Raw genomic sequence first — 56,129 nt, forward strand, 5'->3', positions numbered from 1 at the left:
CGTCATCGGCGATCAGACCATCGACCTGCAGCGGATCTACCGCGTTCCCTCGGGCGGAGAGCGGATCGAGCTCGGGATCCGGCCTGAATTCGTGCGGCTCCAGCAGAAAGGATCGGGGCTGCCGGTCCAAGTCCGACGCATCGACGATATCGGCCGCGCCCGCATCGCCCGGGTCGAGATGAGCGGACGGCCCCTGGCCGCCAGCGTTCCCGAAGGTCTTTCCATCGAAGGGAGCGAGGCTGCGCTCGCGCTCGATCCACGCCACATCCACATCTATGCCGACGGGCATCTCGTCTCGGGCGAGCCGATCGGAGGACACAGGGCATGACGAAGACCGTCAACAACAGGGCTTGGCTCTTCGTTCTGCCAGTTTTCGCCATCGTGGCCTTCTCCGCCGTCCTGCCGCTCATGACCGTGGTGAACTACTCGGTCCAGGACACCTTCGGCAACAACCAGTTCTTCTGGAACGGGATCGGTTGGTTCCAGGAACTGCTCGATCCGTCGACGGAGCTCGGTGGACGATTCTTCGACGCCTTGTGGCGGACGCTCCTCTTCTCGGCGATCATCCTCATGATCGAGGTCCCGCTCGGCATCGCGGTGGCGCTCTCCATGCCGAGGGAAGGCTGGCCGGTGGCCCTCTGCCTCGTTCTCATGGCCCTGCCGCTTCTGATCCCGTGGAACGTGGTCGGCACGATCTGGCAGGTCTTCGCCCGGAGCGACATCGGCCTGCTCGGCTGGATCGTCAATCACCTGGGCATCGACTACAATTATACGAACGACTCCCTCGATGCCTGGGTCACCCTCGTGGTCATGGACGTGTGGCATTGGACGAGCCTCGTCGCTCTTCTCTGCTATGCCGGGCTGAAATCGATCCCGGACGCTTATTATCAGGCGGCCCGGATCGACGGCGCCTCGCGCTGGGCGATCTTCCGCACGATCCAGCTGCCCAAGATGCGGCGGGTGCTGCTGATCGCGGTGCTGCTGCGCTTCATGGATTCGTTCATGATCTACACGGAGCCCTTCGTGATCACCGGCGGCGGTCCGGGCAATGCCACCACGTTCCTGTCCATCGATCTGGTGAAGCTGGCGCTCGGCCAGTTCGATCTCGGCAAGGCGGCCGCCATGTCGCTGGTCTACAACCTGATCATCCTGGCCATCTGCTGGCTCTTCTACACCGTCATGACCAACGTGGACGCCGAACGCGAGAGGGTCGAAGCATGACCGGAACCATGGCCGTCGGCGCCTCCGAGACGAAACCGATTGCAGCACCCATGGCGGCCAACCGCGCCCTGTCCGGTCCGCGCGTCAGCGGCCGTGTCGTGGTGATGACCCTCTATCTCCTGTTCCTGATGCTGCCGATCTACTGGCTTCTCAACATGAGTCTGAAGACGAACATGGAGATCACGTCCGGTCTCACGCTCTGGCCGCGGGAGATCACCTTCGACAACTACGTCAAGATCTTCACCGACGCGAGCTGGTACTCGGGGTACATCAATTCGCTGACCTACGTGGTGATCAACACGGTGCTGTCGATCTCCTTCGCGCTTCCGGCGGCCTACGCCTTCTCGCGCTACAGGTTCCTCGGCGACAAGCACCTGTTCTTCTGGCTTCTGACCAACCGCATGGCGCCGCCGGCGGTCTTCGCCCTGCCGTTCTTCAACCTTTACTCGGCCATCGGCCTCTTCGACACGCCCTGGGCGGTCGCACTGGCCCATTGCCTGTTCAACGTGCCCCTGGCCGTGTGGATCCTGGAGGGGTTCATGTCCGGCGTGCCGCGCGAGATCGACGAGACGGCCGCCATCGACGGGTACTCCTTTCCCAGGTTCTTCCTGAAGATCTTCATGCCCTTGATCGCCTCCGGCATCGGGGTCGCGGCCTTCTTCTGCTTCATGTTCTCATGGGTCGAGCTGCTGCTGGCCCGCACGCTCACATCGGTCAACGCCAAGCCCATCGCCGCCACCATGACGCGGACCATTTCGGCCGCCGGCATGGACTGGGGGCTGCTCGCCGCCGCCGGCGTGCTCACCATCGTGCCAGGCGCCCTCGTGATCTGGTTCGTCCGCAACTACATCGCCAAGGGCTTCGCCCTGGGCCGGGTCTGAGGAGTCTTTCATGCCCGATCTCGCCTGGATGGCCTGGACATGGCAGACCGGCCTTTTCTTCGCGGCCATCGCAAGCCTTCTGCTCGTCATGACCGCGCTGGCGATCTACCGTCCGGAGACGGAACGTGTCGGCGTCCTGCGCATCCCGACGACCCGGGGCGACCGCCTCTTCATCTCGCTCCTTGGTGCGGCCTTCATCCACCTCGCCTGGCTGGGCTTCGTCGGCCCGGACCTGTGGTGGGCCTCCGGCCTTTCCCTGCTCTACGCAGCCGCCGTGTTTCGCTACGTCTAGAAGGGAACGGCTCAAGAATGTCCTCCGGTTTGCCCGGACCGGAGGGAACAAGACCAGCGCACAAGCCGGCCAGGGCATTCACTGGGAGGAACGAATGAAAGTCACTCAATCTCACCGGCACCTGAAACTGTTCATCTCGACGAGCGTGCTGGCCATGGCGCTCGGCACGAGCGCCGCCCTCGCGGGAATGGAAGAAGCCCGCCGCTGGATCGACAACGAATTCCAGCCATCGACTCTCTCCAAGGACGAGCAGTTGAAGGAGATGGAATGGTTCGTGAACGCGGCCAAGCCCTTCGTCGGTCAGGAAATCAACGTGGTGTCCGAGACCATCACCACGCATGAATACGAGGCCAGGACCCTGGCCAAAGCCTTCTCCGAGATCACCGGCATCAAGCTCACCCACGACCTGATCCAGGAAGGCGACGTGGTGGAGAAAATCCAGACGCAGATGCAGTCGGGCCGCAACATCTACGACGCGTGGGTCAACGATTCCGACCTCATCGGAACCCATTTCCGCTACAAGCAGGCCATCCCGCTCGACGACTGGATGGCGGGCGAAGGCAAGGACGTCACTTCACCGACACTCGACATCAACGACTTCATCGGCAAGTCGTTTACAACAGCGCCGGACGGCAAGATGTATCAGTTGCCGGATCAGCAATTCGCCAACGTGTACTGGTTCCGCTACGATTGGTTCCAGCGTCCGGAGTTCAAGGAGAAGTTCAAAGCCAAATACGGCTACGATCTCGGCGTCCCGGTGAACTGGTCGGCCTACGAGGATATCGCCGAGTTCTTCACCAACGACGTGAAGGAGGTCGACGGCGTCAAGGTCTACGGCCACATGGATTACGGCCGCAAGGATCCTTCGCTCGGCTGGCGCTTCACCGACGCCTGGCTCTCCATGGCCGGCAACGGCGACAAGGGGATCCCGAACGGTCTGCCGGTCGACGAGTGGGGCATCCGCATGGAAGGCTGCCGTCCGGTCGGCTCATCGGTCGAGCGCGGCGGCGACACCAACGGCGCGGCGGCCGTCTACTCGATCACGAAATATCTCGACTGGATGAAGAAATATGCTCCGCCGCAGGCGCAGGGCATGAACTTCTCCGAATCGGGACCGGTTCCGGCACAGGGCAACATCGCCCAGCAGATCTTCTGGTACACGGCCTTCACCGCCGACATGGTGAAGCCCGGACTTCCTGTCGTGAACGCGGACGGCACGCCGAAATGGCGCATGGCGCCCTCGCCGCACGGCTCGTACTGGAAGGACGGCATGAAGCTCGGCTACCAGGATGCAGGCTCCTGGACGCTCCTGAAGTCCACGCCGGTCGACCGCCGCAAGGCGGCTTGGCTCTATGCGCAGTTCGTCACCTCGAAGACGGTCTCGCTGAAGAAGAGCCATGTGGGCCTCACCTTCATCCGCGAGAGCGACATCTGGGATAAGAGCTTCACCGAGCGGGCGCCGAAGCTCGGCGGGTTGGTCGAGTTCTACCGCTCGCCGGCGCGCGTGCAATGGACCCCGACCGGGAACAACGTGCCGGATTATCCGAAGCTCGCACAGCTCTGGTGGCAAAACATCGGCGATGCGGCCTCGGGCGCGAAGACCCCGCAGCAGGCCATGGATTCTCTGGCGGCAGCACAGGACGAAGTACTCGGACGTCTCGAGCGCGCCAATGTCCAGGGTGAGTGCGGTCCCAAGCTGAACCCGAAGACCTCGGCCGAGGATTGGATCAAGAAGGCCGCCGCTGCCGGCACGATCGCGCCGCAGCCCAAGCTCGCCAACGAAAAGCCGAAGGGCGAAACGGTCGATTACGACACGCTCATCAAGAGCTGGCCCGCGTCGCCGCCGAAGCGCAGCTGACGAAGGCCGGCCCCGCCTCTAAGGCGGGGCCTCTTCTTTCGCGGCCACCGGCGCACCTAGCCTCCCGGTCAGTATCGAAGACTGCCGATTGCCGGCAGGATCGTCGCGACGATGACCGAGGAGGCTTGTCATGCCAGATCCCGCCGGCTTTTCGCTTGGAACGTTTTCGGATCGTACCGCCGACCTGCTCGATGGTATCGCTCCCCGGCTCGTGACGATCCATGGCCGCAGGCGAGGAACATCGACCGGCTTCATCTGGCGCCCCGGCCTCGTGATCACCGCGGATGAGGCGCTGGAAGCCGACGAGGATATCCAGGTCACGCGACCGGATGGAAGCCGGGTCTCCGCGAGCCTTGTCGGACGGGACCCGAGCACGGACATCGCCCTTCTCCGGGTCGAGGAGCAGCCTCTGGCCGACATGGCGCTCGATCCGACCGACCGGCTGCGGCCAGGTCATCTCATTTTCGCCGCCGGGCGCCAGGCGGACGGTCTGAGCGCCGCCATGGGGATCGTGGCCCTCGCGGGCGGTCCCTGGCGAAGCCTGCGCGGCGGGCATATCGACCGCAGGATCCATCTGGATCTCAGGCTCGACCTTCAATCGGAAGGCGGCGTCGCCCTGGACACGGGCGGGCGGATCCTGGGCATGACCGTGCTGGGCCCCCGTGGGCGCGTTCTCGTCATCCCGTCGGAAACCATCGGGCGGGTGGCCCCGCAGCTTCTCGAGAAGGGCCATGTGGCCCGCGGCTATCTCGGCCTCGGGCTCCAGCCGGTCCGCCTCGACCAGGCGGCCGCCGATGTGGCCGGGCTCGCGCAGCCCCGCGGCCTGATCGTGATCAGCGTGGATCAGGACGGCCCTGGACAGAAGGCGGGAATCCGCCAGGGCGACATCCTCACACGGTGGAACGCCGACCCCGTGCCGTCCGTCCGCGACATCTACCGGCTTCTCGGCCCTGAAAGCGTAGGCCGGTCGGTCGACCTGGGAATCGTGAGGGCGGGTGAACATATGACCCTTGCCATCGAGGTCAGGGAGCGTCCGAAGCCTTGATAGGCGCCGGCGCCGATGGGGTGAGACTTTGCGCAAGGTGGCTCTTCACATCGACGATGCGGCCCTCCTCGACCGCATCGCCACGATCCTGGCGGACGACGCCGACATCGACACCCTGCCCCACGCGGGGCCCGACGTGGTGATCACCGATCGTTGGCCCTCGCCTGGACCGATTCCGGCGATCGTCCTGAGCGACGCACCGCAGGGATCCGCGGCGATCAGGGCCGGCGTGGGCGGAATTCTCCCGCGGGATGTCACCGCCCCGGATCTCCGGCTCGCCATGGAGGCGGTCAGCCGCGGCTTCGTCATCATGCCGCGCGGCGCCGCCGGAAGCGGGCAGGATCCAGCTCCGCCGGTCCCGACCGATCCGCCGCGGGACGATCTGCTCACGGCGCGGGAGCTCGAAGTCCTGCGCCTCCTGGCGGAAGGCGCCTCGAACAAGCTGATCGCCCGCAGGCTCGGGATCTCGTTCCACACCGCGAAGTTCCACGTCGCCTCGATCGCCGCGAAGCTCGATGCGACGGGACGGACGGATGCCGTCGCGCAGGCCGTCCGTCTGGGCCTCATCCTCCTGTGAGGATTGATCCTGTCATCCTTGGCGATCTGCTCAGGCTCTTGGTTCCCGCGCCGCGCATCACCACATGATGTGAAATAGCGTTATCCCTGGAGGGCCCCATGCTCGATCGCACTCCAACCTTTCTCCTTCATCCCCAGAGTTCAGCTTCAGCCTCGTCATCGACCTCCGATGACCGGAACGATGCGGTGCTGCTTGACTCCTACTCCCATGCCGTCACCGGCGTCGTGGACCGCATCGGTCCCGCGGTCGTGCGGGTCGAGCCGCAGGTCTCGGGCCGAACGGCCGGGATGGGGTCCGGCGTCTTCATCTCGCCCGACGGGCTTCTGCTCACCAACAGCCACGTCATGCAGGGCGCCCGGGAGGCGCAGCTCACCGGTTCGGACGGACGCACCATCGCGGCGCGGGTCATCGGCGATGATCCGGACACGGATCTGGCCCTGCTGCGCGCCGACGCCGACCGGCCGCCCTTCGCCACCCTGGGCGACTCCAAGCGCCTGAAGCGCGGCCAGATCGCGATCGCCATCGGCAATCCGCTCGGATTCGAGTCGACCGTGACGGCCGGGGTCGTCTCGGCTCTCGGACGAAGCCTGAGGGCCAAGTCCGGGCGCCTCATCGACGACGTGATCCAGACGGATGCCGCCCTGAACCCGGGCAATTCCGGCGGGCCGCTGGTCGCGAGCACCGGCGAGGTGATCGGCATCAACACCGCCGTCATCATGGGTGCGCAGGGCATCTGCTTTGCCGTCGCGAGCAACACGGCAAGCTTCGTCGTGTCGGAGCTGATCCGCCACGGGCGTGTCCGGCGAGCCTCGATCGGCATCGCCGGACAGACGGTGCCGGTCCCACGGCGCGTCAGCTATGCGGCCGGGCTGGCGGGAACGTTCGGCGTCGTGATCGCGGCCGTGGAACCGGGCAGCCCTGCGGAGAAGGCGCATCTCGAACAGGGAGACGTGATCCTCTCCCTGGACGGGGAGCCGGTCGGCGGCGTCGACGATCTCGTGCGCCTGCTGAACGGCGAGCGGATCGGGCGCGTCGTCGAGCTCGTCCTTCTCAAGAAGGGCGAAATGCACACCGTGACGATCACGCCGGTGGAACGCAGGACCAAAGCCGCTCGTCCGGAGTGACCCCGATCAGGGGTCTCGAGCGGAGACCGACTGCCTAAAGCATCGGACGGGAAGAGTGGACCCAGATCCGGGATCGGATCCGATGCTCCACTCTTGGCCGGCGCATCGTTGATCGCGGCCCGCTTTCGTCCGCAGGATGCGCTCGGCCGTCTTCCGATCGCGTTCACCGGGACAAGACCGGTGATGACGTGAGAATTACACATCCGGACCGCACAACCTTTCCACGTCATGGCCGGCCTTGTGCCGGCCATCCCGATGCGGAAAAGCGCCGCGCCACAGACAAGCGGGATCACCGGGACGAGCCCGGTGATGACGTGGAGACGGTGGTCAGGGCCGGTGACAACACCCTCAACGTCATGGCAGCCTCCGCCCTTCCCACGACCCACCCACGTCATGGCCGGCCTCGTGCCGGCCATCCCGATCGGAAAGGCGCGGCGCTTCAAGCCATCGGGATCACCGGGACGAGCCCGGTGATGACACCCTCTCCCCGTCATGGTCGGCCATCCCGATTGTCCGATGCTCAACCCCTTGAGCGGCGCACCGTTCGACGCGAAAAACCGGGTCCACTCTTCACGTCCGACGCGCTAGTCCTTGTCCGGTTGAAGGTCCGCCTCTTCCAGCCAGGAAGGGTCGAGCGTGAACAGGTCCTGCGGCCGGGCGACGCCTCTCAGGGCGTAGCGACCGACCGACACCAGACATGTCCGATCGTCCTCGGCGGCGGTCGAGAAGAAGGCCGACGACACGAGGACGTCCCGCTCGACGGAGCGGCACAGGGCGCCGATCCGGCTGACCTCGTTCACGGCCGGCCCCACGACGGTGAAATCGAGGCGATCCTGGCTGCCGATGTTGCCATAGAAGACCTCGCCGATGTGGAGGCCGAGATAGGCGCTCGTGACCGGCAGGCCGCAGGACCGTCGCTCTTCGTTCAAAGCCCGGATCCTGGATTGCATCAGACGCTCCGCCTTGAGAGCGCATCGGCAGGCGTCGCTCGGATCCTCGTCCCTGAAGATGGCGAGCGTTCCATCTCCGATCAGCTTCAGCACATCGCCGCCCGCCTCGTAGATGGAGGAGATGATCGCCTCGGCATAATCGTTCAGGAACGGGATGATCTGCTCGGGCTCGGCCGTCTCGGTGATGTGAGTGGATCCATGCAGATCGCTGAACCACAGGACGGCCTTGATCCGGTCGGTGACGCCGCGGGCGATGCGGCCATTGAGGACGAGCCGGCCCGCATCGCGGCCGAGATAGGTCTCGACGAGCGTCTTGGCGATGCGCGCGAGCGAGGCGCATTTCATGGCGAGCATCAGGGGAGACGCCAGTTCGCGCAGAAACGTGATCTCATCGTCGCTGAAGCCCGACGGCGCATCGGTCATCCAGGACGAGTAGAACGAATCCATCTCGCCGATGGCGCCCTCCGCCGCGAAGCGATGGATCAGCGCGAGATAGTCCGTCTGGCCCTCGGCGCGCAGGTCCTTGAGAATGGAGAAGTCATCGGGGTGACCAGGCCCGAGGCGCCGCCGCAGGAAGTCCTCGCCGCTGACGTGAAGGTGATAATAGGTGCTCCGGCGCCAGTTCTCCGCGGCCTGCCCCTCCACGTTGGTGCGGCCGTATTCCACGACGGGGGCAAGGCCCTCCTGGTCGTCGCGACGCCAGCGGAACACCCGTCCCTCATGGATCGGGTGCAGCGTGTCGATGACGATGTTCACGCCCGAAACGGGCATGCCTTCCGCGATCAGGCGATCGCAGAAGCCATTCAGGAGCTCGAGCTCCGACATGCCGGTCAGCCCGGCCTCGGTGACCCATTTCGCGATCCTTCCTGCCCCGGCTGAGTCCATGGGGGTCCTTTCACGGCGATTCTGCCGGCCATCCATGACAGCACATCGGGTGGCCGGTCAAAGGCGGGCGCCCTTCAGCGATGGGGTGCCCGCCAGCTATTCGGCCGGCGACGGGCGAGCTCCCGTCGCCGCAGCGGCCTTCGCGGCCCGGCGCTTGAACATCCGCAGGACCACCGTGCGCACGGCCACATAGAAGACCGGCGTCAGGAACAGTCCGAACACGGTCACGCCGAGCATGCCGGCGAACACCGCCGTTCCCAGCGCCTGCCTCATCTCGGCTCCCGGCCCGGTCGCGATGGCAAGAGGCAGAACGCCCAGGATGAACGCGAACGCCGTCATGAGGATCGGGCGCAGCCGGAGCCGGCAGGCTTCGACGACCGCCTCCACGGGGGTCTTGCCGTCGAACTCCGCCTGCCGGGCGAATTCCACGATCAGGATGGCGTTCTTCGCCGCGAGGCCGACGAGAACCACGAGGCCGATCTGGGTCAGGATGTTGTTGTCCTGCCCCCGGATCATCACGCCGATCAGCGCCGAGAGAACGCCCATCGGGACGATCAGGATGATCGCGATGGGCAGGGACCAGCTTTCGTACTGCGCCGCGAGCACGAGGAACACGAACAGCACCGACAGGGCGAAGATGAACACCGCCGTGTTGCCGGTCTGGCGCTCCTGGAACGCCAGTTCCGTCCACTCGAAGCCCATGCCGGGTGACAAACTCTGCCGGATCAGCGACTCCATGGTGTCGAGCGCCTCGCCCGACGAGACGCCGGGCGCGGCGTTCCCCTGCAGGGCCACCGAGGTGAACATGTTGTAGCGCTGGATCAGGTCGGGGCCCGAGACCTCCCGCATCTCGACGAGCGTGCCCAGCGGCACGAGAGCGCCCGTCGACGAGCGGACCCGCAGCCGGTTGATGTCCTCCTGGTCGATCCGGAAGCGCTGGTCCGCCTGCGCGCGAACCTGATAGACGCGGCCGAAGGCATTGAAGTCGTTGACATAGGCCGTGCCGAGGTTGATGCGGAGGGTTTCGAAGATGTTCGGGATGGGCACGTTCAGGATGCTCGCCTTCTGCCGGTCGATCTCCAGATAGACCTGCGGCGAGTTGGCCGAGAAGGTGGTGAAGACGCCGGCCAGATTCGGGTTCTGCCGCGCCTGCCCCATCAGCTGGTAGGCCGTCGCGAGGATCCCGCGCACGTCGTCGCCGGTCCGGTTCTGAAGCTGGACCTTGAATCCGCCCGAATTGCCGAGGCCGCGGACCGGCGGCGGCGGGATGGCGATGATGAACGCCTCCTCGATCTGCTGCATGCGGGCGAAGAGGTCGCCGATGATCTTCGTCCCCGATTCCCCGGCCTCGATGCGCTCGTCGAAAGGCTTGAACGCCGCGAAGATCGCCGCAGCGTTGGTCGCGTTGGTGAAGGTCGCACCCGAGAAGCCCGCGAAGGCGACCGCATTCCGCACGCCGGGCGTCTCCTGGATGATCTTGGAGGCTCTCTGGACCACCGCATCGGTGCGCGACAGGGATGAGCCGTCCGGCAGCTGGATCACCACGATGGCATAGCCCTGGTCGAGCACCGGGATGAAGCCGCGCGGCACGTGATTGGCGATCCACACGGTGCCGGCCAAAAGTCCCACATAGATGGGCAGCACGATCAGCTTGTGACGGGCGAACGCTCCGACCGCCCGGGCGTAGCCGTTCGACGTCACGTCGAAGCCGCGGTTGAACCCGTTGGCCAGCGATCTCCCGAGCCGGGCCGCCGGGTTCCTGGAATGCTCCGGGTTGTGCGGCTTCAGGAGGAATGCCGCCAAGGCCGGCGACAGGGTCAGCGAATTGAAGGCCGAGATCACCGTCGACACGGCGATCGTCAGGGCGAACTGACGGTAGAACTGACCGGAAATGCCCGGAATGAAGGCCGTCGGCACGAACACCGCCACAAGGACCAGCGCGATGGCCACGAGCGCGGTTCCGACCTCGTCCATGGTCGTGTGCGCGGCATCCCGCGGCGACATCCCGAGGGCGATGTTCCGCTCCACGTTCTCCACCACGACGATCGCATCGTCGACCACGATGCCGATGGCCAGGACCAGGCCGAACAGGGTCAGCGTGTTGATCGAGAAGCCGAGGGCCGCCATGAACGCGAAGGTGCCGATCAGCGAAACCGGAATCGCCACGATGGGGATGATCGCCGTGCGCCAGCTCTGCAGGAACACGAACACCACGATCACGACGAGGGCCGTGGCCTCGAAGAGGGTCTTGTAGACCTCGTTCACGCTCTCGGCGATGAATTCCGTGGGATTATAGACGATCTCATAGGCGATCCCCGGGGGGAAATTCGCCTTGAGCTCTTCCATGGTCCGGATGATCTGCTCCGACGCGGCGAGCGCATTGGTGCCGGGCCGCTGAAAAATTCCCAGGGCGACGGCAGGCCTGCCGTTGAGATAGGAATTCGTCACGTAGTCCTGAGCCCCGAGCTCGATGCGGGCCACATCCTGCAGGCGCACGAGACGCCCGTCGCGGGCCTGGACGATGATCTGCCGGAACTGGCGCGGATCCTCGAAGCGCCCCTGGGTGGTCACCGTCAGCTGGAAGGCCGCATCGGTCGGCGTCGGCTCCTGACCCAGGGCGCCGCCCGAGACCTGGACGTTCTGTTCCTGAATGGCGCGCACCACCTCGCTCGACGTCATGCCGTAGGAGGCGAGCTTCTCAGGGTCGAGCCAGATCCGCAGGGAGTATTGCCGCTCCCCGAAGATGATGAGATCGCCTACGCCATCGAGGCGCAGCAGGATGTCACGCACATAGTTGCGGGCATAATTCGAGACGTAAAGCTGATCGTACGAGCCGTCCGGGGAGAGCATGTGCACGACCATCATCAGGTCGGGCGAGCTCTTGAGGGTCGTGACCCCGAGGCGGCGCACCTCCTCGGGCAGGCGCGGCGTCGCAATCGCCACCCGGTTCTGGACGAGCACCTGCGCCTTGTCGAGATCGGTGCCGAGCTTGAACGTGATCGTCAGCGCCATGGCGCCGTCACCGGTGGAATAGGAGGACATGTACAGCATGTCCTCCACACCGTTGACCTGCTGTTCGAGCGGCGTGGCGACCGTTGCCGCGACCGTCTGAGCATCGGCTCCCGGATAGCTCGCCCGGACGACGACGGTCGGCGGCGCGATCTCCGGATACTGCGCGACCGGCAGGGTCGAGTAGGCGATCCCGCCGATGATCAGGAAGAGCGCCGACAGGACTGTCGCGAAGATGGGACGGTCGACGAAGAAATGGGCAAAGCGCATGGAAGCGCCCTCCTCGCGTAGGTTCAGCTGCCGTTTCGTTCCCGGACCGGGGGAAGGGTCGTCATCTGCGGCGTGATCGGCGCGCCGGGCCGGACCCGGACGAGGCCGTTCACGACCACCGTCTCATTGCCGGTCAGTCCGTCACGGATGACCCGGTAGCCGTCGATCCGCGGACCGATCCGCACGGGCTTGAGATTGACGATGTTGTTCTCGCCCACCACGTAGACCACCCGCCGGTCCTGGTCGCTGCCGATGGCCTCGTCGGGCAGGAGGATGCCCTGATAGGGATCGGATGCGCCGACCGTCACGCGGCCGAACAGTCCGGGGGTGAGGAACATGTCCTTGTTCTCGAACACGGCGCGCAGGCGGATCGTGCCGCTGGCCGCGTCGAGCCTGTTGTCCACGAAGTCGAGCAGCCCCTTGCGCTGTCCGAGGCGCTCGTCCGTCAGCGTGAGCACGACCTCGTTCGTCTCGCCATTGGCGGATGTCTTGGTCCCGCCCTTCGCCTGGCGTGAATAGGCAAGATACGAACGCTCGTCCACATCGAAGTAGAACTGGATCGGATCGAGCGAGAGGACGTTGGTCAGGATCGTCTCGTTGGCGTTGACCAGGTTCCCCTCGGAGACGAGCTTGCGCGAAATGCGTCCCGACAGGGGTGACTTGATCTGAGTGAACTCCACGTCGAGCTGGGCCTGCCGCAGGGCCGCCTGGGCCCGGTCCAGCTCGGCCTTCGCGGTCAGAAAGGCTTGCCGCCGCTGGTCGAACAGCTGGTCGGCGATGTTGCCGGTCCGGCGCAGCTGCTCGGCGCGGTCCAGATCGCTCTGAGCGAATTCCAGGCGGACCTGCGAGGACGTGACGGCCGATTGCGCCTGCTCGAGCGTGTTGCGGTACGGACGAGGATCGATGGTGAAGAGGAGATCGCCGGCCTTGACGAAGGTGCCGTCCTGGAAATGAACCTTGTCGAGGTACCCGGACACCCGTGACCTGATATCGACCTGATCGGTGGCCTCGAACCGTCCGATGAAGTCGGTCCGCTCGACGATGTCCTTCACGACGGGTTTCGCGACCGTCACCGGCGGGGGCGGCTGCGCGGGGCCGCCCTGAGCCAGGGCCAGGTTCGCCGATGCGATCCACGACAACAGAACGCTGGAAACAACCAAGGACCGAGGAAAGCGCATGCGTAACCTCCTGAGCGGCATTATCGACGCAGCACTGGACTTCCGAATGTCAGCTTATGGCCCTGTACGCGATGGCGCGCGGGAGAGCTTCTGTTCTTGTTGCGATGCAATACTAGACATCGTTGCGCGCCTGACAAGATGCGCAACATCGAAACGGCGGGATTGCGAAGCCTGCCTCCGCCACGTGGATCGACACCATCCTCGTGAGATTCGAACGAAAGGAACCGAGACCGTATTGTGGGAACACCCCAGACCGGCGACCACCTAGCCGCTTGGCTAGGTGGTCAGGTGTAGGCGTCGCGCAGGTCGAGGGTGCTTTTCTGCCCGATGTGACGGTAATTGTCGGAGAGCCATGTGCGGGCGGCCCTTCTGCCGAGGTCCTTCAGCTCCTTGAAGAAGCTCCATTGGGCGCTGAGCCGCGACGCGGCGGTGAACTCGTCGAGCTTTTCACCTCCATGGATCCGGTGCATGAAGACCCGCTTGTAGTCCTTGGTCGAAAGCTTGCCCTCGTCGATGAGCCGGGTCACGAACTCGATCGACCTGAACTGCTGCAGCAGGTTGGCATTGAAGGTGACCTCGGTCAGGCGATTCTGGATCTCCTGCACGGTCCGCGGGGTCGAGCGGCGTTCGATCGGATTGATCTGGACCAGCAGGATGTCGTCCGACATCGTTTCGTAGAAGAGCGGAAAAAGCGCCGGATTGCCCGTATAGCCGCCATCCCAGTACGGCTCCCCGTCGATCTCGACGGCCCTGAAGATCATCGGCAGGCAGGCCGAGGCCAGCACGTGGTCGACGGTCAGTTCCGGGCCTTTGAAGATCCGGATCTTCCCGGACCAGACATTGGTTGCTGCGATGAACAGCTTCGCATCCTTGCAGGCCCTGACCCGCTCGAAATCGATCAGGCTGGTCAGGGCATCGCGCAGGGGATTGATGTCGAGGGGATTGAGATCGTAGGGGCTTGCGACCCGGGACCATGCATCGAACCAGAGATGGGAGGACTCGTTCATGCTCCAGTAGCTCAGCAGACGGTCGAACAGGGACCGCTGGAGCGGCGAGAGCACGCCGTCGAGGCTCACCCGCTTCCAGAACGTGCGCAGTTGCTCGCGGGCGCCGTCCCGTCCACCTTCGAGCCATCCCTCGAAGAGCACGACGGCATTCATGGAGCCGGCGCTCGCCCCCGTGATCGCCTCGATGGTGAGACGCCCGTCCTCGAGAAGATAGTCGAGCACACCCCAGGTGAAGGCTCCGTGCGCGCCGCCGCCCTGGAGCGCCAGCGATATCGACTTCTCGGCATTGGGGCACTGAAGCCCCCGCACAGGGCTTTTGTGGCTTTCCGCTCGACCCGTCATCGGATGCTCCTGTCGTCGACCGGGAGACTACCACGATGGGAGATCGGGAGCGCAAGTGACGGCGGTGCCCATCGCAGGACGCGGCACTCACGAGACAACGAGCGGTTCCGACGAGCTTGGCTTTGTGACCAGGGCGGGCTTTACTGATTCGACTCCATCGAGGACGCGTGCCGATGAGCCAGTTCTTCACCGACCTGATCACCCTGTGGGTCGTCATCGACCCGATCGGAACCCTCCCGGTGTTTCTTGCCGTCACGGCCGGCATGAGTGCCGCGACCGCCCGGCGAACGGCTCTGCGGGCCACGGTGGCGGCCTTCTTCGTCCTCCTGTTCTTCGTGGTGGCCGGACAGGTGCTGCTTCAGGCCATGGACATCAATCTCGACGCCTTCCAGATCGCCGGCAGCATCGTTCTTTTCCTGTTTGCCCTCACGATGATTTTCGGAGAGCCGAAGGCGGAATCCGAAGAAAAAGATATCGTCACCTCGGATGTGGACCGTTCGATCTACCCGCTGGCCATCCCCTCCATCGCCGGTCCGGGCGCCATGCTGGCGGTCGTATCGCTCACGGACAACAGCAAGTTCGACCTCTCAGAACAGGCCGAGACGGTCGCCCAGATGGCCCTCGTCCTGCTCGTCACGCTGGCGCTCATGCTGATGGCGTCTCGGATCATCAAGTTCATCGGCGACGCAGGCGCCAGCGTCATCAGCCGGGTCATGGGGCTCATTCTCGCCAGCGTGGCCGTGAACGGGATCGTCCTGGGCATCAAGCAGGCGTTCAACCTTGCCCCTTAGAGCATCGGATGGATCCCAAACGTGCAAGTCCACTTTTGGGTCCGATGCTTTAGAGCTGCTTCCACTCACGTGGAATCATCTCTCTTCTTGGCCTCGCCGCATCGTCTGACGGTGAACCGGATCCACTTCACCGGAAAATGCTCCAGGGCATGGACCGCGGGCTGATACCCGTTGAAAAAGCGGAGCCTTGGCGAGGAGATGGTGGGCCCGGCAGGACTCGAACCTGCAACCAGACCGTTATGAGCGGCCGGCTCTAACCATTGAGCTACAGGCCCTTCCGAGGAAGGCAAGGGAACCTCTAAGGGAAGGAAAGCCGTCCGTCACCCCTTGCATGGCGGAAGGCGTGGCTCTCGTCCGGGCCCGAAGTCCCGACGGGAGGAGCGGTCCCGGATCGGGACCGATCATGTTCCTGTAATACATCTCAAAAGCCGTCAAGCCGGTTTCGCGCGGGCCTGACCGGGCCGGCTGTCGCATGACCCCTCGACGGCTCTGAAACCGGGAGCCCTCTTGACCCCTGCCGGGTTCGGCCATCTGTCTGCTTTCATGGCCGAATCGGATCGCCCGGGCCGGACAGGACAGGGAGGACAGGATGGGGCTGCTGATCGACGGCGTCTGGCAGGACCAGTGGTACGACACCAAGAGCACCGGCGGACGCTTCGTGCGCAAGGCATCGGCCTTCCGCAACTGGGTCACCGCCGACGGCTCGCCGGGTCCGACCGGAGACGGCGGCTTCAAGGCGGAGGCAGGACGCTATCATCTGTACGTGTCGCTCGCCTGCCCCTGGGCCCATCGCACCCTGATCATGCGCAGGCTCAAGGGCCTGGAGGGGATGATCGGCCTTTCCGTCGTGCACTGGCGCATGCTCGAGCATGGCTGGACCTTCGAGGAAGGTCCCGGCGTCATCCCGGACCCGATCCGTCAGGCGCGCTATCTCCATCAGGTCTACACGGCCGCGCAGCCCGACTACACCGGCCGCGTCACGGTGCCGGTGCTCTGGGACAAGGCGACCGGGACGATCGTGAACAACGAATCCGCCGAGATCATCCGCATGATGAACGCGGCCTTCGACGGGATCGGCGCCACGCCGGGAGACTACTGTCCGCTGGACCGGAAGGAGGAGATCGACAGCCTGAACGCCCGCGTCTACGACAATGTCAACAACGGCGTCTACAAGGCGGGCTTCGCGACCACGCAGCAGGCCTACGAGGAGGCCGTGCGCCCGCTCTTCGAAACCCTCGACTGGCTCGACGAGCGCCTCTCCTCCCGCCGCTATCTCTGCGGCGACCGGCTGACCGAGGCCGACATCAGGCTGTTCACGACCCTGGTGCGCTTCGACCCGGTCTATGTCGGGCACTTCAAATGCAACCTGCGCCGAATCGCCGACTACCCGAACCTCTCGGGCTATCTGCGCGACATCTACCAGACGGACGGCATCGCCGGGACGGTGAACATGGCGCACATCAAGGGGCATTACTACGAGAGCCACAGGACCATCAATCCCGCAGGGATCGTGCCGGCCGGACCGATTCTCGACCTCGACGCGCCGCACGGTCGCGAGAAGTCTCAAGGCTTGTAGATCTCGACCGCTTCGGCGAATCCTTCGACCTCGTGGGCTCCGAGGGGCGAAGGATTGCCCCAGAGATGCTCGACGAAGGGCTTCGACATGAGCAGCGGCTCGCCGAGGCTCTTGTTCAGCTCGGCGATGCGGCTGGCGAGGTTCACGTCGCGGCCGATCACCGTGAAATCCAGGCGCTGGCCCGATCCGACATTGCCGTAGGCGGCGTCGCCGTGGTGGAGCGCGAAGCCCACGTTGATCGGCACCGGGAAGCGGCCCTCGTTGTTGGCCGCCTCGATGCGTCGCAGCGCCTTCGTGGCCGCGGTGAGCGCCGATTGCGCGGCCCCGCCCGTATCGTCGCCCTTGTCCCGCACGATGGCGAGAAGCCCGTCGCCCAGATATTTCAGCACCTCGCCACCCTCGTCCTCGATGGGCGGCACGAGGCAGTCGAAATAGTTGTTCAGGAGATCGACCGCGCTCTCGGGGCTCAGGGTCGAGGAGATATGCGTGTAGTCGCGCATGTCGGCGAACAGGATGGCCGAGCGGATGCGCGTCACCTGCCCGCGCTGGATGGCGCCCGACAGGATCGCCTTGTGAGGATCGTCGCCCACATAGATGCGCAGCACCTCGTCGAGCCGGTTGCTCGTCGCGCGAAGTTCGGTCACGAGGGCAAAGGACGGGATGACCATGCGCAGGATCGTCAGCTCCCGTGTGCCGAATCCCTGCGCCGACCGGGTCGCGAACGAGATCGCGTTCTCGGCCCCGTTGGTGAAGCGGATCGGGATGGTCACGTAGTGGCGGTAGCCCGCCTCCTTCAGCTCCGGGATGATCGGGAACAGGTCGTCCGGGGTGTTCGCGAGATCCAGGACGAGCCACTGGCCCGTCCGGTTCACGTGGGCGAAGGGGCTCGTCTGGTAGACGGTCTCGCGGCGGTCGCCATGGGGCAGGTAGCGGACCACAGTCCCCTCCTCCCGGGTCCAGAAGCGCCCGATGCCGGCATATTCCGAATGCAGGGTCTCGATGGCCGAGACCGCCCGGTCGATCGGCAGGCCGAGCTCGATCAGCCGGTCGAGGAAGCCCGACAGCACCTCGTTGGGATCCTCCATCTGGCCGGCGACCGTGATCAGCCAGTCCCGTAATGCGATGACGCGCGCGAGGCTTTCGGCGTCGAGGCTTCGCGCCATCGTCAGCAGGTCGTCCGAGGAGATCGAAGGGAGCGAGGGTGACATCATATGGCCAAGGTGTGTTGCCCCCGCGGATCCTTCAAGCCGCGGGAAAACTTTCCATCATCAAAGCTGGGATCCCCGGCACCAAAGGGCAATGGCTTTGACAGAAGCCGGCCGCCGGAATAGAGCCAAGCCATGGCAAGCATCGAACCGCTTTTCGTCACCAAAGTCTACCGCGCCGAGATGACGGGCGCCAAGTCCGAGCGTCGCAACGCGGAGCTGGAGGCGGCCTGCCTGTCCATCGCCGAGGACGACGAGGCCGGCCAGCGCTGGTGCGACAAGCACGGCTATCCGGGCTATACGTCCTACGCGTCCCTGAATGACCTGCCCTGGCGGGTGCCTGTCTTCGGCGAGCTCCTGAAGGACCTCGACAAGCACGTGGCGGCCTTCGCCAAGGAGCTCGAATTCGATCTCCAGGGCCGCAAGCTCGTGCTCGACAGCCTGTGGATCAACATCCTCCCGCCCGGCGGCATCCACACCTCGCACATCCACCCGCATTCCGTGATCAGCGGCACCTACTACGTGACGATCCCGGAAGGCGCGAGCGCGCTCAAGCTCGAGGATCCGCGCCTCGGATTCATGATGGCCGCCCCGCCGCGCAAGGCCAAGGCGCGTCCGGAGAACCGGCAGTTCGCCTATATGAAGCCGGTCCCCGGGACGGTCCTGCTCTGGGAAAGCTGGCTGCGCCACGAGGTGCCCTTGAACGAGGCCGAAAGCGAGCGCATCAGCGTAAGCTTCAATTATTCCTGGCAGTAGGGGCTGTCAGCGCATCGTGCGGACCCAGAGGGCCGCGTCAGCGACCCGAAGGGCCGAACGATGCGCCGCTTCAGGAATTGAGCATCGGATCGATCCCAAAAGCGGGTCCACTTTTCACGTCCGATGCTTTCGTCCGCGGGACTTGGTCGGTCGGGTGGCCTCCGTCGACAGGCGCACTGACCGTCCATAAGCGCTCTGACCCTCATGGCCGGTGATGACGACGGTGGGGACCTTCCGGTCGAGCGCCGGGTCAGGGTTCGGACATCCCCGTCGGGCCGCCCCTCAGACCTCCGCCCACATCCGGAACAGATTGGCGCTGCTCTTCGCCAGGAGGTCGAATTCCGGCGTCTTGCCGGACTGGGCGAAGAGGCTGCGCTTGGCCGTCTCCAGATCGAACAGAAGCTCGCGCCGGGCGCTGTCGCGCACATAGCTCTGGGCCCAGCCCACGGCCACGACCCGCTCGCCGCGGGTGACGGGCGCAACCCGGTGCAGGCTCGTCGAATCATAGGCGACGAGGTGACCGGCCGGCAGCTTCACCTCCTCCTCGCCGGAGACCGATTCGATCACGAGTTCTCCGCCATCATAGGATTCCGGATCGGCCAGGAAGAGCGTGAAGGACACATCGGTGCGAAGACCGTTCATCAGCGGATTGTCCACATGCGACCCGTAGGCCTTGCCCTCGCCGTATCGAGCGAAGGTCAGCGGCGTCAGCACTTTCGGGCGCACGGCGAGGCTGAAGACCTCGTTGCCGAGGATTGCCGTCGAGACCTTGTCCCGGAGCAGCGTGAGCGCGGCGCCTTCACGGGCCTGCTCGTTGTCCTTGACGAGCCTCGCGCTCCACCCGGCCGTGGCGCGGCCGTCCTCGAAACGCATGGCGCCCAAAGTGGCCCGAACCTCCTCGAGGTCGGCCGGAGGGAGGATGTCCGCGATCGTGATGAGCATGATGGGCACCTTCGGGCTTGCCAGGAATCCCCATATTCGGTAGCTAAGCCCTTGTAAAGACACGCAGTTTTTAGTCGTTCTAAACTAGCCGGCAGTCGCTGCCGCGCCGAGGGGAAACCATGAAGAAACGGAAGATCTGGGCGGGCCTGAGCTCCGCCGTCCTGGCTGCTGCGCCGGCCGCCGCGCAGGCGACGGCCCTGCACGTCCAGCCCCAGGCCGGGATCGAGGCCAAGGCCGACCAGACCCTGCTCCAGCTTGCTCAGCATCAAGGCCACGCGGCACCGGCCGCGACGGCGGGCGGCGATGGAGAGGGCGAAGGCGGCGGTGCCGCCCAGCTGCCGGCGCCCATCCACGTCTATCGCGGCATCGAGATGATCCGGGGCCATCTCCTGGTCGGCGCGGAGCTGATCGAGGCGGGCCGCTGGGCCGACGCCCTGCCCCACTTCCTGCATCCGGAGGAAGAGATCTACGGCAGCATCCGCGATCAGCTGAAGACCTTCAACATCGCCCCCTTCCAGGCGGCCCTGAAATCCCTGTCCCAGACCGTGAAGGCGAAGAACAAGGACGCCTACGCCCGCGCCCGCGCGGCCATCGACGAGCGTCTGGCCGCCGCCGAGACGGCCGTGAAGGCGAAGCAGGAGAACGGCACCTATTTCGTGCTCGAAACGGCTCTCGAGGTTCTGCAGCAGGCCGCCGACGAGTACGAGGAGGCGGTCGAGAAGGGCCGCATCGCCAACGTGGTCGAGTACCAGGATGCGCGGGGCTTCGTGCTGGAGGTGGATCGCCTCGTGGGGACGGTCATGCCCGCCGCCTCGGCCAAGAGCGCCGACGCCGCCAAGGCCCTGCAGGCGAGCCTCGACGACCTGAAGGCCACCTTCCCGGCCGTGACGCCGCCCAAGCAGGCCGTCAAGGATATCAGCCAGTTCCTGAGCGACGTCTCGAAGTTCGAGCTGCAGCTCGGAAACTTCCACTAACCTTCATGCTGCGCAAAGGCTTCGCCAGGACCGGCCGAGGATTCGCAGGCCTTGCGCTCGCGGTCCTCGTCGGCGGAGCGGCCGACACATCCGCTCCGCTCGACATCGCCCATTGGCGGCAGGCCTTTGCGCGTCCGGACCACGCGCCGAACCCGGCCGGCAATCCGGCCACCCCGGAGAAGGTGGCGCTCGGCGCGAAGCTGTTCGAGGATGCCCGCCTGTCGGGCGCCGGCGACGTGGCCTGCGCGAGCTGCCACCAGGCCGAGCTGTCCTTCTCCGACGGCGTCGACCGCCATGTCGGTCATGACGGGCAGCCCCTCGACCGGCGGACGCCCCCTCTCTGGAACTTGGCCTGGGGCCTGTCCTTGTTCTGGGACGGCCGGGCTCCGAGCCTGGAGGCGCAGGCCATGGTGCCCATCGAGAACGAGCGCGAGATGGCCGGCAACCTGCAGACCGCCCTGCGCACGCTGTCCGCCGATCCGCAGATCCGTCAGGGATTCGCGCAGGCTTTCCCGGATGATCCGGCGGTCACGCAGGCCAATCTGGCCAAGGCCTTGGCGGCTTTCCAGCGCACGCTCGTCTCGCCGGAAACCCGGTTCGACCGCTGGGTCAAGGGTGACGATGCGGCGCTGGAGCCCGACGAGCTCGCGGGCTTCTCCCTGTTCGTCGGAAAAGCCGGCTGCGTGGCCTGCCACCACGGCTGGCGCTTCACCGATGAAGCCTTCCACGACATCGGCCTGGCGAGCGAGGACAAGGGCCGCGGACCCGTTCTCCGCGTCGGCGCGGCGGATCATGCCTTCAAGACGCCGAGCCTGCGCGAGCGGGTCTGGTCGGCCCCCTACATGCACGACGGCTCGCTGGCGACCTTCGAGGATGTGATCGATCATTATGCCGGGCACGTGGTGCAGCGCCCCACCCTCTCGGCCGACATTCCACGGCGGATCGCGCTCAGCGAGGGCGAACGCGCGCAGCTCGTCGCGTTCCTCAACACCCTGTCCAGCGACGACCCTCCCCGCCCGGCGAGCCTGCCGGCGCGGACGATGACCCTGGGTGATGTTGCCGATGCGGTCCCGGCCTCCACGGTCAGCCAGAAGGACCGGCGCTTCACGCCGGGCGCCATCCTCCTGAAGCTGGGCGAGGCCCTGCGCATTCTCAACGACGACACCCGCGTCCACAACGTGCGCCTCGACGGGCCGGGAAAGAGCTTCAGCTCCGACGCCCAGAACCCGGGCGATACGGTCACGATCGGGTTCGATCAGCCCGGCCATTACGACGTGATCTGCGGCATCCACCCGGAAATGCGCCTGAGCGTGGACGTGGCCCAGTCCCGCTGAGGACGCGCCGACGGAATGAGAAATACACGCCTCGTTTCCGGCGACACGGCCCCGAAGGCTGCGCTAGAACAGGGTCATGCCCATGCTCCGCGACGACGACACTCTCTTTGCCGCCCTGATCGCCCGCGATCCGTCCTATGACGGGTTCGCCTATGTGGGCGTGAAGACGACCGGGATCTTCTGCCGATTGACCTGCCCGGCCCGGAAGCCGAAGCGCCAGAACGTGGTGTTCTTCTCCTGCCGGGATGCCGCCCAGGACGCAGGCTTTCGTCCCTGCCTGCGCTGCAGGCCCCTCGACCTCAGGCGCCCGACGAGCGGCGCGCTCGACCCCTTGCGGGACCGGATCAGGGCCGAACCGGAGCGGCGGTGGAGCGCCGAGGACGTGCGGGCTCTCGGCTACGATCCTTCCACCGTGCGGCGCGCGTTCCAGCGCGAATACGGCGTGACGTTCGTGCAATATGCGCGCTCGCAGCGGCTCGGACGCGCGGTGAGCACGTTGCAGCAGGGAGGCTCGGTGATGGAGGCCCAGCTCGATGCCGGCTACGAATCCGGCAGCGGGTTTCGCGACGCGATCAGCCGGCTCATCGGCGATGCGCCGATCCGCATGCCGGCCCGGCAGATCCTGACCGCGCAATGGATCGACACGCCCATCGGGGCCATGCTGGCCGTGGCCGACGACGCGGGCGTGCACCTGCTCGAATTCGCCGAGCGCAAGGCGCTTCCGACCGAGATCGCGCGGCTGCGCAGGCGCGTCGGGCCGATCTCCTTCGGGCGGCACCCGATGCTCGATGCGCTCGCCGGGCAGCTGGAGCCGTATTTCGCCGGCCGCTCGGCTTCCTTCACCGTTCCGATCGCTCAGAAGGGCACGCCGTTCGAGACCACGGTGTGGGAGGCGCTGCGGCGGATTCCCGCCGGACACACGCGCAGCTACGGCGAGATCGCCAGGCTCATCGATCGACCCGACGCGCCCCGCGCGGTGGCGCGGGCGAACGGAGCCAACCAGGTGGCGATCGTCGTTCCCTGCCATCGCGTGATCGGCGCCGACGGTTCGCTCACCGGCTATGGCGGCAAGATCTGGCGCAAGCAATGGCTGCTCGAGCACGAGCGACGGATCACGGCAACGATCTCCAAGGGGTAAGGACATGGCGGATCAAATCACCAAAGCGGCGACGTTCAAGGCTCTTCACGTTCGGGGACAGCCGGTCATCCTGTTCAACGTCTGGGACGCGGGCAGCGCCAAGGCGGTGGCCGTGAGCGGCGCGAAGGCGCTCGCCACCGGGAGCTGGTCGGTCGCGGCAGCCCACGGCTTCGACGACGGCGAGCACATGCCGTTCGACCTCGCCATCGCCAACCTGGAGCGCATCGTGGCGGCATCCGACCTGCCGGTCACCATCGATCTGGAGAGCGGCTACGGGGACGGTCCCGACGAGGTCGGGGCGAACGTCGCCCGCGCCGTGCGGGCCGGCGCCATCGGCTGCAATCTCGAGGACGGGTTCCGCGAATCGACCCTGCGCGACGCCGCCGACCAGGCGGCCCGGCTCAAGGGCGCCAGGGCGGCGGCCGACAGGCTCGGGGTCCGGGCCTTTCTGAATGCGCGCACGGACGTGTTCCTGATCGCGTCCGCGGATCAGCACGAGGGCCTCGTCGCAACGGCTCTGGACCGCGCCCGCGCCTATGCGGATGCCGGTGCCGACGGGTTCTTCGTGCCGGGCCTTGCCGACGAGAGGCTGATCGCCCGCATCGTCGAAGGCTCGACCCTGCCGGTGAACATCATGGCGAGCGGGCGGACCCCGGCGGCCGCGCGGCTCGCCGAGCTCGGCGTCGCCCGCATCAGCCATGGACCGGGCCCCTATCGCATGGCGATGAAAGCCCTGGAGGAGGCCGCGCGGGCCGCCCTGATCTGAGGGAGCGCGGCCGGCGACAGGCTCGGGCCCTCTCCCGTCGTGGCCGGGCTCGTCCCGGCCATCCCGATCCGGAAAAGCGCGACGCTCTGCCCATGGGGATCACCGGCACGAGGCCGGTGACGACGTCGCGAGCCATGACGCCCGATGGGCGAAACGTTAGAGCCTCGGACGTGAAAAGTGGACACCCCTTTTAGGATTTATCCGAGGCTCCTTCTCTTGACCGGCGCATCGGATGAGACGGACCCAGCGGGCCGCGCCAGCGAAAACCGGGTCCACTTTTCACTGGCGTGGCCCTTCGGGTCGCTGGCGCGGCCCTCTGGGTCCGTCCGATGCGCTAGAGGCGCTTCTTCTCGATCTTCGGCAGGAAATAGGCCAGGAGGCCGATGGCCGGCAGGAACGAGCAGACCCGGTAGACGGTCTCGATGCTCGTCGCATCGGCCAGCTGCCCCAGGAGCGCGGCGCCGAGGCCCGCCATGCCGAAGGACAGGCCGAAGAAGAGGCCCGCGATGGTGCCGACGCGTCCGGGCACGAGCTCCGTCGCGTAGACGAGGATCGACGAGAAGGCCGAGGCCAGAACGAGCCCGATGGTGACGCTCAGGACCGCCGTCCAGAACAGGTTGGCGTAGGGCATGGCGAGGGTGAACGGCAGGACGCCGAGGATCGAGCCCCAGATCACGTAGCGGCGCCCGATCCTGTCGCCGACGGCGCCGCCGAGAACCGTCCCGACGGCGAGCGAGCCGAGGAAGACGAAGAGATAGATCTGCGCGTCCTGGACGGAGACCTGGAACTTGGAGATCAGGTAGAAGGTGAAATAGTTGGTGAGGCTCGCGACGTAGAAATCCTTCGAGAAGACCAGCAGGATCAGGATCGCCAGCGAGACGGCGATGCGCCGCCGCGAGACGAGCGATCCCGCCTCGGCCGCCCGGGGCCTGGCGCGCATGTCGGCGAGCTTCGCCTGATACCACCGCCCGATGGCGAACAGGATCACCATGGCGAGGAGCGCCACGACGGAGAACCACGCGATGCTCGGCTGCCCGAACGGGACGACGATGAAGGCGGCAAGCAGCGGCCCGAGCGCCGTTCCGGCATTGCCGCCGACCTGGAACACCGATTGCGCCAGTCCATGCCGCCCGCCGGACGCGAGCCGGGCCACGCGGGAGGATTCCGGGTGGAAGACCGAGGAGCCCATGCCCACGAGGGCGGCGGCCAGCAGCAGGACCGGATAGGAGCCCGCCCGCGAGAGCGTCAGCAGGCCGATCAGGGTGAAGCCCATCCCCAGGACGAGGGAGAACGGCTGCGGCCGGCGATCCGTGAAATTGCCCACGAGGGGCTGGAGCAGCGACGCCGTGAGCTGGAATGTGAGCGTCAGAAGCCCGATCTGCCCGAAGTCGAGATGAAAGCTGCTTTTCAGGATCGGGTAGATCGCCGGCAGCAGCGACTGGATCAGATCGTTCAGCATGTGCGAGACGCTGATCGCCGCCAGGATCGGAACGGCGACGCGCTCCACGGGCACGGGCCGGGGCGCGGCAGACAGGGCAGACGTCTGGTTGGTCATCGTTGTTCTTCGTGATGCTGCCAAGCTTGCGGCGAAGCTCGGCCTTGAGGCGTTTCCAGGGTCTGCTATAGACGAGATCGCATTCCCGATCTCCCTCTCATGCTGCAGGTCAGGGTTACGACCCCGGTAGGGCAAGTTTCCTCCTGAACCGACCCGATCGGCCCACCGCACAACCATGTTGCTGACAAGCCACAACTTTTTCCCATTTGGCCCCTAAGCCCCGGCCCAAGGCATTCGCCCGGGCACGGGCCAAATTCATAAGCAACAAGGGGTCTTTCATGTCGCAAGCCACGTCCTACGAGCAATTGATGCTCGAACTGGTGAACCGGGAACGGGCGAAGACGGGGGCACAGCCGCTCGCGTTCAACGGCGATCTCAACGAATCGGCCGATGCGCACACCAGTTGGATGATCGCCACCGACACGTTCTCCCATACCGGATCGGGCGGCTCGACCCCGACCCAGCGCATGACCCAGGCGGGCTACGCCTTCACCGGATCCTGGGCGTCCGCGGAGAACATCGCCTGGGCCAGCATCCGGGCTCCCGAAGGTCTTCAGGACGAGGTGGAGCTGTTGCACACGAACCTGATGAACAGCCCGGGGCACAAGGCCAACATCCTCAACGGGACGTTTCGCGAGATCGGCATCGGCTTCGACACGGGCCCGTACCAGTCATGGAACGGAGCCTTCGTGACCGAGAACTTCTCCCTGTCCGGCCCGTCCGTGTTCGTCACCGGCGTCAGCTTCGACGACCGCGACGGCGACCGCTTCTACGACGTCGGCGAAGGTCTCGGCGGGCTCACGGTGACCGCTGTCGGCGCAGGCGGCGCCCATTACAGCACCACCACGGGAAGCGCCGGCGGCTACGGCCTGGCGCTTGCGGCCGGCACGTACGAAGTCACCTTCTCGGGCGGCGGCTTCGCCCCCGTGACCCGGCAGGTGACCATCGGCGCCTCGAACGTGAAGCTCGATCTCATGGATCCGGCGACGGGCACGACGGGCACGACGCCCACGCCCTCCTCGACCACGATCAGCGGCACCTCGGGCAACAACACCCTGAAGGGCACGGCCGCGGCCGACACCATCCTGGGCGACGGCGGCAATGACAAGATCTCCGGCGGCGGCGGCAACGACAAGCTCTATGGCGGGATCGGGAACGATGCGCTCACGGGCAATGCCGGCAACGACCGTCTCTATGGCGAGGGCGGCAGGGACACCCTGAACGGCAGCAGCGGCAACGACATCCTCAAAGGCGGCGCCGAGGCGGACACGTTCCGATTCTCGGGCCAGTGGGGCAAGGACAAGATCGTCGATTTCCAGGACGGCCACGACCACATCGACCTGCGCGGCAACGATCTGAGCTTCCGGGACCTCGCCATCAGCCGCTTCAACGCCGACAGCGACGGCAGGGCCGACGACGTGGTGATCAAGGCCGACGGCCAGTCGATCACCCTGCTCAACGTGAAGCTCGCGCTGATCGGCGCGTCCGACTTCCTGTTCTGAGCGGGAGCCATTCCATCGACGGCGGGCTTTGGAGCCCGCCTCAGGGACCGTCCGACGCCTCGACCATGGCCTGGCGCCGTTGCCGGTAGGTGCCGGTGGTCTGCGGCTTGATGAAGAGCATCGTGATCTCCGGATGGAGGGCTTTGATCCTGGCCTCCAGGCGAGTGACGCATGTCTCGATGTCGGCCGTCGAGAGGGCGTCGACGAAATCCGCGCTCAGGGCGGCGACCACCTGCTGCGGGCCGAGATGCACGGTGATCACGCCGTTGGCCTGCTCGACGGCCGGATCGGCCTGAGCGGCCGCGAGGATCGATCGCTGCACGTCGGCATGCGCCGGCTCGCCGAGCAGCAGACCCTTCGTTTCCCGTGCCAGCATCAGGGCGGTCAGGGCCAGAACGAGGCCGATGCCGATCGACGCGAGACCGTCCAGCTCGGGCCTCTCGAGGGCATGCGCGGCGAAGATGCCCGCGAAGGCGATGACGAGGCCAATGAGGGCCGCGCTGTCCTCGAACAGCACCGTGAAGGTCGTCGGGTCCTTGCTCTCCCTGACCGCCTGAAGATAGCCGAGCGATCCCTTCGCCCGCCGGAACTCCCTCATCGCCACCCACCAGGATCCGCTCTCGAACGCGAAGGAGAGGGCCAGCACCACGTAGTTGGCGGTCGGATTCTCGAGCGGCGAAGGATCGCGCATATGGCGCACGCCCTCATAGAGGGACACGCCCGCGCCGAGAGCGAAGACGAGCAGCGCGACGATGAAGGTCCAGAAATAGATCTCGCGGCCGTACCCGAAGGGATGGGCCAGATCGGGCGGCCGGGAGGCGCGCCGCAGACCGTGGAGCAGCAGCAGCTCGTTGCCCGTATCGACCAGGGAATGCACGCCCTCGCTGAGCATGGCGGAGCTTCCCGTCCAAGCCGCCGCGGCGAACTTGGTGACGGCGATCAGCAGATTGCCGGCCAGCGCCGCATAGACGACTTTCTTGGAGGAGTGCTGGGACGCCATGCTGCCGATGCTCCGATGGGAGCAGAACGACGGAGCATGGCTTCTGTTTCACGGGACGGGAAGCCGGCCGGAGCGGCTTGCTCCGGCCGGCCGCGCATCCTCACTCGGCGGCGACGAGCACCGCCTCGCGGGCCGGCACGGGCGTCTCGACGGCACCGTCGTAGACGGCCTGGTCGAGAACGCGCTCCTCCTTGGCGACGATCACCGGCACGAGGATCTGGCCCGTCACGTTGGTCATCGTGCGCATCATGTCGACCACGCGGTCGATGGCGATGATGTAGCCGATGCCTTCCAGCGGAAGGCCTGCCGTGCTCAGGGTCAGGGTGAGCATGACGATGGAGGTGCCGGGCACGCCCGCGGTGCCGAGCGAGCCCAGAACCGCCGTCAGGCCGATGAGCACGTACTGGGTCAGCGACAGATCGAGGCCGAAATACTGCGCGATGAAGATCGACGCGATGGCCGGGTAGATCGCCCCGCAGCCGTCCATCTTCACGTTGGCGCCGAGCGGCACGGCGAAGCTCGCATAGCTTTGCGGCACGCCGAGCTTCTCGACGGCGACGCGCAGGGACATGGGCAGGGTCGCAAGGCTCGACGAGGTGGCGAAGGCCATCTGCATGGCGGGCGCCGCGCCGCGGAAGAAGCGCCCGGCCTTCAGGCCGTGCAGCTTCAGGAGGCCGCCATAGACCACGAGGATGTGGAACAGGCAGGCGAGGTACATGGCGGCGATGAACTTGCCGAGCGGCAGGAGCGAGGCGAGGCCGTAGCGCCCGACCACCCAGGCGATCAGGCCGAAGGTGCCGATGGGCGTGAGCTGCAGCACCCAGCGCGTGATGCGGAACACCAGCGTGGCGCCCTGATCGACCAGATTGCGGATGCCGGCGGTCTTCTCGCCGAGCGACACGAGCGCTGCCCCGACGATGCCGGCGAAGAACAACACCTGCAGGACGTTGGTATCCGCCATGGCCTTGATCGGGTTCGTCGGCACGATGCCGATCAGCACCTCGAGCGGGGTCGGGATCGTGCGCGGCTTCACCTCGCCGAGGGGCAGGTTGGACAGGCCGAGACCGGGATCGATGAGGTGGCCGAACGCGATGCCCACCAGGACGGCGATCGCCGAGGTGGCGATGAACCAGAACAGGGTGCGAAGCCCCAGGCGCGCCACGTTGCCCGCCTCGGCGAGCTTCGCCACACTGGACGTGATGGTGAAGAACACGAGCGGGATCACGATCATCCGCACGAGGTTCAGATAGAGATCCCCGAGGGGCTTGAACCAGACGGCGGCCTGCTCGCCCGCCAGCACGCCGGCGAGAATGCCGAGGGCGAAGCCCACGGCGACCCGCTGCCAGAGCGGGCGCGTAAACCACGATTTCAACATGTGGATTGCCTTGTATTTACGAATGCGAATGCAAATAAGCCGTTGCCGAAGAAAGCACAAATGCCCCGCGCGCAGGTCTGGGAGCGGAATGCCGCATGGAAGGCTGGCGCTCACGATGGCGTGTGAGCCGGTTGCCCCACGGGAACGGCTTTCCATCTCGGGTCTCATCCGACGGCAAACCCATCTCAGACGGATTCATGCGCATCCTCTCACGCTTCGCCCGACAGACCGCCGCCCTGACACTGGTCGCCCTGCTGACCGGCACCGTCAGCGCGACGGCCCAGCCGACCTCCCCGCTTCCGGCGGACCCCGAACGGCTGATCGCGGGAACGGTCGGGCGAGCCGCCGAGCTTCCGAACCTGCGCACCCTGATCGTGTCCCGCAACGGCAGCATTATCGCCGAGCGGGCCTTCGGGGGCGCGCGGCTCGACCGCCCCACCAACATCAAGTCCGCATCGAAGACCGTCCTATCGGCCCTCGTCGGCATCGCCATCGAGCGCGGCGTCCTGCAGGGCGTCGAGCAGCCGGTGGCATCGATCCTGGGCGCGAGCATTCCCCCCGATGCAGATCCCCGGATCCGGCAGGTCACCATCGGCCATCTGTTGTCCATGCAGGCCGGGCTGGAGCGGACCTCGGGCCGCCATTACGGGGCCTGGATCGGCAGCGGCAACTGGGTCCGCTACGCTCTCTCGCGCCCCTTCGTGGACGAGCCCGGCGGACGCATGCTCTATTCCACCGGCAGCACGCATCTCCTCTCGGCGGCACTGACACGCGCCTCCAAGCGCAGCACACTGGATCTGGCCCGCGACTGGCTCGGCGAGCCGCTCGACATCACCGTCGCGCCCTGGACCCGCGATCCGCAGGGCATCTATCTCGGCGGCAACGAGATGGCGCTCTCGCCGCGCGCGCTCCTGCGCTTCGGCGAGATGTACCGGCAAGGTGGAACGGTCGACGGCCGGCGCGTCGTGTCGGAGAACTGGATCCGTGAGTCGTGGACGCCGCGCACCTCCTCGCCCTTCACCGGGGATGCCTACGGGTACGGCTGGTTCATGCGCGACATGTACGGGCACAGGGCCCATTACGCCTGGGGGTTCGGCGGACAGATGCTCTACGTCGTTCCAAGCCTGGGCCTGACCGTCGTCATCACGTCGGATTCCACCGAGCCGTCGCGGGAGGACGACTATATCGGGCAGCTGCACGCCCTCGTGGCCGACGGCATCGTGCAGGCCTTCCTGCCGACGCCCGGCGACACGACCGGCAGCATAGGCGCGAACGAGCCGGGGCCGGAGAAGCCGCTCTAGAGCATCGGACCCAAAAGTGGACTTGCACTTTTGGGTCCGATGCTTGAGACGTCCGTCTTCGACCGTGAGCCCTTGGATGTCACGGCCGGGCTCGTCCCGGCCATCCCGATTGCTGAGAGCGCGGCGCTTCTCTGTGTCGGGATCACCGGCACGAGGCCGGTGATGACGTGGTGTAGGTGTGAGGCGGTGCGAACACCCTCTCACGTCATGGCACCCTCCGCCCTTCCTGCCACCCTCCGCCCGTCATGGCCGGCCTTGTGCCGGCCATCCCGATCGGTTTGAGCGCAACGCTCTTCGGATCGAGATCACCGGCACGAGGCCGATGATGACGTCGAGGATCTCACCGACGCGATCAGGATGAGGTCCCGCTTGGCGCGACAGCCTTCGAACGGGCCGGGCGTGCTCTCGCCGGTTTCGCCCTATTCAACGCGACGGCCGCGCGAACGAGTGCCTTCAGGGCCTCCTCGTCGATCCTGTCGCCCTCACGGAGATCGATGGCGCGCCGGGTGTTGCCCTCGAGGCTGGCGTTGAAGAGGCCCGACGGATCCGCGAGCGAGGCGCCCTTGGCGAAGGTCATCTTCACGATGCCTTTGTAGGTCTCGCCCGTGCAGATGATCCCGCCCTGCGACCAGACCGGGACGCCCCGCCACTTCACCTCCTCGACCACGTCGGGAACGGCCTGCCGGATCAGCATCCGGACTCGGGCGAGCGTGGCGCCGCGCCAATCGCCCAGTTCCGCGATCCTGGCATCGATCAGCCGGGACGCGGAGGCCCCTCCGTTCGCGTCCTGCGCATCCCTCGTCATCGTCGTCATGGTTGCTCTCGCTCGTCAGGGGAAGGCGGCCCTCCGGGTGCAGCCCTGGGAGGCGAGCCTAGTCGAGCAGAAGCTTGAGCACCAGAGGCAGGAGCAGCGCCGTCACGAGAGCGTTGAGTCCCATGGCGATGCCCGCAAAGGTGCCGGCCAGCGAATGGACCTGGAACGCCCGCGCCGTGCCGATGCCGTGCGAGGCGAGCCCGACCGCGAAGCCGCGGGCGCGCCAGTCCTTCATGCGCAGGGCGTTCATCAGCGGCGTGACCATGATCGACCCGACGACGCCGGTGAGCATGATCAGGATGGCGGTGAGCGCCGTATCGCCGCCCAGAGCCTCCGTGATACCCATGCCCACGGGAGCAGTGACCGATTTCGGCGCCAGCGAGATGAGGATCGGGGTCGGCATGCCGAACAGTTTCGCGACGCTCACGGCCGACACGATCGCCGTCACGGAACCGACGACCAGCGCCACCACCATGGGCACGATGGCGCGCAGGACCACGCGCCTGTTCTCGTAGAGCGGAACGGCCAGCGCGACGGTCGCCGGCCCAAGCAGGAAGTGGACGAATTTCGCGCCCTCGAAATAGACCGGATACGACGTGCGGGTCGCCCACAGCACGAGCCCGACCGCGACGACCGAGATCAGCACCGGATTGCACAGGGGATGCCGCCGGAAGGCCTGCGAGACCCGGTCGGCGACCACGTAGGCTCCGAGCGTCACCACGAGCCAGAGCAGCGGCGTCTGCGAGAGGTAGACCCAGAGGAAAAAGGCCTGGTCGCTCATGGCTTCTCCCCTGCCGTCGGATCGTCCGCCGCTTCCATGGTCGAACCGCTCAGGCGCGATACGCCCACGAAGGTCACCACCGTCACGACGAGGGTCACGAAGGTCGAGACCACCAGCGCCACGATGAGCCCGACGCCGTATTCCGCCAGCACGTCGAGCCTCTGCACGACGCCGACGCTCGCCGGAATGAACAGGAGCGAGAGATGGGCGAGCAGGCCCCTGCCGGTCGAATCGAGGGCGCGGCCGAATTCCGGCACCCGCCTTCGGATCCGGTCGCGCAGCATCAGGAAGGCCAGCAGGAACAGCATGCCGAGCACCGGTCCGGGCACCGGCCACCCAAACCCGCGCGCGACCACCTCGCCGAGGAGCTGGCACAGGAGAATGATGGTGAGGCTGATGATCATGACGATCGGTAATGAACGAAAAAGGCGGGCCTGACGCCCGCCTTCTCAATGTGCTCAGTTGTCCAGGAAGCTCCGGAGCTTGCGGCTCCGCGAGGGGTGCTTGAGCTTGCGCAGAGCCTTCGCCTCGATCTGACGGATGCGCTCGCGGGTCACCGAGAACTGCTGGCCGACCTCCTCGAGGGTATGGTCGGTGTTCATGCCGATGCCGAAGCGCATGCGCAGCACGCGCTCCTCGCGCGGGGTGAGCGAGGCGAGGACGCGGGTCGTGGTCTCGCGCAGGTTCGACTGGATCGCCGCGTCGATGGGCAGGATCGCGTTCTTGTCCTCGATGAAGTCCCCGAGGTGCGAATCCTCCTCGTCGCCGATCGGCGTTTCGAGGGAGATCGGCTCCTTGGCGATCTTGAGGACCTTGCGGACCTTCTCGAGCGGCATGGCGAGCTTCTCGGCCAGCTCCTCCGGGGTCGGCTCGCGGCCGATCTCGTGCAGCATCTGGCGCGAGGTGCGCACGATCTTGTTGATCGTCTCGATCATGTGCACCGGGATGCGGATCGTGCGGGCCTGGTCGGCGATCGACCGGGTGATCGCCTGCCGGATCCACCAGGTGGCGTAGGTCGAGAACTTGTAGCCGCGCCGATACTCGAACTTGTCGACCGCCTTCATGAGGCCGATATTGCCCTCCTGGATCAGGTCCAGGAACTGCAGGCCGCGGTTCGTGTACTTCTTGGCGATGGAGATCACGAGGCGCAGGTTGGCCTCGATCATCTCCTTCTTGGCCTGACGGGCCTCGCGCTCGCCCTTCTGCACCATCATGACGATGCGGCGGAACTCCTGGATCTCCAGGCCGGTCTCGCTGGCGAGGTTGTGGATGTTCTCGCGCAGGTCGTGGATGCCGTCCTTCGCCTTGGCGACGAAGTCCTTCCAGCCCCGGCCGCCGAGCTTGGAGACCCGCAGCACCCATTTCGGATCGAGTTCCCAGCCCTGGTAGTGCTTGAGGAACTCCTCACGGGCGACGCCGTGGCTCTCGGCCAGGCGCATCAGGCGGCCCTCATGGGAGATGAGGCGCTTGTTGATGTCGTAGAGCTGCTCGACCAGAGCCTCGATGCGGTTGTTGTTCAGCGACAGGGACTTCACCGCCGCCACGATGTCCGCCTTGAGCTCCTTGTACTTGCGCTCCTGGGCCGGGGTCAGCTGCTTGTTCTGCATGCGCTGTTCCACATGCTCGACCTGCAGGCGGCGCAGCTTCTTGTAGTTGTCGGCGATGGAATCGAAGGTCTCGAGGACGCGCGGCTTCAGCTCGGCCTCCATGGCCGAGAGCGACACGTTGTTCTCCATGTCGTCGTCGTCGAGCTCGCCCTCGGGCGGGGTCATGCCCTCCTCGGTCTCAGCGGCCTCTTCCTCGCCCTCACCCTCGCCCAGGGCATCCACCTTGGGCGCGCCCTTGCCGTCCGGGCCGGCATAGGTGGCCTCGAGATCGATGATGTCGCGCAGGAGCACCCGGCCCTCGACGAGCTCGTCGCGCCAGATGATGATGGCCTGGAAGGTCAGCGGGCTCTCGCAGAGCCCGGCGATCATGGCCTCGCGGCCGGCCTCGATGCGCTTGGCGATGGCGATCTCGCCCTCGCGGGAGAGAAGCTCGACCGAGCCCATCTCGCGCAGGTACATGCGCACCGGATCGTCCGTGCGGTCGGTCGGCTCCTTGGTCGTCTCGCGCACCGCGACGGCGCGGGTCTGGGACGCCTCCACGAGGTCGCCGCCGTCCGCCTCTTCCTCGTCGGCCTCCGGCTGGGCGTTCTCGTCGGTCTCTTCGGACTCGACCACGTTGATGCCCATCTCGGAGAGCTGGCCGAGAACGTCCTCGATCTGCTCCGAGGAGAACTCCTCCGGAGGCAGAACCTCGTTCAATTCGTCATACGTGACGTACCCGCGCTTCTTCGCGAGCTTGATCATCCGCTTGACGGCGGCATCGCTCAGGTCGAGCAGCGGTCCATCGGTCTGCTGCTCGGTCGTCGTCGTATCGCCTTCGTCGCCGCCGGTTGTCTTCGTCGCCATGCTTTGCTCAACTCCAGCGCCCGCCTATCCCCCCTACAGGACCTGCGATGCGCGAATGGGTGGCCGAGGCCCGAGGCTCCGCCACCTGAAATTCATTCCAATCCATAAACAGTCAATCGCTTGACTAACCGTTAACCATCCCCCGTCCGGAGTGCCGCAGCCGCCACGCCTGCCGCCCTCCCGTCGTGCGAGACATCAGTGGCCCCCGGGGAGCCCTCCGCTGTCGATGTCGGCCTCGGCACCCTCGACGGAGGACAGCTGGTTCTGGACCTCCCGCAGCCAGGCGAGATTGGCCTCGTTGTCCTCTTCGGCAAGGGCGCGCTCGGCAGCCCGAAGTTCGCTATGTAACGTGCGTGCGCGGCGATGCAAGGTGATGGCTTGCCTCAATGCGTCCTCAAGCCGCAAGGGATCCGCATGTGGATCCAGCATCCACCGGTCGCCGGGACGGACCAGAGCCGTCAGCCTGTCTGCCGCCTGCGCCAGTCCGGCCCGTTCCAGACGGGCCTTCATGACGGTGGGGTCGGCAGGTTCGCCGCTCGCCGCTCCATCGAGCAGGAGACTGCGCACCATTTGGGTTGCCCGGCTCTCAAGTTCAAGATCTGCAAGGGTTTCTACGTGATTTTGAACGAGTTCCGGGTGGACCAGGAAGGTGCAGAGGATCATGGCCTCCCGCGGGCTCTCGGCCGCGCCGCCGGCGAAAAGCGGGCTCCGGGCGAGGAGCGGCGACACGCTCAGCCGGGAGCTCGGCGTCATGGGCTGGGGCTTCTGGAAGTCCCGCCGCCCGCCCCCACCCTGGCGGTTGAAACGGCCCGGCCGGGGATCGGGATTCAGGCCCGCGAGACGGCTCTGGATCTCCTCCCGGTAGTATTTCTTGAGCGTTTCGTCGCGAATCAGGGCGAGTGATTCGCGCAGGCGCCTCTCCAGGGCGGCCCGTCGCTCGGGGGTGTCGAGCGGCCCGGCCTCCAGCTCCCGGGTCCAGAGCACGTCCACCAGGGGCCGGGCCGACGCGAGCACCCGCTCCACGGCGGCGCTTCCGCCGGCGCGGGCGAGATCGTCCGGGTCCTGCCCCTCGGGCAGCATGGCAAAGCGCAGGGACTTGCCGGGCATCAGGTTGGGCAGGGCCACGTCGAGCGCCCGGTAGGCGGCCCGCTGCCCGGCCTTGTCGCCGTCGAAGCACAGGATCGGCTCCTCGGCGAGGCGCCAGAGCAGGGTGAGCTGGTCCTCGGTCAGGGCGGTGCCGAGCGGCGCGACCGCATGGGGGAATCCCGCCACGGTGAGCGAGATCACGTCCACGTAGCCCTCCACGGCGATCACGGTGCCGCGGTCATGGGCGGCCGGGCGGGCGAGATGGTAGTTGTAGAGGAGCCGGCCCTTGTTGAAGAGCGGCGTGTCGGGGGAATTGAGGTACTTGGCCGGCACATCGGCGCTCATGGCCCGGCCGCCGAAAGCGATGACCCGGCCGCGCATGTCGCAGATCGGGAACATGACCCGGTCGCGGAACCGGTCGGCCGGGATCTTACCCTCCTCGCCCGCATGGACGAGCCCCGCCTCCACCATCATCTCGACGGGCACCCCCTTGCCGGCGAGGTGATCGCGCAGGGCATAGCGTTCGGACGGCGCGTAGCCGATGCGGAAGCGGGCCTGGGCCTCCCGTCCCAGGGCCCGGCCGGCAAGATAGTCCCGCGCCTTGGCGCCGGAGCGCTCCTGGAGCGAGGACTCGAAGAACTCGGCCGCCAGCTCCATGACGTCGTGGAGGTTCTTGCGCTTGACCTCCTCCTGCCGGTCCTCGCGGGAGAGCTTGGGCAGGGGCACCCCGGCCTCCCCGGCCAGCCGTTCCACGGCCTCGGGGAAGGACAGTCCCTCGGTCTCCATGAGAAAGGTGAAGATGTCCCCGTGCTTGCCGGACGAGAAGCAATGGTAGAACTGCTTCTGATCGTTCACGTAGAAGCTCGGCGTCTTCTCGGCATTGAAGGGCGACAGACCCTTCCACTCCCGCCCGGCCTTCTTCAGGCGCACGCGCTTGCCCACGACCGCCGAGGTCGGCAGCCGGGCGCGGATCTCTTCCAGGACTTGGGGCGGGTAGCGCACGAGGCGGTTTTCTCCAAACCTGCTCCATAAACTAGAGCGGTGGCGGCGAAGTTAATAACCCGAAAGCCACGCTTGTCTGTGCCCGCAATCCACAGGGCTGCCTTCGATGCCCCGTCGCGGAACCTGAGCCATGAGGAACCGGCGGAACCGAGGCGCGCGGCCGCGTTTGACACGATGGAAGCCTTGTCCTGGCAAAGGATCTGGCAGGTATCGGATGAATCCATGCCGTTCACTCAGAGCCCCATCGTCGAATGGCCGAACGAATTTCGGCATCTTCTGACGGACATTCAGATCGCGACCTGCGAGGAAGGCAGGCGCACGGGCCACGTCGACATCGACATCGACCCGGAAACCCTGTTCCTCCTCAACGACTTCGAGGCGCGGGTCCGCCACCGCCGGGTCCGGCTCCGATCGGACGATGGCGGGTGCCTCGTGGGCGAGATGAACACCCTCGTGGGCCTCGGGGCGGCGGCCGATCCGCGTCATCACGCCAGCCGGATCCGGATCAGCTTTCACGACCTCCTGGACGACGACTGCGTCGATCGCTTCCCGCATTGACGGGTTCATGCGAGCCTTGCGCCTGACGCCCTGACCCATCGTGCGGATCCGGCCAGGCGTTCCGCGGCTCCGGTCCAGGAGGCCTCATCGGCCGTCGAGAGCCCTGAGGATGTTTCGCCGGTGCGCCAGCCAGGCCTCGAGGGTCTCCTCGAAGGTCCGGAGCAGCCTCGCGGCCATGACCGTATCCTGACCGTTCCGGGCCATCGTCTCGACGCGTTTCGTCTGATCGGCCACCCGTCGCCTGCCCTCGACGATGTGCCGATCCGCCAGAACCAGGTGTTCCCGTTCCTGTTGCAGATTGGTCATGAGGCGCCTCCTCGACCCTGCAGGCGGGAGCACTCGTCTCTCTCGGCCACCAGCGCCTACGGGTTCGGATCGGCTGGTGATAGGTCGAGAATACACGTGCGCGGATGGCCCCGCCAGCCCATGTTCGAGGTCGGGATCACGGTCATCCGCGAGCCGAAGCACGCGCCGTGCGGCCTCGCGGCCGTGTTCGAGGACCTCCCTGGCAACCTGTCGGGCCTCGTTCCGTTCACGGACGGGCGATCCTGACGAGCGCGCCGTCTCAGGCCTGGGTGCGCTCAGGCGCTGAGACGGCTCGCGCCTTTGCGCTTGGCCCGCTTCTCGCGCTCGGCCTTCGTCTTCTCCAGAGCCGCATGGCTCTGCTTGGCCATCTGCTCGCATTGCTCGTGGAGAGCCTCGAGCTCCCGATCGGTCAGCTTCTCGATCCCCATGAACGCGTCGTCCGCATTGGATGTCCGGATCAGCTCGTCGAGCTTGGTCTGGAGGGCGGCGCCGTCGCGGTTCTGCGTGTTCTGGATCAGGAAGACCATCAGAAAGGTCACGATGGTGGTCCCCGTGTTGATCACGAGCTGCCAGTCCTCCGAGAAGCCGAAGAAGGGACCGGAGAACGCCCAGGCCAACACGATGAGGACGCAGATCAGGAAGGCCGTCGGGCTTCCCGCGACGCGGGCCGTGGCATTGGCGAACCTGGCGAAGACTTTGTCCATGGCGCGTCCGGCAAGGTTTGTAGAAGAACAACGGCCGCGCTGGCTTTTCGTTCGATGACGGCGCCTGGGCGCCGTCAGCGGCTGGCCGTCGTCAGCGCCGCCCCGATGCCCACGAAGGTCGCTCCGGCCAGGCGGTTGAACCATCGCCCGTGCCGGGTCAGCCAGGGGGCGATCCGCTGCGCCATCACGGCGAGAAGAAGCTCGTAGACGATCTCGACGATCACGAACGTGCCGCCGAACAGGGCGAGCTGGACCGGGAAGGACACGCCCGGGACCATGAATTGCGGCAGGAACGCCGCGAAGAAGATCAGCGCCTTGGGGTTCGACACCGCCACGAGGAAACCCTGGTTGAACATCCAGAGCGGCCGCGCCCGGCGCGGCCCATCGTCCGGTCGCGCCACGTCGAGCACAGAGGCGGGCGAGCGCCCGATGCGCAGGCCGAGATAGACCAGATAGGCGGCGCCGATCCACTTGGCGATTGTGAAGGCCCGCTCCGATGCGGCGAGCAGCGCCCCCATGCCGGCGAGCGAGGCCGCGATCAGGACGAAGAACCCGAGCGCCCCGCCCAGCACCGTGCAGATTGTGGGCCGGAACCCGTAGCAGACGCCATGCGTCAGCGACAGCAGGCCGTTCGGGCCGGGGGTCAGCGAGAGGCCGATCGCGGCCATCAGGTAGATCAGCCAGAGTTCAAGGGTCATGGGGCACCGACGCTCGTTCGTGCGGCGCATCGCCGGATGCGGCCGCCGGGACCATGCTTAGCACGACGGACCGTCCAGGCCCGAGCAGAATGTTGCTTCGGGCCGACACCGCCCGTCATGGCCGGCTATCGCCCGGCCGTTCCGTCACTCTCCGCCCGTTCTCTCCCCCTCTCACGTCATCACCGGCCTTGTGCCGGTGATCCCGATCGGAAGGGCGCGGCGTTTCACCTTATCGGGATGGCCGGCACAGGGCCGGCCATGACGTGGAGGATATCGCTCTTCCTTGGCTCGCAGCCCCACGGCTGCGGGCCCACAGGTGCTGGCTCTTTGACATCGACACAGACCAGCACCCTCCCGTTGCAGCGTGACGCTGCCTGCCCGAACACCCGCCACGTCATGGCCGGGCCTGTCCCGGCCCTCCCGATCCGAAAGGCGCGGCGTTTCAAGCCATCGGGATCACCGGGACAAGCCCGGTGATGACGTGGAGAAGGTGGTCAGGGCCAGGGCCGACACCCTCCCACGTCATGGCCGGCCTTGTGCCGGCCATCCCGATCGGAAAAGCGCCGCGCCCCGCCATCCCGAGACGGCCGAGGGCAGCGCCTCACCCCTTCGGCAGCATGTCCTTCACGAGACCGCTCGCCTTGGCGAAGTCCATGCGGCCGGCGTATTTGGCGCGAAGGGCCGCCACGACCTTGCCCATGTCCTTCATGGAGGCGGCGCCGGTCTCGGCGATGGCGGCCTCGATGGCGCCCCGGGTCTCGGCCTCGTCCATCTGCCGGGGCAGATAGGACGAGATCACCGCGACCTCGTTCTTTTCCTGGTCGGCGAGCTCGGTGCGGCCGCCCTGCTCGTACATGGCGATCGATTCCTGGCGCTGCTTCACCATCTTCTGCAGGAGGGCCAGGATCTCCTCGTCGGACAGGGGGTCCTTGCCGTTGCCGCGAGCCTCGATGTCCTTGTCCTTGAGGGCCGCCTGGATCAGCCGGATGGCGCCGAGCCGGCCCTTGTCGCCGGCCTTCATGGCTTCCTTCATCTCGGCGGTGAATCGTTCGCGCAGCATGGAGTTCTCCTTGGTTATAAATCGCTTGAGCGTTGACGGAACGCGAACGGCCCCTTAAGTCTCGGGGGTAGTTCAAGGGCGGCCCGGGTACGGCCTGCTCAAGCACGGCCTGTTGGCCCCGGACTTACAAGAGATCATGACGATGCTGCAAGACAAAGACACCACCGGGGCTTCCTCGGGTGGCTGGGCCGAGCCGCGCGCGACTGCGGTTCTCGTACTCCAGGACGGAACCGTTCTCGAAGGCTTCGGCATCGGCGCCGTGGGCGAAGCGACCGGCGAGGTCTGCTTCAACACCGCCATGACCGGCTACCAGGAGATCCTGACGGACCCGTCCTATGCCGGCCAGATCATCACCTTCACGTTCCCGCATATCGGCAATGTGGGCACCAACGAGGAAGACATCGAGAGCGTCAACGCCGCCTCGTCCTCGGGGGTGCGCGGCGTGGTGCTGGCCGCGACCATCACGGAGCCGTCGAACTGGCGTGCCTCCCGCGACCTCGATGCCTGGCTGAAAGCCCGCAGCATCGTCGGCCTCTCGGGCATCGACACCCGGGCGCTCACCGCACTGATCCGCGACAAGGGCATGCCCAACGCGGTCATCGCCCATGATCCGGAGGGCCGGTTCGACCTCGATGCCCTGAAGGCCAGGGCCGCCGCCCTGCCCTCCATGGACGGCCAGGACCTGGTGCCCCTCGTGACCAGCGCCCAGCGCTATGACTGGGACGAGACCACCTGGACGCGCGGCGAAGGCTACGGCCACCAGAGCGGCGACCTGAGGCACCACGTGGTCGCCATCGACTACGGGGTGAAGCGGAACATCCTGCGCCTCCTCGCCCGCGCCGGCTGCAAGGTCACCGTGGTGCCCGCGACCGCCTCGGCCGAGGACGTGCTGGCCCTCAAGCCCGACGGCGTGTTCCTGTCCAACGGCCCCGGCGATCCGGCGGCCACCGGCGAATACGCCGTGCCGGTGATCCGCAAGGTGCTCGACGAGAAGATCCCGACCTTCGGCATCTGCCTCGGCCACCAGATGCTGAGCCTGGCCGTCGGCGCCAGGACCCAGAAGATGCACCAGGGCCATCACGGGGCGAACCATCCGGTGAAGGACAAGACCACCGGCAAGGTCGAGATCACCTCCATGAACCACGGCTTCGCGGTGGATCCGGCGACCCTGCCGCAGAACGCCGTGGAGACTCACGTGTCCCTGTTCGACGGCTCCAATTGCGGCATCTCGCTCACCGACCGCCCCGCCTTCTCGGTTCAGTACCACCCGGAGGCCTCGCCGGGCCCGCAGGACAGCCACTACCTGTTCGACCGCTTCGTCGAGCTGATGGACCGGAAGAAGGCCCAGACCTGACGCGATCGTGAAGGCTGGCGCCGCGACAAACGCGTCGGTTGCGCCAGCCGCCCAAATCACGGTAACGGATCATTAACCATAACGACAAAATGATTCCGGGCCTTGTTTTGGGGGTGTTTCCATGGATTTCGATGACGATTCCGGCGAATTCAGCCGGCTGCACAACCTCTTCACGTTCCACCTCGGCATCGCCGTCACGCTCGCCTGGCTGACGTCGCTCTACGCTGCGCTCTACGCGCCCTGGGTGCGCAACATCCGTCCGCTGATCGATCCCGCCAACGTGGGCCCGGTCGAAAGCACCTGGTCGTATCTGTTCATTTTCCCCGTGGTGCTCACGACCGCCTGGCTGATCTCGATCTTCGGCCACAACCTCTTCGCCCAGTTCCGCATCTTCAAGAACCAGATCGTCGAGTTCGCCATCGCGGCCGCCGTCGCCTTCGGGATGTTCTACCTGTCCATCGACCGCGCCGTCGCGGCCATGCTCATCGGCATGTGAGACCCGACGGGGTTTTGCACGGCCTCGCTCGATCTTTCGCCTGAACCGCGCGTTCCCTCCCGGATTTGAAGGGAGAGAAGCATGGCTCAGGCGAAAGGCTACGGCGATCCGCAGGGTTACAACACGCCGCTCGGCACGGAGACCTACGTGTTCCGCAGCAACGGCATCGTCCCGAACTCGTCCCTGCCGCTGATCGTCCGGCGCGGGGCGATTTCCCCCTCCGAACACGACGCCGTCAGGACCTTCAAGACGACCTTCGCCAAGAACGGCTGGACCAACGCCTGGCTCGACGGCATCCACGATTACCACCACTACCACCCGAACACCCACGAGGTGCTGGGGATCGTGTCCGGCTCGGCCCAGGTCCGCTTCGGCGGCGAGGACGGCGATCTCGTGGTCGTCAGCGCCGGCGACGTGGTGGTCATCCCGGCGGGCGTCGCCCATGCCCGCATCAACGCCAGCGACGACTTTTCCGTCGTCGGCGCCTATCCGGGCGGCGTCGATTACGACACCGTCCGGGACGATCCCCAGGCCCTCGCGGCGTCTCAGCAGCGCATCGCCCAGGTGCCCCTGCCGGATTCCGACCCGGTCGACGGCTCCGACGGACCGCTCGTGAAGCTGTGGACCTGAACGCGATAAGGCCCCCTGCCCCGGAAGGCAGGAGGCCCTTGCCCCTACGGCTTATCGTTATGATCTAGAGCATCGGACGGAAAAGTGGATCCGGTTTTCCGTTCCGACCGATGCTCTCACTCAAGAAGAAAGCATCGGATGGATCCCAAAAGTGCAACTCCACTTTTGGGTCCGATGCTTTAGACCGACAGCGTGACCTGCACGTTGCCGCGGATCGCGTGCGAATACGGGCAGACCCCATCGGCTTTGTGCACTAGGTCGGTCGCCTGCTCCCGGGTCAGACCGGGAAGGTTGGCCTTCAGTTCGACCACCAGCCCGAAGCCTGCCCCGTCGTCACGCTTGCCGATCCCGACCTTGGCCTCGATCGACGCGTCGGCCGGAAGCGCGACCTTGTCCTGCGCGGCGACGAATTTCAGCGCGCCGAGGAAGCAGGCCGAGTAGCCGGCCGCGAAAAGCTGCTCCGGGTTGGTCCCCTCGCCGCCCCCGCCGCCGAGTTCCTTCGGGGTGGAGAGGCGAACCTCCAGCCGTCCGTCGTCGGATGCGGCAACGCCTTCGCGGCCGCCGCGGGCTGAGGCATGGGCAGTGTAGAGAGGGGTCATCGGAAAGCTCCTTGAGGCGTCGGGCCGGACAGCCCGACCGATCAACTGTGCGCTCACAATCTAATCGCGCACAATCTAAATCCACCTATACGGCCGAAATGAATTGTGCGCAACCTATTTTTTTCATAGGATGCCCGAAACGGAGGCGACGATGACGAAGAAGCCCGAAATGCTGGCGCTCGACAATCAGCTGTGCTTCGCCTTCTATTCCGTCTCGCATGCCTTCAGCCGCGCCTACCGGCCGTTCCTCGACCCGCTCGGGCTGACCTATCCGCAATACGTGGTCCTCCTGGTCCTGTGGGAGCAGGATGATCTCACCGTCAAGGAGATCGGCGACCGGCTGTTCCTCGATTCCGGCACCCTGACGCCCCTGCTGAAGCGTCTCGAAGCCGCCGGCCACATCCGCCGCACGCGCGACAGGAAGGACGAGCGGCAGGTCAGGGTCCTTCTGACCGAGACGGGCCGCACCATGCGGGACAAAGCGGAAGAGATCCCCAGGCAGGTCGGCTGCGTGCTCGGCTTATCCTTCGATGAGGTCCGCGCCTTCACCCAGGAGGTTGCGAAACTGCGCGGCAGGCTTCATGACTCGGCGGCAGTTTCGGCGAAGTCCTGAGCCGACGGGGAGATGGCTGTCTTGATGAACTGGCGCGACTACTGGAACCAGGACACGCCGATCTATGCGAGCGAGCGGCACAAGCTCCTGCATTACCGCCTGATCGCCAACGACATCATCGGCCTCATCCCGTCCTCTGACGCCATCGCGCTCGACTACGGCTGCGGCGAGGCGCTGTTCGCCGACAAGGTCGCGGCCCGATGCGGACGCCTTTATCTCAGCGATGCCGCACCGCTCGTCCGGGAGCGCCTGAACGGGCGCTTTCGCGACAACGGGCGGATCACCGTTCTGTCGACGGACGACGTGGCCGATCTTCCGGACGCTTCGCTCGACCTGATCGTGGTGAATTCGCTCGTTCAGTATCTCTCCCTCGACGAGTTCCGGAGCCTCCTGAGGCTCCTGCACAGGAAGCTGAGATCCGACGGCAGGCTGGTTCTGGGCGATGTCATCCCGCCCGACATCAGCCCGCTGACCGATGCGAAAGCGCTCCTCGCCTTCGCGTGGCGGGGCGGTTTCCTGCGGTCGGCGGTGGCGAGCCTCACCCGCACTGCCTTCTCGGAATACCGCACGATCCGTGAGGAGGTCGGCTTGGCGCAGTACAGCGACGAGGAGATCATCGATCTCCTGGAGGACGCAGAATTCTCAGCCGAGCGTGCTGCGCGGAACCTCGGGCACAACCAGGCGCGCATGACCTATCTGGCAAGGCCTGTTCAGGCGCGCGAGACGGACGATCCCGCCGAGCGCTGATCGCTCGCCAGCGACAGGCCGAACACCCCGAGCCCGGCGACAGCCAGGACCGCGCCGACCCAGCCGGTCGAGGCGAACCCGTAGCCGGCGGCGATCGCAAGACCGCCGAGCCAGGCGCCGAGCGCGTTGGCGATGTTGAAGGCCGAGTGGTTGAGGGCCGCCGCCAGGGTCTGGGCATCCGCCGCCACGTCCATCAAACGGGTCTGCAGAGCGGGCCCGATCGCTACGCTGCAGCCGACCAGGAAGACGCAGGCCGAGAGCAGGTAAGGGTTCTCGGCCGTGAGCCAGAGCACGGTCATCACCACGGCGCTGGAGACGAGCACGCCGCCGATGGTCCCCATCAGGTTCCGGTCGGCGAACCAGGCCCCCACGAGATTGCCGACGATCATGCCCGAGCCGAACAGGGCCATCATCACGGGAACGGCGCTCTCCGGCATGCCTGCGACCTCCGTGGCCGTCGAGGCGATATAGGAGAAGACGGAGAAGAGACCGCCGAAGCCCACGGCGCCGATGCCCAGCGTGAACCAGACCTGCTTGCGCCGGAAGGCCCCGAGTTCCCGCATCGGGCTCGCGCCCTCCTGGACCTTGTCCTTCGGCAGGAAGAGCCAGATCAGCAGCACGGTCAGCGCCCCCATGAAGCCCACCGCCCCGAAAGCGATCCGCCAGGTCAGGATCTGCCCGAACCAGGTGGCGACCGGCGTGCCGAGCAGGGTCGCGACCGTAAGCCCCATCATGACGCGGGCCACCGCCTGGGTGCGCTTGTTCGGCGGAACCAGGGAGGCGGCCACGAGGGCGGCCACGCCGAAATAGGCGCCGTGGGGCAGACCCGTGAGAAAGCGCAGGAAAACGAAGGATTCGAAGCTCGGCGCTATGGCACTGACGGCATTGCCGACGGCGAAGATGGCCATCAGCAGAAGGAGCAGCGTCTGGCGCGCCAGCTTTGCCGCCATCACGGCGATGATGGGCGCTCCCACCACGACCCCGAGCGCATAGGCGCTGATCGCGTAGCCGGCCTCAGGGGTCGTGACGTTGAATTCCTGGGCGACGTTGGGCAGCAATCCCATGATCGCGAACTCGCCCGTTCCGATGCCGAAGCTCCCGACCGCGAGCGCCAGTTCGATCAGCCCAACGGCCAGGCGGGAGCGCGGGACAGAAGGAGCGTCATTCGTCGGCATGGCGCCGGCGTTCTCAACAACGGCCATGTCGGACATGGAGCCCCCAAGCTGCTCGAGTCATCAATTGGTTTGGAAATGCCGAGACAGCCGCCGGCACGTCAGCGCACCTTCATATTGCGGCGCAACAGGATTCGGGGAGAGGCCAGGACGCAGGTCAGGGATGCGCTGCGGGATGATCGGGTTCGGGAACCTGGAACAAGCACCGGGTCACGGCCTTATTAGCAGACCCGAACCGCAAGGCAGCCTCATGACCGTCGCCTCACCGGACAGACCTGCTGGATCGAAGCAACGGGACAGCTTCAACCCCGCCGAAAAGACCCCGGACCTGTCGCCCAAGGAAAGGAAGACCATCGAGGCCCAAAGCCGGCCGAATGCGGCGCTCATCCACGAGACGATCCGGGCCGAGGGCGAAAGCGAACTCGACCGAACCGCATCGGCCCTCCTCCTCTCCGGATTGGCCGCCGGCCTGTCCATGGGGTTCTCCCTGACGGTGGAGGGGTTGCTGCATGCCCATCTGCCGGACGCATCCTGGAAATCCCTGGTCAGCAGCTTCGGCTACACGATCGGCTTCCTGATCGTCGTGCTCGGCCGGCAGCAGCTCTTCACCGAAAATACCCTCACGCCCATCCTGCCCCTCCTGCACAACCGGGACGGACGCACGCTCCTGCGGGTCGTCAAGTTGTGGGCGATCGTTTTGGCGGCCAACATCGTGGCGACCTGGATCTTCGCGGCTGTCATTGCGCATACCTCCCTGTTCGCGCCCGAGGTGAAGCACGCTTTCGGCGAAATCAGCCACAAGGTGGTCGCCTCGCCCTTCGGAACCACCGTGCTGAAGGCCATCTTCGCCGGATGGCTCATCGCCCTGATGGTCTGGCTACTGCCGGGAGCCGATTCCGCACGCCTCCTCGTGATCCTCATCATCACCTACGTGGTGGCCATCGGGGGCTTCTCGCACCTGATCGCGGGCTCGGTCGACGGGTTCTACCTGGTGGAAACGGGTCAGGCCACCTGGGCGGACTACGTGCTGCGCTTCTTCCTGCCGACCCTCATCGGCAATGTCCTGGGCGGCGTGACCCTCGTGGCCGCGCTCAATTTCGGGCAGGTCGTTCCGGAACTCCGATAGCGCGTCGTGCGGACCCAGCGGGCCGCGTCAGCGAAAAGTGGACCCACTTTTGGATCCGATGCTCTAGCGGCCGCCGCTCAGGCGAATGTCCACTTTTTGTGCGCCATGAAGCTCCAGAGCATCACGACGCCCGTGGTGATGACCTGCGACGGGAGATAGGGTCCGTCGAGCCACACCGTGAAGGCGTGCATGAGGAACCAGGTCACGAGAAATCCCACGAAGGCCACCAGGGCGAAGCGCCACGTGGCTTCGCGGTGGGGACGCTCGCTCTCATAGGTGTGCTTGCGGTTGAGCAGGTAGGACACGAGCCCCCCGGCCACATAGCCGGCGAGCGTCGCCGGCACGGGATGAAGGCTTCCGCCTTCGACCAGGGCGATGAGGACGCCGTAATGGGCCACGGCAGCCGCGAGGCCCACTCCGAAGAAAGCGGTGAATTGACGGATCAGGCGCTGAAGGGGACGAGAGGTGGTCACGCCCTCTCGATAGCTGCTTCCCACGAGCCCGTCACCTCATCCCCTGCAGAAGTCCGGCAATCCTGCGGGACAGAAAGCGCGGGGCGAACTTCGCCCCGATGGCCCCGACCCGGTTCCGGGCCCCGGCGGCGACGATCGCCCGCCTGGCCTCGTAGCCGTCCACCCCGATGCGGGCGACATCGGCCGAGGACATGACCCCGGAGCGGAAGAGCCGCGAATCCTTCAGGCCCGCCGTGTCGGAGAACTCACTCTCGGTCGGCCCCGGACAGAGGGCCGTGACGGTCACTCCGTGAGGTCTCGCCTCGTCGTGCAGCGCCTCGGACAGGGACAGGACAAAGGCTTTCGTCGCGTAATAGACCGCCATCTAGGGCCCGGCCTGGAAGGCCGCGAGGGACGCGACGTTCAGGATCCCTCCCCGCCTGCGCTCGATCATCCCGGGAAGCATCAGGCGGCTGAGAGAGGTCAGCGCCATCACGTTGAGGTCGATCATGGCGAGTTGCCTCTCGTGCGGCAGGGAGGCGAAATACCCCCGCAACCCGAACCCGGCATTGTTGACCAGGGTATGAACGGCGATTCCACGCTCCAGGAGCATGTCATGGAGATCCCGCGGCGCCTCCCGGTCCTCGAGGTCGATCGCCAGGCTCTCGACCGGCACGTCATGATTCCGCCGGATCTCCGCGCCCAACGCCACCAGGCGCTCGTGCCGCCGGGCCGCCAGGACCAGGGGATATCCCCTCTCGGCGAAGACGCGGGCCAGCTCCGCGCCGATCCCGCTGGATGCTCCCGTGATCAGCGTCCAGCGCGGCTCTTCCATCGTGGCCATCTTTTCCCAGCTCCCCCTTGCGGCGGCGTCCGGCCGACCATACCGCATGGGCATTGACTGTCGAAATCATGGCTCAGCCCTTTGAATTTGCTCAAGGTGCGTGTAAGAGCCTCTCTCAACCTACAATCCGATCACATCCCGGCTGCGCTCGAAGCGCCGTAGCTTTACGGCCGCGCGGCTGGACACGCCTGGGTGGCCCAATGCCAAAGCGGACAGACATCTCCTCCATTCTCATCATCGGCGCCGGGCCGATCATCATCGGCCAGGCCGTGGAGTTCGATTACTCGGGCACCCAGGCCGTCAAGGCCCTGAAGGAGGAAGGCTACCGCATCATCCTGGTGAACTCGAATCCCGCGACGATCATGACCGATCCCGACCTCGCGGACGCCACCTACGTGGAGCCGATCACGCCGGAGATCGTGGCCAAGATCATCGAGAAGGAGCGCCCCGACGCGATCCTGCCCACCATGGGCGGCCAGACGGCGCTCAACTGCGCCCTGTCGCTCAAGAAGATGGGCGTGCTCGACCGGTTCGACGTGGAGATGATCGGCGCGACCGCGGAAGCCATCGACAAGGCCGAGGACCGGCAGCTCTTCCGTGAGGCCATGACCAAGATCGGCCTCGACACCCCGAAATCGCGTCTTGCCAACGCCTCGGCCCTCAAGAAGGCCGACCGGGACGCCTATCTGGCCGAACTCGCCCGCATGGAAGCCCTCGACATCCATCCGGGCGACAAGAAGCGGATGATCGCCGCCTACAAGCTCAAGTGGGATGCCGGCGAGAACGAGCGGCGCAAGCGCTACCAGGAGCACGCCATGGGCGAAGCCCTGCTGGCTTTGGCCGAAGTGGGCCTGCCGGCCATCCTCCGTCCCTCCTTCACCATGGGAGGGACCGGCGGCGGCATCGCGTACAACCGCGAGGAGTTCCTCGACATCGTCGAGCGGGGCCTCGACGCCTCGCCGACCAACGAGGTGCTGATCGAGGAGAGCGTGCTCGGCTGGAAGGAGTACGAGATGGAGGTCGTCCGCGACAAGGCGGACAACTGCATCATCATCTGCTCGATCGAGAACTTCGACCCGATGGGCGTGCACACGGGCGACTCGATCACCGTGGCGCCGGCCCTGACGCTCACCGACAAGGAGTACCAGATCATGCGCGACGCCTCCCTGGCGGTCCTGCGCGAGATCGGCGTCGAGACCGGCGGGTCGAACGTGCAGTTCGCGATCAACCCGGAGAACGGGCGCATGATCGTGATCGAGATGAACCCACGCGTGTCGCGCTCCTCGGCGCTGGCCTCCAAGGCCACGGGCTTTCCCATCGCCAAGGTGGCGGCGAAGCTGGCCGTCGGCTACACCCTCGACGAGATCGCCAACGACATCACGGGGGGCGCGACGCCCGCCTCCTTCGAGCCGACCATCGACTACGTGGTCACCAAGATCCCCCGCTTCGCCTTCGAGAAGTTCCCCGGCGCCGAGCCGACCCTCACCACGGCTATGAAGTCGGTCGGCGAGGCCATGGCCATTGGCCGCTCCTTCCCGGAATCGCTCCAGAAGGCCCTGCGCTCCCTCGAAACCGGCCTGACGGGCTTGGACGAGATCGAGATCGAGGGCCTCGGCAAGGGCGACGACAAGAACGCCATCAAGGCCGCCATCGGCACGCCGACCCCGGACCGGATCCTCAAGGTGGTCCAGGCCCTTCGCCTCGGCGTCAGCCATGACGAGGTCCATGCCTCCTGCAAGATCGACCCCTGGTTCCTGGAGCAGCTCCAGACCATCGTCGACATGGAGGCGAAGGTCAAAGCCCACGGGCTGCCGCAGACCGCCGGCGCCTTCCGCCAGCTCAAGGCGCTGGGCTTCTCGGACGCGCGCCTCGCGGTGCTCGCCCACAAGACCGAGGCCGAGGTGCGGGAGCTGCGCCGGTCGCTCGCCGTGCGCCCGGTCTACAAGCGGATCGACACCTGCGCGGCCGAGTTCGCGTCGCCGACCGCCTACATGTACTCGACCTATGCGGCGCCCTTCGCCGGGGCGCCCGTGGATGAATCCAACCCGTCCGAGGCCAAGAAGGTCATCATCCTCGGCGGCGGGCCGAACCGGATCGGCCAGGGCATCGAGTTCGACTATTGCTGCTGTCATGCCTGCTTCGCCCTGAAGGATGCGGGCTATGAGACCATCATGATCAACTGCAACCCGGAGACGGTCTCGACCGACTACGACACCTCCGACCGGCTCTATTTCGAGCCGCTGACGCAGGAGGACGTGCTGGAGATCATTGAGACCGAGCGGTCCAAGGGAACGCTCCACGGGGTCATCGTGCAGTTCGGCGGCCAGACGCCGCTCAAGCTCGCCCGCGCCCTCGAGGAAGCCGACGTGCCGATCCTCGGCACCTCGCCGGACGCCATCGACCTCGCCGAGGACCGGGACCGGTTCAAGCGCCTGCTCGACAAGCTGCACCTGAAGCAGCCGAAGAACGGCATCGCCTATTCCGTGGAGCAGGCCCGCCTGATCGCGGCCGATCTCGGCCTCCCCTTCGTGGTGCGCCCCTCCTACGTGCTCGGCGGCCGCGCCATGGCCATCATCCGCGACGAGGCCCAGTTCGAGGATTACCTGCTCGGCACCCTGCCGAGCCTCATCCCGTCGGACATCAAGGCCCGTTACCCCAACGACAAGACCGGCCAGATCAACACGGTCCTGGGCAAGAACCCCCTGCTGTTCGACCGCTACCTCTCGGATGCCGTGGAAGTGGACGTCGACTGCCTCTGCGATGGGAAGGACAGCTTCATCGCGGGAATCATGGAGCATATCGAGGAGGCGGGCATCCACTCGGGCGATTCGGCCTGCTCCCTGCCCCCCCGCTCGCTGTCGCCGGAGATCATCGCCGAGCTGGAGCGCCAGACGAAGGCTCTTGCCCTGGCGCTCGACGTGGGCGGCCTGATGAACGTGCAATACGCCATCAAGGACGGCACGATCTACGTGCTGGAAGTCAATCCCAGAGCCTCGCGGACGGTCCCCTTCGTGGCCAAGGTCATCGGCGAGCCCATCGCCAAGATCGCCGCCCGGATCATGGCGGGCGAGAGCCTCGCCACCTTCGGCCTGACCCCGAAGGAACTGCCGCATATCGGGGTGAAGGAGGCCGTCTTCCCGTTCAACCGCTTCCCGGGCGTCGACGTGCTGCTCGGGCCGGAGATGCGTTCGACCGGCGAGGTCATCGGGCTCGACCGGGGCTTCGGCGTCGCCTTCGCCAAGAGCCAGCTCGGAGCCGGCAGCCAGCTGCCCAAGACCGGCACCCTGTTCGTCTCGGTGCGCGACTCGGACAAGGAACGGATCCTGCCCGCCGTGCGGATGCTGGAGGAGGTCGGGTTCCAGATCGTGGCGACCGCCGGCACCCAGAAGTACCTCGAGGCCCAGGGCGTGAAAGCCCGGCGGATCAACAAGGTTCTGGAAGGCCGGCCGCACGTGGTCGACGCCATGAAGAACGGGGACATCCAGCTCGTCTTCAATACCACCGAAGGAGCGGGCGCCCTCTCGGATTCCCGTTCACTACGACAAGCTGCCCTCTTGCATAAGATACCTTACTACACCACTCTTGCAGGAGCGGTCGCCGCGGCCGAGGGCATCAAGGCATACCTCAGCGGCGATCTCGAAGTCCGGGCGCTTCAGGAATACTTTGCCTGAGGCATCCGGCCTCACATTGGAACTGCGAAGCTTCTGGTAAGTTTTCGTTGACATGCGAGGGCGCTGGCAACAGCGGCCTCGTACCTCTTTTTGGACGAGACACACGATGGACAAGGTCCCTCTGACGATCAAGGGTTTTGCGGCGCTCGAGGAAGAACTCAAGCAACGGCAGCAGGTTGAACGCCCCCGGATCATCCAGGCGATCGCGGAAGCCCGCGCGCTTGGCGACCTGTCGGAAAACGCCGAATACCATGCCGCCAAGGAAGCCCAATCCCTCAACGAAGGCCGGATCCTTGAACTCGAAAGCCTGATCTCCCGGGCCGAAGTCATCGACATCGCCAAGCTTTCCGGCGACCGGATCAAGTTCGGCGCCACGGTGAAGCTCGTCGACGAGGACACCGAGGAAGAGAAGACCTATCAGATCGTCGGCGAGCCGGAGGCGGATGTCCGCTCGGGCCGTGTGTCGGTCGCCTCTCCCATCGCCCGCGCGCTGATGGGCAAGACCATCGGCGACACGGTCGAGGTCTCGACCCCTGGCGGCGGCAAATCCTACGAGGTCGTCGGCGTCCAGTTCAGCGCCTGATCAACGGAACAAGGGGGCACGAACGATGAGAAATCCCATGACGTCCCCCGCGTCCCGTCGCACTCTCCTGAAAGCTCTCGCCTGCGCCGGCCTAGCCGGCGCGGGCTTTCCCATGGCGGCCCGGGCCCAGAGCTTCCCGCAAGCCTTCTCGTCCTTTTCGGTCGATGTGAGTGCCCTCAAGGACAAGGGTCTGGGGCCTTTCGCCGACCTCGTGGGCGCGGCCGCCCTCGACGAGTTGCGGCGCTCCTTCGCCGACCGCGTCGATTCACGCGGTCCCCGGCTTGTGCTCCGCCTGACGAGCGTCACCATGACGGCCTTCCCGGACAACAGCAGCGGATACAAAGGCCGAGGCGGCGGGGGCAACAGCGGGCACGATGCCCTGGAGGGCGAGGCCCTGGCCGTCGGCCGCCGGGGCGAGGTCCTGGCGAGCCACCCCATGCTGGCCGTGCTCGACGTGAATACGAGTCCCCTTACGCCGAACGAGCAGGGCCGCGCCGTCGCGGTGGCTCAGCATTACGTGCGCTGGCTCAGGCGGCAGATCTGACCCGCCGGGACCTTTGCCCGTGTGACCGCCGGGGCTAGCCCTCGGCTTCAGCCACATCCTCGATCGGCACCAGCGGCTCGTCCTTGATCAGGTCGAGGGTCAGGGCAGTGCGGACGTTGCGGACGTTCGGCAGGGAGGTGAGCTCGGACACGAGGCCCTGGAAGGACGCCAGGTTCGGGGCCACGCATTTCATGATGAAGTCGATATCGCCCGACAGGGTCCAGCACTCGCGGACCATGGACCAATCCTTCACCCGCTGCTGGAATTCCTGCAGCTCCTTCTTGCCCTGGATGTCGAGCTGCACCATGGCGAAGCAGACGATCTCGAAGCCGAGATTCTTTGGGTCGAGGATGGCCCGGTAGGCCTTGATGATCCCGGCGCTTTCCAGCGCCCGCACCCGCCGCAGGCACGGCGGAGCCGACAGGCCGACCCGGCGGGCGAGCTCCACATTGGTGATGCTGCCGTCGGCCTGCAGTTCCTTCAGGATGGCCCAGTCGATGGAATCGAGGCGTCCGCGCACGGTAACTCCGCTCATGCATGACAAGGCCGGGGACCGATCGGTCAGCCTCGTCCTGCGGCATCTGGTCAAAAATTCTCGTCTTGGCTGACTAGACCGTATAATGGTTCCGCACAAGGAGGACGGGCGATTAAGTCGCAACGAACTTCATGAACTCCACAGGCTCGTTGATCGAATGTTGCGCGCTGATGCCGGCCTTATCACCTGGGCGCTGACCGACGGCAAGGCCGGGGACGAGTTGCAGGTCCTGAGCGTCGCCGAGGCCCTCGGCTTGACCCCCGAGATCCGCCGCGTCCGGCCGAAGGCGCCCTTCAGCTGGTTGATGCCGTGGGGACCGGTCGATCCGCGGGAGCGGCCGGGCTCCTCTGACAGTCCGCTTGCGCCGCCCTTTCCCGACCTCGTCATCGCGTCCGGCCGTCGGGCCGTCGCCTATCTGCGCTACCTGAAGAAGGCCACGGGCGGGCGGGCCTATACGGTGTTCCTGAAGGACCCCCGGACGGGCCCGAAGGCCGCCGACTTCATCTGGTCGCCGATCTATGACCGTCTCCGGGGGCCGAACATCCTGAACACCCTGACCCCGCCCCACCGGGTGTCCGCCCGGCGCCTGGAGGAGGCGCGGGCCCGGCCCGATCCTCGCCTGTCGCGTCTCCCCGGCCCGCGCGTCGCCGTGCTGGCGGGCGGGAACAGCCGCCATCACCGGTTTTCGGACGAGGATATCGCCCGCTTCCTCCGGCACCTGAGCGCGGTCGCCGGGACCGGAGCCGGCCTCATGGTCACGGTGTCGCGCCGCACGCCGCCCGCCTTGAGGCGGGCTCTCATGGCGCTTACGGTGGAACAGGGCGGATTCCTGTGGGACGGCGCGGGCGCCAACCCCTACGTGGACCTCCTCGCCCTGGCCGACTTCGTCGTGGCGACGGCGGATTCCTTCAACATGATCGGCGAAGCGGCGGTGACCGGCCGGCCGATCCTGGTCTTCGAACCCTCCGGGGGACACCCGAAACTGGATGTTTACTTGCGGGCCCTTAAGGACCATGGAGTTGTGCATCCCTTCGAGGGTCGTCTTGAAGGACGGCCCTATGAACCCCTAAATTCAACACCCAAGGTCGCGGAGGCCATAGCCGAGGGCTTGAGCCGCCACCGCCGCGCTCTCGGCCTGCCGGATATCGCCCTGTCACTGGAGACCCCCTGATGGCTCATTCTCACGCCAAGCTCATCATCATCGGCTCGGGACCGGCCGGCTACACGGCAGCGATCTATGCGGCCCGCGCCCTGCTCGAGCCCGTGATGATCTCCGGCTTCCAGCCCGGCGGGCAGCTCATGATCACCACCGACGTGGAGAACTACCCGGGCTTCGCCGACGTGATCCAGGGGCCGTGGCTCATGGAGCAGATGCGCATGCAGGCGGAGCACGTGGGCACGCACATGATCTCCGACCACATCACCAAGGTGGACCTGAAGCAGCGTCCGTTCCGGCTCGAGGGCGATTCCGGCGCGACCTATACCTGCGACGCGCTGATCGTCGCCACGGGCGCCCAGGCCAAGTGGCTGGGCCTCCCGTCCGAGGGCCAGTTCCAGGGCTTCGGCGTGTCGGCCTGCGCCACCTGCGACGGCTTCTTCTATCGCGGCAAGGAGGTCGTGGTGGTGGGCGGCGGCAACACCGCCGTCGAGGAGGCGCTTTACCTCGCCAACCTCGCGTCCAAGGTCACGCTCGTCCATCGCCGGGACAGCCTGCGCGCCGAGCGCATCCTGCAGGACCGCCTGTTCAAGCACCCCAGGATCGAGGTGATCTGGAACTCCGCCGTCGAGGAGATCTGCGGCAGCGAGAACCCCTCCTCCGTCACCCATGTGCGGCTGAAGAACATCGTTTCGGGCGAAACCTCGGACTTCAAGACGGACGGCGTCTTCATCGCCATCGGCCACAAGCCGTCGACCGAGCTGTTCACCGGTCAGCTGGACATGAAGTCCGGCGGCTATCTGCTGACGAAGCCCGGCTCGACGGAGACGAACATCCCGGGCGTCTTCGCGGCCGGCGATGTCACGGATGACATCTATCGGCAGGCGGTCACCTCGGCAGGCATGGGCTGCATGGCGGCCCTGGATGCGGAGCGCTATCTCGCGGCCCTCGAAGCCACCCAGGAAGCTGCCGAATAAAGTTTATTAACAACTGGTTAGGTCTCGGGGCGATTTCCTGTTGCGTCGGACCCTCGGCTCATAAGAGATAAGAGTTGCCTTGCGTCAGGAGCATGCGGGGCATGAGGGGAATGCCGTGGACTGGGATAAAATCCGGATTTTCTATACGGTCGCAGAGGCAGGAAGCTTCACGCGGGCCGGAGACGATCTGGGCTTGAGCCAGTCGGCGGTCAGCCGTCAGATCAGCGCCCTCGAGCGCGAGTTGAAGGCCCCTCTCTTCCACCGCCACGCCCGGGGCCTGATCCTGACCGAGCAGGGCGACCTGCTGTTCCGGG

Annotated in this window: 53 protein-coding genes, 1 tRNA gene and 1 pseudogene (2 of these 55 only partly in view); 31 read left to right on the plus strand and 24 right to left on the minus strand. The window is 66.1% G+C overall.

The window, feature by feature from the left end; all coding sequences use genetic code 11:
• From OCW50_RS04810 to OCW50_RS04845, 8 genes are all read left to right on the plus strand, one after another.
• Nucleotides 1-328: the 3' portion of an ABC transporter ATP-binding protein gene (locus tag OCW50_RS04810; RefSeq protein WP_262268121.1), read on the plus strand. 773 nt of this gene lie to the left of the window's left edge; the window shows 328 of its 1,101 coding nt (coding positions 774-1,101); its start codon lies beyond the left edge, outside the window; its stop codon occupies nt 326-328.
• Nucleotides 325-1,221: a carbohydrate ABC transporter permease gene (locus OCW50_RS04815; protein WP_262268120.1), complete on the plus strand. Its 897-nt coding sequence runs from the start codon at nt 325-327 to the stop codon at nt 1,219-1,221. Before OCW50_RS04810 ends, OCW50_RS04815 begins: the two co-directional genes overlap by 4 nt.
• 50 nt (nt 1,222-1,271) lie before the next feature.
• Nucleotides 1,272-2,102 carry a carbohydrate ABC transporter permease gene (locus tag OCW50_RS04820; protein ID WP_262296703.1) on the plus strand — a complete coding sequence of 277 codons (831 nt, stop codon included), beginning with the start codon at nt 1,272-1,274 and terminating at the stop codon, nt 2,100-2,102.
• 10 nt (nt 2,103-2,112) lie between these two features.
• Complete coding sequence (locus OCW50_RS04825; RefSeq protein WP_262268119.1) at nt 2,113-2,394, plus strand: DUF2160 domain-containing protein; 282 nt, start codon at nt 2,113-2,115, stop codon at nt 2,392-2,394.
• A 154-nt stretch (nt 2,395-2,548) separates the two neighbouring features.
• Nucleotides 2,549-4,252 (plus strand): ABC transporter substrate-binding protein, encoded by a 1,704-nt coding sequence (locus OCW50_RS04830; RefSeq protein WP_262296704.1) that lies wholly within the window; start codon nt 2,549-2,551, stop codon nt 4,250-4,252.
• Nucleotides 4,253-4,382: 130 nt separating this feature from the next.
• The gene (locus OCW50_RS04835; RefSeq protein ID WP_262296628.1) at nt 4,383-5,297 is read left to right on the plus strand and encodes a S1C family serine protease; all 915 of its coding nucleotides are present in this window, start codon (nt 4,383-4,385) and stop codon (nt 5,295-5,297) included.
• A gap of 37 nt (nt 5,298-5,334) precedes the next feature.
• The gene (locus OCW50_RS33325) at nt 5,335-5,874 is read left to right on the plus strand and encodes a LuxR C-terminal-related transcriptional regulator (RefSeq protein WP_373371306.1); all 540 of its coding nucleotides are present in this window, start codon (nt 5,335-5,337) and stop codon (nt 5,872-5,874) included.
• 98 nt (nt 5,875-5,972) lie between these two features.
• Entirely contained in the window at nt 5,973-6,998 is a 1,026-nt protein-coding gene (locus OCW50_RS04845) for a S1C family serine protease (RefSeq protein ID WP_262296629.1), read from the plus strand.
• 584 nt (nt 6,999-7,582) lie between these two features.
• Here OCW50_RS04845 and OCW50_RS04850 read toward each other — a convergent pair.
• The 4 genes from OCW50_RS04850 to OCW50_RS04865 form a co-directional block, all read right to left on the minus strand.
• Nucleotides 7,583-8,833, minus strand: coding sequence for an adenylate/guanylate cyclase domain-containing protein (locus tag OCW50_RS04850; RefSeq protein WP_262268116.1), 1,251 nt, complete (start codon nt 8,831-8,833; stop codon nt 7,583-7,585).
• Between the two features lie 96 nt (nt 8,834-8,929).
• A complete protein-coding gene (locus OCW50_RS04855; RefSeq protein WP_262296630.1) occupies nt 8,930-12,112 on the minus strand; it encodes an efflux RND transporter permease subunit in 3,183 nt (1,060 codons plus the stop codon).
• A 23-nt stretch (nt 12,113-12,135) separates the two neighbouring features.
• Nucleotides 12,136-13,290, minus strand: coding sequence for an efflux RND transporter periplasmic adaptor subunit (locus tag OCW50_RS04860; protein WP_262296631.1), 1,155 nt, complete (start codon nt 13,288-13,290; stop codon nt 12,136-12,138).
• A 284-nt stretch (nt 13,291-13,574) separates the two neighbouring features.
• Nucleotides 13,575-14,639, minus strand: a complete 1,065-nt coding sequence (locus OCW50_RS04865; protein ID WP_262269559.1) for a patatin-like phospholipase family protein — start codon at nt 14,637-14,639, stop codon at nt 13,575-13,577.
• Nucleotides 14,640-14,812: 173 nt separating this feature from the next.
• Here OCW50_RS04865 and OCW50_RS04870 point away from each other — a divergent pair, with 173 nt between their 5' ends.
• A complete protein-coding gene (locus tag OCW50_RS04870; protein WP_262269560.1) occupies nt 14,813-15,430 on the plus strand; it encodes a MarC family protein in 618 nt (205 codons plus the stop codon).
• A gap of 199 nt (nt 15,431-15,629) precedes the next feature.
• On the opposite strand, the gene OCW50_RS04875 is transcribed toward OCW50_RS04870, so the two are convergent.
• Nucleotides 15,630-15,705 (minus strand) — tRNA-Ile (locus OCW50_RS04875).
• A 314-nt stretch (nt 15,706-16,019) separates the two neighbouring features.
• Here OCW50_RS04875 and OCW50_RS04880 point away from each other — a divergent pair.
• Entirely contained in the window at nt 16,020-17,006 is a 987-nt protein-coding gene (locus OCW50_RS04880; protein WP_262296632.1) for a glutathione S-transferase family protein, read from the plus strand.
• Here the strand turns inward: OCW50_RS04880 and OCW50_RS04885 are convergent.
• Nucleotides 16,994-18,169, minus strand: a complete 1,176-nt coding sequence (locus OCW50_RS04885) for an adenylate/guanylate cyclase domain-containing protein (protein WP_262269628.1) — start codon at nt 18,167-18,169, stop codon at nt 16,994-16,996. The two genes, OCW50_RS04880 and OCW50_RS04885, sit on opposite strands and share 13 nt — an antisense overlap.
• Before the next feature lie 177 nt (nt 18,170-18,346).
• Between OCW50_RS04885 and OCW50_RS04890 the strand changes: the two genes are divergently transcribed.
• Entirely contained in the window at nt 18,347-18,967 is a 621-nt protein-coding gene (locus OCW50_RS04890; RefSeq protein WP_262269616.1) for a TIGR02466 family protein, read from the plus strand.
• A gap of 282 nt (nt 18,968-19,249) precedes the next feature.
• Here the strand turns inward: OCW50_RS04890 and OCW50_RS04895 are convergent, their stop codons facing one another.
• Entirely contained in the window at nt 19,250-19,909 is a 660-nt protein-coding gene (locus tag OCW50_RS04895; RefSeq protein WP_262296633.1) for a Fe2+-dependent dioxygenase, read from the minus strand.
• A gap of 119 nt (nt 19,910-20,028) precedes the next feature.
• Between OCW50_RS04895 and OCW50_RS04900 the strand changes: the two genes are divergently transcribed.
• The 4 genes from OCW50_RS04900 to OCW50_RS04915 all read left to right on the plus strand — a co-directional run bounded on the left by OCW50_RS04900 (nt 20,029) and on the right by OCW50_RS04915 (nt 24,121).
• On the plus strand, nt 20,029-20,883 hold the full coding sequence (locus tag OCW50_RS04900) for a 4-helix bundle domain-containing protein (RefSeq protein ID WP_262296634.1): 855 nt from the start codon (nt 20,029-20,031) through the stop codon (nt 20,881-20,883).
• A gap of 5 nt (nt 20,884-20,888) precedes the next feature.
• Entirely contained in the window at nt 20,889-22,217 is a 1,329-nt protein-coding gene (locus tag OCW50_RS04905; RefSeq protein ID WP_262296635.1) for a cytochrome c peroxidase, read from the plus strand.
• Nucleotides 22,218-22,299: 82 nt separating this feature from the next.
• The gene (locus tag OCW50_RS04910; RefSeq protein ID WP_262296705.1) at nt 22,300-23,355 is read left to right on the plus strand and encodes a bifunctional transcriptional activator/DNA repair enzyme AdaA; all 1,056 of its coding nucleotides are present in this window, start codon (nt 22,300-22,302) and stop codon (nt 23,353-23,355) included.
• A gap of 4 nt (nt 23,356-23,359) precedes the next feature.
• Complete coding sequence (locus OCW50_RS04915) at nt 23,360-24,121, plus strand: isocitrate lyase/PEP mutase family protein (protein ID WP_262296636.1); 762 nt, start codon at nt 23,360-23,362, stop codon at nt 24,119-24,121.
• A 334-nt stretch (nt 24,122-24,455) separates the two neighbouring features.
• On the opposite strand, the gene OCW50_RS04920 is transcribed toward OCW50_RS04915, so the two are convergent.
• Nucleotides 24,456-25,676, minus strand: a complete 1,221-nt coding sequence (locus OCW50_RS04920; protein WP_262269621.1) for an MFS transporter — start codon at nt 25,674-25,676, stop codon at nt 24,456-24,458.
• Nucleotides 25,677-25,954: 278 nt separating this feature from the next.
• Between OCW50_RS04920 and OCW50_RS33175 the strand changes: the two genes are divergently transcribed.
• Entirely contained in the window at nt 25,955-27,178 is a 1,224-nt protein-coding gene (locus OCW50_RS33175) for a CAP domain-containing protein (RefSeq protein ID WP_315974396.1), read from the plus strand.
• Between the two features lie 40 nt (nt 27,179-27,218).
• On the opposite strand, the gene OCW50_RS04935 is transcribed toward OCW50_RS33175, so the two are convergent.
• Both OCW50_RS04935 and OCW50_RS04940 read right to left on the minus strand, forming a co-directional pair.
• Nucleotides 27,219-28,178: a cation diffusion facilitator family transporter gene (locus OCW50_RS04935; RefSeq protein WP_262269622.1), complete on the minus strand. Its 960-nt coding sequence runs from the start codon at nt 28,176-28,178 to the stop codon at nt 27,219-27,221.
• Between the two features lie 100 nt (nt 28,179-28,278).
• On the minus strand, nt 28,279-29,553 hold the full coding sequence (locus OCW50_RS04940) for a dicarboxylate/amino acid:cation symporter (RefSeq protein ID WP_262269623.1): 1,275 nt from the start codon (nt 29,551-29,553) through the stop codon (nt 28,279-28,281).
• Between the two features lie 197 nt (nt 29,554-29,750).
• Between OCW50_RS04940 and OCW50_RS04945 the strand changes: the two genes are divergently transcribed.
• Nucleotides 29,751-30,854, plus strand: coding sequence for a serine hydrolase domain-containing protein (locus OCW50_RS04945; protein WP_262296637.1), 1,104 nt, complete (start codon nt 29,751-29,753; stop codon nt 30,852-30,854).
• A gap of 352 nt (nt 30,855-31,206) precedes the next feature.
• Here OCW50_RS04945 and OCW50_RS04950 read toward each other — a convergent pair whose 3' ends face one another.
• The 5 genes from OCW50_RS04950 to dnaG all read right to left on the minus strand — a co-directional run bounded on the left by OCW50_RS04950 (nt 31,207) and on the right by dnaG (nt 36,990).
• Nucleotides 31,207-31,668 carry a DUF1801 domain-containing protein gene (locus OCW50_RS04950; RefSeq protein WP_262269624.1) on the minus strand — a complete coding sequence of 154 codons (462 nt, stop codon included), beginning with the start codon at nt 31,666-31,668 and terminating at the stop codon, nt 31,207-31,209.
• Between the two features lie 58 nt (nt 31,669-31,726).
• Complete coding sequence (locus OCW50_RS04955) at nt 31,727-32,449, minus strand: LrgB family protein (protein ID WP_262296638.1); 723 nt, start codon at nt 32,447-32,449, stop codon at nt 31,727-31,729.
• A complete protein-coding gene (locus tag OCW50_RS04960; protein WP_262296639.1) occupies nt 32,446-32,853 on the minus strand; it encodes a CidA/LrgA family protein in 408 nt (135 codons plus the stop codon). The genes OCW50_RS04955 and OCW50_RS04960 overlap by 4 nt, the downstream gene beginning before the upstream one ends.
• A 54-nt stretch (nt 32,854-32,907) precedes the next feature.
• Nucleotides 32,908-34,902, minus strand: a complete 1,995-nt coding sequence (gene rpoD / locus OCW50_RS04965) for an RNA polymerase sigma factor RpoD (protein WP_262296640.1) — start codon at nt 34,900-34,902, stop codon at nt 32,908-32,910.
• Between the two features lie 195 nt (nt 34,903-35,097).
• Nucleotides 35,098-36,990 (minus strand): DNA primase, encoded by a 1,893-nt coding sequence (gene dnaG / locus OCW50_RS04970; protein WP_262296641.1) that lies wholly within the window; start codon nt 36,988-36,990, stop codon nt 35,098-35,100.
• Between the two features lie 222 nt (nt 36,991-37,212).
• Between dnaG and OCW50_RS04975 the strand changes: the two genes are divergently transcribed.
• On the plus strand, nt 37,213-37,548 hold the full coding sequence (locus OCW50_RS04975; RefSeq protein ID WP_262273637.1) for a hypothetical protein: 336 nt from the start codon (nt 37,213-37,215) through the stop codon (nt 37,546-37,548).
• 84 nt (nt 37,549-37,632) lie between these two features.
• Here the strand turns inward: OCW50_RS04975 and OCW50_RS04980 are convergent, their stop codons facing one another.
• Complete coding sequence (locus OCW50_RS04980; protein WP_262296642.1) at nt 37,633-37,854, minus strand: hypothetical protein; 222 nt, start codon at nt 37,852-37,854, stop codon at nt 37,633-37,635.
• Between the two features lie 96 nt (nt 37,855-37,950).
• On the opposite strand from OCW50_RS04980, the gene OCW50_RS04985 reads away from it, so the two are divergent.
• Nucleotides 37,951-38,100: a VOC family protein gene (locus tag OCW50_RS04985; RefSeq protein WP_262273639.1), complete on the plus strand. Its 150-nt coding sequence runs from the start codon at nt 37,951-37,953 to the stop codon at nt 38,098-38,100.
• Nucleotides 38,101-38,129: 29 nt separating this feature from the next.
• Here OCW50_RS04985 and OCW50_RS04990 read toward each other — a convergent pair whose 3' ends face one another.
• From OCW50_RS04990 to OCW50_RS05000, 3 genes are all read right to left on the minus strand, one after another.
• Complete coding sequence (locus tag OCW50_RS04990) at nt 38,130-38,558, minus strand: low affinity iron permease family protein (protein ID WP_262273640.1); 429 nt, start codon at nt 38,556-38,558, stop codon at nt 38,130-38,132.
• Between the two features lie 74 nt (nt 38,559-38,632).
• Nucleotides 38,633-39,256, minus strand: coding sequence for a LysE family translocator (locus OCW50_RS04995; protein ID WP_262296643.1), 624 nt, complete (start codon nt 39,254-39,256; stop codon nt 38,633-38,635).
• Between the two features lie 601 nt (nt 39,257-39,857).
• A complete protein-coding gene (locus tag OCW50_RS05000; RefSeq protein WP_262296644.1) occupies nt 39,858-40,316 on the minus strand; it encodes a GatB/YqeY domain-containing protein in 459 nt (152 codons plus the stop codon).
• Between the two features lie 142 nt (nt 40,317-40,458).
• Here OCW50_RS05000 and carA point away from each other — a divergent pair, with 142 nt between their 5' ends.
• From carA to OCW50_RS05015, 3 genes are all read left to right on the plus strand, one after another.
• Nucleotides 40,459-41,670: a glutamine-hydrolyzing carbamoyl-phosphate synthase small subunit gene (gene carA / locus OCW50_RS05005; RefSeq protein WP_262296645.1), complete on the plus strand. Its 1,212-nt coding sequence runs from the start codon at nt 40,459-40,461 to the stop codon at nt 41,668-41,670.
• Between the two features lie 121 nt (nt 41,671-41,791).
• Entirely contained in the window at nt 41,792-42,166 is a 375-nt protein-coding gene (locus OCW50_RS05010) for a hypothetical protein (RefSeq protein WP_262273644.1), read from the plus strand.
• An 81-nt stretch (nt 42,167-42,247) separates the two neighbouring features.
• Complete coding sequence (locus tag OCW50_RS05015) at nt 42,248-42,796, plus strand: cupin domain-containing protein (protein WP_262296646.1); 549 nt, start codon at nt 42,248-42,250, stop codon at nt 42,794-42,796.
• Nucleotides 42,797-42,975: 179 nt separating this feature from the next.
• Here OCW50_RS05015 and OCW50_RS05020 read toward each other — a convergent pair whose 3' ends face one another.
• Nucleotides 42,976-43,395, minus strand: a complete 420-nt coding sequence (locus tag OCW50_RS05020; protein ID WP_262296647.1) for an organic hydroperoxide resistance protein — start codon at nt 43,393-43,395, stop codon at nt 42,976-42,978.
• A gap of 151 nt (nt 43,396-43,546) precedes the next feature.
• On the opposite strand from OCW50_RS05020, the gene OCW50_RS05025 reads away from it, so the two are divergent.
• Entirely contained in the window at nt 43,547-44,008 is a 462-nt protein-coding gene (locus OCW50_RS05025; protein ID WP_262296648.1) for a MarR family winged helix-turn-helix transcriptional regulator, read from the plus strand.
• 12 nt (nt 44,009-44,020) lie between these two features.
• Nucleotides 44,021-44,755 carry a class I SAM-dependent methyltransferase gene (locus tag OCW50_RS05030; RefSeq protein ID WP_262296649.1) on the plus strand — a complete coding sequence of 245 codons (735 nt, stop codon included), beginning with the start codon at nt 44,021-44,023 and terminating at the stop codon, nt 44,753-44,755.
• Here the strand turns inward: OCW50_RS05030 and OCW50_RS05035 are convergent.
• Nucleotides 44,719-45,966, minus strand: coding sequence for an MFS transporter (locus OCW50_RS05035; RefSeq protein ID WP_262296650.1), 1,248 nt, complete (start codon nt 45,964-45,966; stop codon nt 44,719-44,721). The genes OCW50_RS05030 and OCW50_RS05035 overlap by 37 nt on opposite strands.
• A 211-nt stretch (nt 45,967-46,177) precedes the next feature.
• Between OCW50_RS05035 and OCW50_RS05040 the strand changes: the two genes are divergently transcribed.
• On the plus strand, nt 46,178-47,053 hold the full coding sequence (locus OCW50_RS05040; RefSeq protein ID WP_262296651.1) for a formate/nitrite transporter family protein: 876 nt from the start codon (nt 46,178-46,180) through the stop codon (nt 47,051-47,053).
• A 77-nt stretch (nt 47,054-47,130) separates the two neighbouring features.
• Here the strand turns inward: OCW50_RS05040 and OCW50_RS05045 are convergent, their stop codons facing one another.
• Nucleotides 47,131-47,526 carry a GtrA family protein gene (locus OCW50_RS05045; RefSeq protein ID WP_262273651.1) on the minus strand — a complete coding sequence of 132 codons (396 nt, stop codon included), beginning with the start codon at nt 47,524-47,526 and terminating at the stop codon, nt 47,131-47,133.
• Between the two features lie 31 nt (nt 47,527-47,557).
• A pseudogene (locus OCW50_RS05050) lies at nt 47,558-48,403 on the minus strand (SDR family NAD(P)-dependent oxidoreductase).
• A gap of 146 nt (nt 48,404-48,549) precedes the next feature.
• Here OCW50_RS05050 and carB point away from each other — a divergent pair.
• The 3 genes from carB to OCW50_RS05065 all read left to right on the plus strand — a co-directional run bounded on the left by carB (nt 48,550) and on the right by OCW50_RS05065 (nt 53,147).
• Nucleotides 48,550-52,020 (plus strand): carbamoyl-phosphate synthase large subunit, encoded by a 3,471-nt coding sequence (carB, locus tag OCW50_RS05055; protein WP_262296652.1) that lies wholly within the window; start codon nt 48,550-48,552, stop codon nt 52,018-52,020.
• A 106-nt stretch (nt 52,021-52,126) separates the two neighbouring features.
• Nucleotides 52,127-52,603, plus strand: a complete 477-nt coding sequence (greA, locus tag OCW50_RS05060; RefSeq protein ID WP_262296653.1) for a transcription elongation factor GreA — start codon at nt 52,127-52,129, stop codon at nt 52,601-52,603.
• Between the two features lie 37 nt (nt 52,604-52,640).
• Nucleotides 52,641-53,147 carry a hypothetical protein gene (locus tag OCW50_RS05065; protein WP_262296654.1) on the plus strand — a complete coding sequence of 169 codons (507 nt, stop codon included), beginning with the start codon at nt 52,641-52,643 and terminating at the stop codon, nt 53,145-53,147.
• A gap of 34 nt (nt 53,148-53,181) precedes the next feature.
• On the opposite strand, the gene OCW50_RS05070 is transcribed toward OCW50_RS05065, so the two are convergent.
• The gene (locus tag OCW50_RS05070; protein ID WP_262296655.1) at nt 53,182-53,667 is read right to left on the minus strand and encodes an Lrp/AsnC family transcriptional regulator; all 486 of its coding nucleotides are present in this window, start codon (nt 53,665-53,667) and stop codon (nt 53,182-53,184) included.
• A 172-nt stretch (nt 53,668-53,839) separates the two neighbouring features.
• On the opposite strand from OCW50_RS05070, the gene OCW50_RS05075 reads away from it, so the two are divergent.
• The 3 genes from OCW50_RS05075 to OCW50_RS05085 all read left to right on the plus strand — a co-directional run.
• Nucleotides 53,840-54,853 carry a mitochondrial fission ELM1 family protein gene (locus OCW50_RS05075; protein WP_262296656.1) on the plus strand — a complete coding sequence of 338 codons (1,014 nt, stop codon included), beginning with the start codon at nt 53,840-53,842 and terminating at the stop codon, nt 54,851-54,853.
• Complete coding sequence (trxB, locus tag OCW50_RS05080; protein WP_262296657.1) at nt 54,853-55,815, plus strand: thioredoxin-disulfide reductase; 963 nt, start codon at nt 54,853-54,855, stop codon at nt 55,813-55,815. Before OCW50_RS05075 ends, trxB begins: the two co-directional genes overlap by 1 nt.
• Nucleotides 55,816-55,930: 115 nt before the next feature.
• On the plus strand, nt 55,931-56,129 hold the start of the coding sequence (locus OCW50_RS05085) for a LysR family transcriptional regulator (RefSeq protein ID WP_114945399.1). The gene runs 692 nt beyond the window's last position; the window shows 199 of its 891 coding nt (coding positions 1-199); its start codon is at nt 55,931-55,933; its stop codon lies off the right edge, out of view.

The sequence above is a fragment of the Microvirga sesbaniae genome (genome assembly GCF_025460805.1).
In the GTDB taxonomy this organism is placed as follows: Bacteria; Pseudomonadota; Alphaproteobacteria; order Rhizobiales; family Beijerinckiaceae; genus Microvirga; species Microvirga sesbaniae.

Excerpts from the sequence above, each read along its gene's own strand:
- OCW50_RS04815 (WP_262268120.1), top strand. The coding sequence starts at position 325 with ATGACGAAGACCGTCAACAACAGGGCTTGGCTCTTCGTTCTGCCAGTT.
- OCW50_RS04820 (WP_262296703.1), top strand. The coding sequence starts at position 1,272 with ATGGCGGCCAACCGCGCCCTGTCCGGTCCGCGCGTCAGCGGCCGTGTC.
- OCW50_RS04825 (WP_262268119.1), top strand. The coding sequence starts at position 2,113 with ATGCCCGATCTCGCCTGGATGGCCTGGACATGGCAGACCGGCCTTTTC.
- OCW50_RS04830 (WP_262296704.1), top strand. The coding sequence starts at position 2,549 with ATGGCGCTCGGCACGAGCGCCGCCCTCGCGGGAATGGAAGAAGCCCGC.
- OCW50_RS04835 (WP_262296628.1), top strand. The coding sequence starts at position 4,383 with ATGCCAGATCCCGCCGGCTTTTCGCTTGGAACGTTTTCGGATCGTACC.
- OCW50_RS04845 (WP_262296629.1), top strand. The coding sequence starts at position 5,973 with ATGCTCGATCGCACTCCAACCTTTCTCCTTCATCCCCAGAGTTCAGCT.
- OCW50_RS04850 (WP_262268116.1), bottom strand. The coding sequence starts at position 8,833 with ATGGACTCAGCCGGGGCAGGAAGGATCGCGAAATGGGTCACCGAGGCC.
- OCW50_RS04855 (WP_262296630.1), bottom strand. The coding sequence starts at position 12,112 with ATGCGCTTTGCCCATTTCTTCGTCGACCGTCCCATCTTCGCGACAGTC.
- OCW50_RS04860 (WP_262296631.1), bottom strand. The coding sequence starts at position 13,290 with ATGCGCTTTCCTCGGTCCTTGGTTGTTTCCAGCGTTCTGTTGTCGTGG.
- OCW50_RS04865 (WP_262269559.1), bottom strand. The coding sequence starts at position 14,639 with ATGACGGGTCGAGCGGAAAGCCACAAAAGCCCTGTGCGGGGGCTTCAG.
- OCW50_RS04870 (WP_262269560.1), top strand. The coding sequence starts at position 14,813 with ATGAGCCAGTTCTTCACCGACCTGATCACCCTGTGGGTCGTCATCGAC.
- OCW50_RS04880 (WP_262296632.1), top strand. The coding sequence starts at position 16,020 with ATGGGGCTGCTGATCGACGGCGTCTGGCAGGACCAGTGGTACGACACC.
- OCW50_RS04885 (WP_262269628.1), bottom strand. The coding sequence starts at position 18,169 with ATGGCGCGAAGCCTCGACGCCGAAAGCCTCGCGCGCGTCATCGCATTA.
- OCW50_RS04890 (WP_262269616.1), top strand. The coding sequence starts at position 18,347 with ATGGCAAGCATCGAACCGCTTTTCGTCACCAAAGTCTACCGCGCCGAG.
- OCW50_RS04895 (WP_262296633.1), bottom strand. The coding sequence starts at position 19,909 with ATGCTCATCACGATCGCGGACATCCTCCCTCCGGCCGACCTCGAGGAG.
- OCW50_RS04900 (WP_262296634.1), top strand. The coding sequence starts at position 20,029 with ATGAAGAAACGGAAGATCTGGGCGGGCCTGAGCTCCGCCGTCCTGGCT.
- OCW50_RS04905 (WP_262296635.1), top strand. The coding sequence starts at position 20,889 with ATGCTGCGCAAAGGCTTCGCCAGGACCGGCCGAGGATTCGCAGGCCTT.
- OCW50_RS04910 (WP_262296705.1), top strand. The coding sequence starts at position 22,300 with ATGCTCCGCGACGACGACACTCTCTTTGCCGCCCTGATCGCCCGCGAT.
- OCW50_RS04915 (WP_262296636.1), top strand. The coding sequence starts at position 23,360 with ATGGCGGATCAAATCACCAAAGCGGCGACGTTCAAGGCTCTTCACGTT.
- OCW50_RS04920 (WP_262269621.1), bottom strand. The coding sequence starts at position 25,676 with ATGACCAACCAGACGTCTGCCCTGTCTGCCGCGCCCCGGCCCGTGCCC.
- OCW50_RS33175 (WP_315974396.1), top strand. The coding sequence starts at position 25,955 with ATGTCGCAAGCCACGTCCTACGAGCAATTGATGCTCGAACTGGTGAAC.
- OCW50_RS04935 (WP_262269622.1), bottom strand. The coding sequence starts at position 28,178 with ATGGCGTCCCAGCACTCCTCCAAGAAAGTCGTCTATGCGGCGCTGGCC.
- OCW50_RS04940 (WP_262269623.1), bottom strand. The coding sequence starts at position 29,553 with ATGTTGAAATCGTGGTTTACGCGCCCGCTCTGGCAGCGGGTCGCCGTG.
- OCW50_RS04945 (WP_262296637.1), top strand. The coding sequence starts at position 29,751 with ATGCGCATCCTCTCACGCTTCGCCCGACAGACCGCCGCCCTGACACTG.
- OCW50_RS04950 (WP_262269624.1), bottom strand. The coding sequence starts at position 31,668 with ATGACGACGATGACGAGGGATGCGCAGGACGCGAACGGAGGGGCCTCC.
- OCW50_RS04955 (WP_262296638.1), bottom strand. The coding sequence starts at position 32,449 with ATGAGCGACCAGGCCTTTTTCCTCTGGGTCTACCTCTCGCAGACGCCG.
- OCW50_RS04960 (WP_262296639.1), bottom strand. The coding sequence starts at position 32,853 with ATGATCATCAGCCTCACCATCATTCTCCTGTGCCAGCTCCTCGGCGAG.
- rpoD (WP_262296640.1), bottom strand. The coding sequence starts at position 34,902 with ATGGCGACGAAGACAACCGGCGGCGACGAAGGCGATACGACGACGACC.
- OCW50_RS04975 (WP_262273637.1), top strand. The coding sequence starts at position 37,213 with ATGCCGTTCACTCAGAGCCCCATCGTCGAATGGCCGAACGAATTTCGG.
- OCW50_RS04980 (WP_262296642.1), bottom strand. The coding sequence starts at position 37,854 with ATGACCAATCTGCAACAGGAACGGGAACACCTGGTTCTGGCGGATCGG.
- OCW50_RS04990 (WP_262273640.1), bottom strand. The coding sequence starts at position 38,558 with ATGGACAAAGTCTTCGCCAGGTTCGCCAATGCCACGGCCCGCGTCGCG.
- OCW50_RS04995 (WP_262296643.1), bottom strand. The coding sequence starts at position 39,256 with ATGACCCTTGAACTCTGGCTGATCTACCTGATGGCCGCGATCGGCCTC.
- OCW50_RS05000 (WP_262296644.1), bottom strand. The coding sequence starts at position 40,316 with ATGCTGCGCGAACGATTCACCGCCGAGATGAAGGAAGCCATGAAGGCC.
- carA (WP_262296645.1), top strand. The coding sequence starts at position 40,459 with ATGCTGCAAGACAAAGACACCACCGGGGCTTCCTCGGGTGGCTGGGCC.
- OCW50_RS05010 (WP_262273644.1), top strand. The coding sequence starts at position 41,792 with ATGGATTTCGATGACGATTCCGGCGAATTCAGCCGGCTGCACAACCTC.
- OCW50_RS05015 (WP_262296646.1), top strand. The coding sequence starts at position 42,248 with ATGGCTCAGGCGAAAGGCTACGGCGATCCGCAGGGTTACAACACGCCG.
- OCW50_RS05020 (WP_262296647.1), bottom strand. The coding sequence starts at position 43,395 with ATGACCCCTCTCTACACTGCCCATGCCTCAGCCCGCGGCGGCCGCGAA.
- OCW50_RS05025 (WP_262296648.1), top strand. The coding sequence starts at position 43,547 with ATGACGAAGAAGCCCGAAATGCTGGCGCTCGACAATCAGCTGTGCTTC.
- OCW50_RS05030 (WP_262296649.1), top strand. The coding sequence starts at position 44,021 with ATGGCTGTCTTGATGAACTGGCGCGACTACTGGAACCAGGACACGCCG.
- OCW50_RS05035 (WP_262296650.1), bottom strand. The coding sequence starts at position 45,966 with ATGTCCGACATGGCCGTTGTTGAGAACGCCGGCGCCATGCCGACGAAT.
- OCW50_RS05040 (WP_262296651.1), top strand. The coding sequence starts at position 46,178 with ATGACCGTCGCCTCACCGGACAGACCTGCTGGATCGAAGCAACGGGAC.
- carB (WP_262296652.1), top strand. The coding sequence starts at position 48,550 with ATGCCAAAGCGGACAGACATCTCCTCCATTCTCATCATCGGCGCCGGG.
- greA (WP_262296653.1), top strand. The coding sequence starts at position 52,127 with ATGGACAAGGTCCCTCTGACGATCAAGGGTTTTGCGGCGCTCGAGGAA.
- OCW50_RS05065 (WP_262296654.1), top strand. The coding sequence starts at position 52,641 with ATGACGTCCCCCGCGTCCCGTCGCACTCTCCTGAAAGCTCTCGCCTGC.
- OCW50_RS05075 (WP_262296656.1), top strand. The coding sequence starts at position 53,840 with ATGTTGCGCGCTGATGCCGGCCTTATCACCTGGGCGCTGACCGACGGC.
- trxB (WP_262296657.1), top strand. The coding sequence starts at position 54,853 with ATGGCTCATTCTCACGCCAAGCTCATCATCATCGGCTCGGGACCGGCC.